Below are 57,165 nucleotides of genomic sequence, written 5' to 3' on the forward strand. Positions count from 1 at the left end.
ATCGTCCGTCAAGACGATGGCGTCGCCCGCCTCGTTCAACGCGAAGTAGCCTTCGTCGTTGCCATCGGTGATCTCATAGCTCACCTCTCCGCCCAGATCCGGGTCGATCCCGGCGTAGTCGGTCTCGCTGCTCAGCGTGAACGCCAGCTGGCCTTCCGCGGCCTGGTCACTGCTCTCCAGTTCCAGCGCCGCCGTCACCGTCACATCCAGACTCGGCTCCGGCATCGGAACCTCGATGCCCGCTTGCGCATCATCCGTCAGGACGAACGGGTTCACACCGTCCTCGGCGATGGTCACCGTGCCCTCGACCGACGCCATCAACCCGTCCAGGCCCACCTGGCCATTACGGATCGCCGCCGCACCGTCGGCTGTCAGCACCACGTTGCTACCTTCAAGCGCCAGATAACCGCCGCTGTCCTCGTTCAGCGACAGAGCGATCTCGCCCGCCAGATCGCCGTCGATGCCATCCAGGTCCAGGTCGGTCGTGACCTCGAACACCACATCGTTCTCGGCCGCCGACTGCGGCCAGTCCTCCGGCGTATCCACCGCCGACATACCCACCTTCAGCTCCGGCTGTGGAGTCGGTACCACCACACCACCTTCGGCGCTGGCTTCGAGCATGAAGGTATTGACGAGGCCTTCACCGATCGTCAGCGAGCCCTCGATGGTCACGTCAAGATCGTTTCCTGAAACCTGTCCGTTCTGGATCGCTCTGGCACCTTCCTCGCTCAGTACGACCGACCACTGGCCCCAGTCATTCTGTGAAAGCTCAAGGTATTCGCTGTCGCCACCAACGATCTCGTACGAGAAATCGCCCAGCGAGGGGTCGATGCCATCAAAGTCAGCCTGAGGGTTGATCCAGAATACCGGCATGCCTGCTTCAACTGCCGACGCGGGGAACCCAAAATCTCCGGCCACGTTATCCGCGCCGACACTGAGTTGCTGCAGATCAGGCTCTTGACCCTCAGGCAGCTGGTCCGCCGGAGGCATATAAAAGACTTCTCCCGGCCAAAGTTCGACATCAAACGTCGGCTGCGGGACCTCCACCGCAACGGCTGAAACTTCCGTCGCCGAAACCGGACCGATTCCCTCGATTTCCACGGTGCCCTGAACTTCGACAGAAAACTCGTTATTGGGTACCTGTCCATTCTGCAAGGCCCATGCGCCCTGCTCGGTCAACACGACGGCTGGATTGCCCTCGGAATCCGTACCAATCGCCAGATAGTCCGAATCGCCCCCAACAATTGCATATCCGATCGGGCCCGCGGCCGTATCCGGCAATCCGTCCAGATCCAACGTGGAATCAAGGCTGAACACCGCCAAACCCGTACCGGGTTGTTCAGAGGGCGACACGTCGGCCTCTTCGACCCGAGCGGACATGACGTCTGGACTTTGGGGACGAATATCCGCTACGACCCGCGAGACCATCTCACTGAGCGGTGTAACGCTGATGACGAGGCTGGGTTCCGGTACCACTTCGTCGGTGGTTGTCCCCGTGTCGTCTGTCGTTGTCCCGATCCCAGTATCCGCGAGCGTCCCTCCATCTTCACCGCCAGCTTCACCGGGGCCGCGCAGGGAATTCGAGTCATAGGCGTAGGTGACCTGGCCTACTTCCTCGGAGCCGCGGGTGACACGGACGAAGCTACCGCCCTCACCGGCGACACCGCCGTCCAGACCGGCGGCCGGGGCCTCGATCAGATCCGTGATGTCTTCTCCCCGATCCAGAGCCGCAATGATCTCCTCAACGGTGGCGTCGGCTACCTCGGCGTCCTGGGATTCGGGTTCGGCGGATTCGGCAAGGTCCGCGGTAATGGTGGCCGATTCGTTGCCGGCCAGCGTCATGGTGGACCCGTCCTCGAAGGCCATTTCGATGAAGGCACCGTCTTCAGCGATCACTTCTTCGCCATGGAAGATTGGGTCGCCCGGCTGCAGGACGCGGGTGTTGCCATCCTCGTCCCGCGCAATGACGGTGCCGACAATGGATTCAACGGTCGCTACGACGACTTCGGACATGACGATCCCCTTGGATACGGTACTAGTTGAAAGTTTTAGCTGGATAGGATCCTAGGGGAGCGGCCGCTGGCGCGACAGCTGTACTGAAGTACAGGTGGGCAGGAGGAACGGCCGTAGGACTCGACCGGGAAAACCAGATGCACTCGTAACGATCTGGGTCTCGATTTCGGGCGAGATGATTGGCCGCATCCACGAATCGAGCGAGTCGAGAGCCGAAGGCGAGCCATCCGTCAGGCGGCGCGGCCCGCAAGATGGTCATGTGGGTCGCGAACCCCATCACCCCCGGACGACGACCAGAAGCATCGCCTGGACCGGATCAGGCCGTGGGCCAGGACTCGCGCAGACGCGTAAGGTGCAGGACGAGCTGAACGCGATCGTCTACGTCGAGCTTCTTGAAGACCGACCCAAGATGCATCTTGACCGTGCGCTCGGTCATGCCGAGCTGGCGTGCGATTTCCTTGTTGTGCGCGCCTGTGGTCACGGCCAGGGCGACCTGGCGTTCGCGCGGGGTCAGCTCCTCGAAGCCCTCGGGCGGCGTTTCCGGATCACGCGGCTGCACGCTGCGCACCGTACGGATCATGCGGGTCATCAAATCGGGGCCCACCCACAGACCGCCCCCGGTGACTGTGGTTGCAATCGTTCGTAGCTGGGCGACGTTCGCCAGGGTGTGGCAGTAACCGTGTGCGCCGGCGTCGAAGGCACGGATCCCTTCTTCGTCGTTCGGGTGGCGGGAGTGCACGATCACGCGGTGCACCCGCGTGCGCTGCCTGACCTGCTGGTCCCAGTCGGCCAGATCCGTCCCCACCCAGCACGCCTCGGCGCCCTCGGGCAGCGCCGCGGGAAACGGCGGCCGGAGCACCTGGGCGTCCGGAAACGCCGCCTCCCAGCGCGGCGACGGCCGCGAATCTTGATCGATCAGGAAGATCTGCATGTCTCTCAGCGCTCCGTAAAGGCCAGATCGCCCGCGCGGAGGATCGGCTTCAGCAGGTACTGCAGGATGGTTCGTCGCCCGGTGATGATGTCCACCTGGGCCACCATCCCGGTCATGATCTGGTGCTCCTCGTCAAAGCCGGTCTCTTCGGTCCGCACGCGGACCTTGTAGAAGGTGTTGCCATCGTCGTCCGTGATCGTGTCCGGGCTGATGTGTTCGACGGTCGCCTCCAGCCCGCCATAGATCGCGAAGTCATACGCCGTGAACTTCACCCGCGCCTGCAGGCCCGGCCGTAGATAGGCGATATCCTGTGGCGATACTCGGGCCTCGATCAGGAGTTCGTCCTCCAACGGGACCACCTCCGCTACCTCGCGTCCCGGGGAGATGACACCGCCCCGAGTGGTCACGAACATCCTCTGCACAATCCCGGTCATCGGGGAGCGCACCTCGGACAGGCGCACACGGTCCTCGAGCCCTTCGGTCCCCTCGGCCAGCTCCTGCAGGCGGCCCAGCGTGTCGGCCAGCTCGGCGCGCCACTGGTTGCGGAAATTGAGCCGCACCTCGCGGATCTTCTCTTCCGCCTCCTCGATGGCGGCATTCAGGCGGGCGATCTGCGCCGTGGCCTGGTCGCGATCCCCACGCGCATTGGACACCTCCCGCTGCAGGCGGAGCACTTCCACCTCCGAAACCGCCCCGCTTTGAACCAGCGGCTCGGTAACGTCCAGTTCCCGGCTGGCCAGTTCCAGTGCCCGCACAGCCTGGGTGCGGCGCGCCCGTACCTCGTTCAACTCCTCCTGGCGCTGGCGCATCTGTTCCTCGGCAATCCGGATGCGCGAGTTCAGCTCCGCCAGGCTTTCTTCATACAGTCGCTGTTCCTGCTCGACGATAGCGGGTGGGCCCTGCTGTAAGTCCGGCGTAACGAGGAAAGGCGTATCCGAAAGTAACGCGATCAGCCGGGCTTGCCGGGCGCGGAGCGAAAATTCGCTCGCGCGCGCTTCGCCCAGATCGGAAAGGAAGCGGGTGGGGTCGATCCGCACCAGGACATCGCCGCGCTCAACGACGTCACCCTCGCGCGCCAGAATCTCCGAGACCACACCCCCATCCATCGATTGCAGCACCTGGAGGTTCTGTGAGGGAATCACGCGCCCATCGCCCCGCGCGACCTCGTCGATCTCCGCCACCGAGGCCCAGTACACTAGCAAGGCCAGGGTCACCAGAATGCCGTACAGCAGCGCACGGGCCCGCAAGGGTTTCTCCTGGATCTGGGTCCAGTCGGCATCCGAAGCCCAGTTCCGGTGGTCCGAGCCCCCCTTGGCCAGCCAGGGCCGAAAGATCCGGTCCACCATGGGCGCGCCAACCTTGCCGGCGCGATCCATCCCGCGCCCGAGGTCTTCGAACCCCTGTCCTTCCTTTCGCTTGCTCACGCCTGCGCCTTCCCAACGCGGCCTTCCCGCAGGGCCTGGACGACCTGGTCCTTCGGCCCATCCGCCACCACGCGGCCCTGATCCAGCACGATGATGCGATCCACCAGTTCGAGCAGCGAGGTGCGATGGGTCACGATCACCGCCGTGCGCCCCTCCATGAATTCGGCCAGGCGACGCTTCATCGCCTGCTCGGTCGAGTTGTCCATGGAGCTGGTGGGTTCGTCCAGCAGAAGCATGTTCGGCTCGTGCAGCACCGCACGCGCCACCCCGACACTCTGTTTCTGACCTCCCGACAGGCGCCCGCCGCGTTCCCCCACCTGCATGTCGATGCCCTGCGGATGGGTGTTGATCAGATCCTCGATACCGGAAATCGCGATCGCCTTGCGGATCGCCTCGTCCGACGCCAGCGGATCACTGGCGACCAGGTTCTCCCGGAGGCTGCCGTAGAAGAGCGTCACCTCCTGCCCCACATACCCGATGGAACGACGCAGCTCTGCCGGGTCGAGCTGACGCACGTCGATGCCGTCGACCATTACCGCGCCGCCAGTCGGCTGGTACAGGCCCATGATCAGCTTGGCCAGTGTGCTCTTGCCGGAGCCCACCCGCCCCAGGATCGCCACATGCTCCCCCGGCTGGATGCGCAGCGAGACGTTGCGCAAGGCCGGGTTGGGCTGCTCGGGGTAGGCAAAGTCCACATTGCGGAACTCGATCGCCCCCTCGAAGCGATCGCGACTGAGGAACGTGGTTTCCGGAGGCCGCTCCACCGGCAGCGTCATGATCTCGTTAAGGGAGCCCAGCGCGGTGGAAGCCTGGTGATATTGCATCAGCAGCCCCGCGGTCTGGCTGATCGGCGCCATGGCCCGGGAGGAAATCAGGTAGGCGGCAATCAGGCCGCCCATCGACAGATCCCCTTCCATCAGCAGGAACACCCCGAGGACGATAATGGCCACCCCGACCGTGTGCTGCGCCCACAGCGCGGTGTGCGTGACGCTCGCCGTGAGCAGGCGATTCTGCGCGCTGGTACGCGCCAGGTGGGCCGTCGAACGCTCCCAGGTCGCCTGGACTCGCCCCTCGGCGCTCAGCGCCTTCAGGGTTTCCGCACCGGCAAGGCTTTCCACCAGCGTGGAGTTGCGCTGCGCAGCGACGCGATAGCTCTCCTCCGCCAGCGCATGCAGCTTGCGGTGGATCGCCGTCGCGTACAGCAACAGCACCAGCGCACCAATCAACACCGGTACCGCTAGCGGCCAGGCAATCAACGCGATGATCGCAATGAACAACAGTGAAAAAGGCAGATCGACAAAGGCGATGATCGTCGCCGAGGAGATGAAGCTGCGCACCGACTCGAACGCGCCGATATTGGACGCGAACGAGCCCACCGAGGCCGGGCGGTTCTCCATGCGCAGGCCCAGCACCCGCTCCATGATGTGCGAGGACAGCTTTACGTCCGCCCGCATCGCGGCCTTGTCGACAAAATGACTGCGCATGGTGCGCAAGACCAGATCGGCGATCAGCACGATCACCACGCCCGCCGCGAACATGAAGAGTGTTTCCGTCGCGTGGTTGGGGACGACGCGATCGTACACGTTCAGCACGAACAGCGGCATCGCCAGGGCAAAAAGGTTGATCATGACCGCCGCCACGAGCACGTCGCGGTAGAGCGGTCGGTTCTCGCGAATCACGCGCCAGAACCAGTGGCCCTTGTCTTCTTTCGAAACGCGCGGCGCCCGCGCATCCATCCGAAACTCGGGACGGACATAAATCGCTCGGCCCAAGTAGCGCGACTTCAGGCGATCGAGCGGAACTTCGATGACTGCGTCACTCACCTCCGGGTCAACCACGTGAGCCACACTCTTGTCCTCGTTCCAGCCCACGAGGACCCACGCTTCGTGGTTATCCAGCAGCAACAAAGCCGGGAGGAGTTCGTCTTTCAGTGCCCGCGCCTCGCGCGTCACCGTTCGCGTGGTCATGCCTGCGCGACGCGCCGCGCGATCCACGAGGGACGGGCTAAGCCGTCCGTCCTCCAATGGGAGGCCCGCACGGGCCGAATCCGCCGTCAGGTTCAGGCCATGGGTTCGCGCGATGAGTATCAGACCGCCCAGAAGGGGATCGGGACGATCGCGGGAATCTAAAACCGGAAGTGGCGCGGTAGCCGCCGACTCTTCGACTGCGGGGCCTGAGTCCGACGCTCGTTCATCGGAATCAGGCCCCGCGGAGTCATCCCGTTCGTCGATGTCTTGGCGGTTGATAGGTATCCCTCGGAAGGCAGCTTCGGTAGGGGGAGATGCGCGCCCGAGCAACCGATGCGGCCTTTACAACGTTAATTACGTCACAACTTTGCCCCGCCCTCACTCGCAGCACAAGGCAGACGCCATCCTTCGCTTCACGACGGATTAACGCGCCTTCGAGCACGAAAGAATCGACGCAGTTGGTCACCGGCCTTTTCGGCCCGAACACCGCATACCACCTCAATTTGGTGGTTGTGAGAGGGATGGTGGATCAGATCCAGCGCGCTCCCTGCGGCGCCGGTTCGCGGGTCGGTCGCGCCATATACCAGGCGGGCTACCCGGCCATGGATCATGGCGCCGGCACACATGCTGCATGGCTCCAGGGTCACGTAGAGGGTGGTGCCCGGCAGCCGATAGTTCTGCAAGCGCTCGCCGGCTTCGCGCAGCGCCCGGATCTCGGCATGCGCCGTCGGGTCGTGGAGCGCGATCGGTGCGTTGTGGCAGGCGGCCAGGCAGGTGCCATCGGCGTCCACCAGGACTGCGCCGACCGGGACCTCGCCGGCTGCGGCCGCCCGATCCGCCAGGGACAGGGCGCGCTCCATCCAGTAGTCCGCCGCGCCCGGGGCGTCGGGCGCCGGACCGGTCTCGCCCGGCGCCACGCTACGCGCCACTGGGAGGGCCCGGGGGCGGCTCGTCCAGCGCCACCTCGATCGCCTGGACCAGCTCCGACGGCTTCTTCTGCGGCGCGAACCGCCGGATCACCCGGCCGTCGCGCCCGACCAGAAACTTGGTAAAGTTCCACTTTATACCCTGTGTGCCCAGGGCCCCCGGCGCCTGTTCCTTGAGGTGTCGAAACAGCGGATGGGCCCCGGCACCGTTCACCTCGACCTTGGCGAACACCGGGAACGACACCCCGAATCGCGTGCCGCAGGCGCGGATCTGCCCGGCGTCCCCCGGTTCCTGCCCCCCGAACTGGTTGCACGGGAAGCCCAGCACGCGGAAGCCCCGTTCGGCATTGCGTTCGGCCAGGGCCTGCAGACCCTCGTACTGCGGCGTGAAACCGCACTCGCTGGCCACGTTCACGATCAGCAGGACATCCCCCCGCCAGGCGGCCAGCGGCTGCTCGTCGCCGTCGAGCAGCGGGGCGGAAAAATCGAACACATCGGTCATTCGTCCATCCCGTGCCCGGTCTCGCGCAGCGCTTCGTCTTCCAGTTCCGCCAGCACGTCGGCGGCGGCTTGCGACAGTGCGGCCACCAGGCGTGAGGCCGACCGCCGGTCGAGTGTGTGGGCCGCCTCCAGGTGCACCAGGCGCGCATGCGAGTCCGTGCGCAGCTGGGCCCGCAGTCCGACTCGGCCCGTGCCCTGTACGGCTTCACCGGTGTCCACAGCGCTCAGTGCCTCCAGATTGGCGGCATCCAGATCGCCGTACAACGCCGTGACGAGGACGTGCAACTGCACCGCCGGTCGCCCCTCGGCCCAGGCGTCCGCCGCGTTATCCACCAGTTCGATGGCGGTATCGTTGCGGGTCCACCGTTCCCGCAGCAGCTGCTCGAACTGCTCGGCCGGCCGCAGGAACCACTCGTTGTAGTAGTCCGACTCGTAGCGATGTTCCCCCAGGCGGTAGACCAGTCCCTTGCCCGAATAGGCCGGCGCCACGCGCACCGATCCCAGTTCGACCGCCAGGGGCTCGGCGTCTCCGGCCATGCGCGGCGCCGGCTCGGCAGGCAACTCCAGCAGGAACCACGAGCGGTCAACGGCCTCGCGTTCGGGGATCAGCGTGCAGCCGCCCAGTGTCCAGGCGATCAGCAGCAGTGCGGCAACGCTCCATCGGGTCATCCATCTACTCCTTGTCCATGGTGCTGCGGGGCGGCGGGGCACCGAACAGCGCGCCCCCCGGGTTGCGGCGTACGTCATCGGACAGGCTGCGCAGTCCGGCAATCGCGGCCTGCAATTCGTCCAGGGTTTCCAGCAGCTTGGCCTCGCTTACATCCATGCCCCGATCGAGGCGTTCGACCATCGAATCCATCCGGTCGACCAGCCGTCCGACATCCGCCGCTTCGGCCGTCTCGCGCAGTTCCCGCAGCGCGGCCCGCGTCTCGCTGGGCAATGCCTGGGTATCCGGGTGCTCGATCAGGCGCTCGACCGACTCCATCACCCGGGTGGCCGTGCGGGTCGTCGCCTGGAGCTCCTCGATCATTTGATCCGCCTGGTCCGCCAGGCGGGCCGTATCCAGGTCCCGGATCGTGGTCTCCACCGTGACCAGCAGGCTCGTCAGGTTGTCCACCACACCCTCGATGTCCAGCTCGTCGATACGCTTGAGGAGGTTCTCGGCATACTCCAGAAACTGCATGGCGGTACTTGGTGCGGACGGGATGTAGATACCCTCCGGGTCCCAGTCATGTGCCAGTGGCGGATGGGCCTCGGGGTCCGAGAAGTCCGCCTCGAGATAGTTCATACCAGTGATTCCCTGAGCGGCCATGCGGACCCGAAGCCCGGCATCGATCAGGTTTTCGAAGACCTCCACGCGGAACTCGCCCTCCTGCGCACTGGCCGCAAAACGATCCGGGTACAGCCGCGCCCGCACCATCACGTAGCGTTTGCGATCGCGCGGCGGGATATCCGCCTCGTACACCACCGAGGTAAACGTCATGTCGGTCACCTCGCCAATGGTCACCCCGCGGAACTTCACGGGCGCCCCCACCTCCAGGCCCTGGATCGACGCGTCCATGTACGTCTCGATCTGGATCGACGGGCGCAGGAGATTGCCCGCCGTCAGGATCAGGAGCGCCGCGACCAGCGCGGCCAGCCCCCCGAGGATGAACAGCCCCAGCCGGAAATGATGTCGGGCACTCATGCGGGCCTCTCCTCGTCGGAATCCGTCCGCCGCAGGAAACGCTGTACCCACGGGTGGTTCGATGTATCGCGCAGCGTGGCCGGGTCGCCCTCGGCCGCAATCCCCTGACTCTCCTTGTCGAGCATAATCACCCGATCCGCGATCGCAAAAATACTGGCCAGTTCGTGACTGACGATCACGATCGTCATGTCCAGGGTGCGGGCCAGACGCTGGATTAGCCGGTCCAGATCGGCCGAGGTAATCGGATCGAGCCCGGCCGAGGGCTCGTCCAGGAACAGGACCTCCGGGTCCAGCACCATGGCCCGCGCAATCGCTGCGCGCTTCTGCATCCCCCCGCTGATCTCGGAGGGCATGAAATCGGCAAACGCGCCCAGCCCCACCAGTTGCAGACGCGCCCGCGCGATCGCGTCCATCGCCTCGCGCGGCAGATCGGTATGGACCTCCAGCGGCAGGCGCACATTCTCCAGCAAGGTCATCGAGCCGAACAGCGCGCCCATCTGGTACATCACCCCCACGCGCCGCAGGATCGCCTCCCGCTGCGCCTCGTCGGCCTCGGCGATATCCGCGCCGGCCACCCAGATATGCCCGGCCAGCGGCTGGTAGAGCCCAATCATGTGCTTGAGCAGCGTGCTCTTGCCACTGCCGGAGCCGCCCAGGATCACGAAGATCTCGCCCCGACGCACGTCGAAATTGAGATCACGCATCAGCACCAGGTCGTCGAAGCCCATGGTCAGACCACGGACGCGGATCACCACGTCGCGCTCGTCAGGATCCGCCATGTTCATGTGCGTCTGGTTCATGCGTCAGACCCCGAGATGGTAGAACAGCACGGCAAACACGCCGTCCAGCACCACGATCAGGATGATCGACGTCACCACCGCGCTGGTGGTGGACAGCCCCACCGAGGCCGCCCCGCTCCCGGTCTGCAGCCCGCGCAGGCACCCCACGCCGGCCACCACCAGGCCGAATACCACGGCCTTGACCAGCCCGGAAAACAGATCCGACGGGCTCAATGCGGATGTCACCTGGTTGAAGTACGCCACCCAGGGGATGCCGAAGCCCTGCATCACCACCGCGCCACCAATCAGCCCGATCATGTTGGCGTACAGCGCCAGCAGTGGCGCCACCAGCAAACCGGCCAGCACCTTCGGCAAGACGAGAAAGTGCACCGGATCCAGCCCCATCGTCTTCAGGGCATTGACCTCCTCGTTCACCTTCATGGTCCCGATCTCGGCCGCGAATGCCGCCCCGGAACGGCCGGCGAGCAGGATGGCCATCATCAACGGCCCCAGTTCGCGGAACAGCGAAACCGCCACCAGGTTCGCCACAAAGATCTCGCCGCCGAACTGGCGCATGGCGATCGCCGACTGAAACGCCAGGATCACCCCCAGCAGGAATGCAATCAGCGAGACAATGGGCAATGCCTGAAAGCCCGCGGCCTCCGCCACGCGCAGGGTGTCGCCCCAGCGCACCTGGCGCGGGCGCCGCAGAGAGCTGCCGATGGCCCGGGCCAGCTCGCCCACGAAGGTGAACTGCGAGTGGGCGGCGCGCCCCACGCGGTCGATCCCGTCCAGCAACCCCGGCCACCAGCCACGGCCCCGGGCGGCCCGCGCCGGCTCGACCGTCTCCAGCTCGCGGTATGGCGCCAGCTGGTCCCGGACCATCGACCCCATCCCTTCGAACCGGACCTCGACCCCTGCCCTCCCGAGGTCCTGCTCCAGCGCATGCAGCAGTGCGGCCCCCGCGCCATCGCAGTACTCGACGCCCTCCATGTCGACGACCACATCCTGCGCCCCCGCCTGCTGCGCCAGATCGCGCACACGCCGCCGCAGTGTGCCCCAGTGACGTTCCACCGCATGCACATCCAGCCGCCCGGTCAGGCGCAGGCGGGGCGCCGGGTCGGCTGTGGCATCATATTCAAACGACTGTCGCCCACCGGCGGCCGTGGAATCCATCGCGCAACTCGCGTAGAACGTGCGGCCATGGTAGCCGCAACACGGCCCCGGGAACCATTCGCCCACCCGGAACATTCCAAGGCCTGTCCGCCATCACCAATCACGAGGCTCGCATGCCATCGGCTCAGGAAGCCCTGCAACAGATTGAACACGCACTCAACGAAGTGCTCCTCGGCAAACCCGAGCCGGTGCGACTGGCCCTGGCCTGTCTGCTGGCCAACGGGCACCTGCTGATCGAGGATCAGCCCGGTGTCGGCAAGACCACTCTGGCCCACGCCCTTGCCCGGGCGATGGCCCTCGACTACCAGCGGGTACAGTTCACCAGCGACCTGCTGCCCGGCGACGTACTGGGCGTCTCCATCTTCGAGCAGGGGAGCGGCGAGTTTCGCTTCCATCCCGGCCCCGTCTTCACCCAGGTGCTCCTGGCGGACGAGATCAACCGTGCGCCCCCCAAGACGCAAAGCGCATTGCTGGAGGCCATGGAGGAGCGCCAGGCCAGTGTCGAGGGCGCGACCCGCGCCTTGCCGGTACCGTTCTTCGTGATCGCCACCCAGAATCCGGAGGAGCAGGTCGGCACACACCCGCTGCCGGAGTCCCAGCTCGACCGCTTCCTGATGCGCATCCAGCTGGGATACCCGGATGCCAGAGCCGAACGCGCCCTGCTCGAGCGCAGCGGCCCGGCCCCAACGGCCGCGCCGGTCGCGGAGACCCACCCGACACCCCCGAGCCTGGCGGCCCCGCACCAGCTGCGCGAATGGCAGGACCAGGTGGCCGGCATCCACGCGGATGCCGCGGTCCTCGATTACCTGCAGGGCCTGTTGAGTGCGAGCCGCGACCGGGCGCGCTTCGCCCACGGGCTGTCGCCCCGCGCCGGGCTGGGCCTCCTGCGCGCGGCCCGGGCCCATGCCTTTCTCGACGGCCGCAACTACACCACGCCCGACGACGTCGCCCGTGTACTGCCCTCGGTCGCCGGCCACCGCCTGCGGTCACGCGAGCCGGAGAGCCCCCAACGCACGGTCGCACGCCTGATGGAATGCGTCCCGACTCCATGACCCGTTCCCCCCGCGCGCGAGGCCGCATGGCGCGACTGCGGGACGACGCGATCCGCTGGATCACCCGCCGCCACGCGCACGACGGCCAGGCGGCCCGCCTGGGCCGTGACCGCATCTACATCCTGCCCACGCGGGCCGGCTACACCCTGCTCGGGATCCTCCTGGTGATGCTCCTGGGTTCGATCAACTACTCCAACAACATGGCGTTCCTGCTGACCTTCCTGCTGGTCGGCATCGGCCACAACGCCATGTGGTACACCCACCGCAACCTGCTCGGCCTGCAGGTGGCCACCCTGCCCGTGCCGCCGGTCTTCGCCGGCCAGCCACTCGGTATCCCGCTGCGCCTGAGCGAGACAGACGGGCGCGCCCGCGAGGCTCTGGTGCTGCGTGTCGGCAACCGGGCGACGGGCCCGTTTCCGGTACCGGGCCGGGGCGCCGAAACCGCACGCCTGGAACTGTCCGGTCAGCCGCGAGGGCTCTACCGTCTGCCGCGCCAGCGGCTCGACACCCGCTACCCGCTGGGCATCCTCGAGGCCTGGACCTGGCTGACGCTGACCCCGGAGATCGTGGTCTATCCGGCCCCCATCGACCCGGGCGCCACACTCGGCGGGACCGGAGAAGACGAGGCGCCCGCCTCCACCGGCCACGCGGGGGATGCCCCGGACCAGATTCGCCCCTACCGACCCGGGGACCCGCCCGGACGCATTATCTGGAAGGCCTTTGCCCGCAGCGGAAAACTCCACGTGCGCGAGGCCGCCAGTGGTCAGGGCGATCGCCTGTGGCTGGAGTGGGACGCGATGCCCGCCCCGGATACCGAGACACGCCTGTCCATGCTGTGCCATCAGGTGCTGGCGGCCCATGCCGAGGGTCGTTTCTTCGGCCTGCGCCTGCCCGACCAGACCCTGGAACCGGGCCAGGGTGTCAGCCACCGGGATTCCTGCCTCCGGGCGCTTGCCGGGTTTCGGACCGAGCCCATCGAACTCGACCCGGAGCCCCGCTCATGACACCCGCGCCCACCCCGGCGGACCCGCGGGCCGAGCTGCGCGGCCTGGACCTGGCCCTGGTCGCGTTGCCGGTGGCCGCCCTGCCGCACGTCTGGCATCAGCCCCTGTGGATCACCGCGCTGGTGGTGCTCGCGATCGCCACCCGGGCGTGGCTGCTGGCCACCGGACGCGCTGCCCCCTCGCTGGCCGTCATGAGCGTGCTGGCCGTGATCGCCGGCGGACTGACCTTTGCCCAGTTCGGCACCGTGTTCGGCCAGGAGGCCGGCACCGCCCTGCTGCTCGTCATGATCGCCTTCAAGCTGCTGGAGACCCGCAACCGACGCGACATCGTGATCGCCCTGTTCCTCGGCTATTTTGTGGTCGTCACCACCTATTTCTTCGATCAGTCCATCCTGATCGCCGGCTACTCGCTCCTGGCGACCGCCCTGCTCACCGCCGCGCTGATCCAGGTCCACGCCGGGCGTCCGCTCCCGCGCCGGCAACTAGCGCGACAGGCCGGGACCATGCTGCTGCATGCCCTGCCCTTCATGCTGATCCTGTTCTTCGTCTTCCCGCGCGTGGAAGGTCCGCTGTGGGGAGACCCGCAGCGCGAGGAGAGCGCCCGCACCGGGTTGTCCGGCGAGCTCAATCCCGGTGACATCGCCAGTCTGCTGCAGGACGACTCCACCGCCCTGCGGGTCGAATTCGCCGACGCGGTGCCCCCTCCGCGCGCGCAGTACTGGCGCGCCCTGGTGATGACCGATTTCGACGGTCGGCGCTGGTCCGCCGACGAAAACCGGTCCGTGATCGAGGCCCCCGCACCGGGTGATGACGAGCGTGTTACCCGCTACACCGCCACCCTCGAGCCGACCCGCGCCCGCTATCTACCCGTGCTGGACTACCCCGTCGCCCTGCCGGAGGACGCCGAACTGCGCGCGAACCACCAGGTCCTGCGCGATCGCCGCATCACCAGCCGCATCCAGTACAGCGCCGGGGCGGATCTTGTCACCCCGCCCGGCGCCGGCGAGCCATCACTGGACCCACAGGAACGCGCCCGCGCCCTGCACCTGCCCCCCTCCGCCGCGCCCCGCTCGCGTGCCGAGGTCGCATTGTGGCGCGCGACCCACGGCGACCACGACCGCGCGATCATCCAGGAGGCGCTACGCCGTTTCGCCGGCGAACCCTATCGCTACACCCTCCAGCCCCCGCGCCTGCAGGACGACACCACCGACCAGTTCCTGTTCGAGACCCAGGCCGGCTACTGCGAGCACTACGCCTCCGCATTCGCCGTGCTGATGCGGGCGGCCGGCATCCCCACCCGCGTCGTCACGGGGTATCAGGGGGGTGCCTGGCAAACGCGCGGGGAATACCTGCGCCTGCGCAATGCCGACGCGCATGCCTGGAACGAGGTGTGGCTGGATGGCGAAGGCTGGGTACGCGTGGACCCCACCGCCGCCATCGCGCCCGAGCGGATCGAGCAGGGGCTGACCGGCCTCGCCCGCGACACCGGGGAGGACATACCGGGCTTTCTCCTGCGCGGAGAGGGACTGTCGTGGCTGCAGCGGGCGCGCTTCGGTCTCGAGGACTGGGGCGATTTCGTGCGCTTTCGCTGGGAGAGCTGGGTGCTGGCGTTCGACCCCGAGCGCCAGCGCGAGCTCTTCGCCCGCCTCGGGCTGGATCCACGGGACTGGCGCTCGGTCCTGATGGCACTGGGCGTCAGCTTTGGCAGCCTGGCGCTGATCGCCATCATCTGGGTCTGGCTGCGCCGTCCGCGCCAGCGGCGCTCCCCGGCCGATCGCCTGCTGCAAAGGCTATCCGAGCGTATCGCACGGCATGACCGCAGCCTGGCGCGCCAGGCTCACGAGCCGGTGGATGCGTGGACCCGGCGCGTCGGCCGGGCGCGCCCGGACCTCGCGCAACCACTGACAACCTTCGCCCGCGTCTACAACCGCCAGCGCTTCGCGCCGCTGACCCCGGAGCAGCGCAAGGACCAACTTGGTCACCTGCGTGACCTGCTGCGACAGGTTCCACGCGGAAAGCCCGCCGCGCCGCCAGCCCGGGAGCACGCATAACCGTCGCGCTCACTCCCAAGGGGGGCGCCAAAAAAACGGGGCCGACCGGTGCAGATGGACCGGTCAGCCCCGTTGGCCGTTCGCGACCCGTTTCACCGGGTCGCTCCGCGTGGCGCGTTATGCCGCGTCGTTGCGGAAGATGAAGTGGTGCCGGGCACCGCGGCGCTCGTCCTGGCGACGTGCCACCTTCTGCACCTCCGGACGATTGGCGAACTGCGCCAGGGTAATCCCGTCCAGGAAATCGTACAGTTGCTGGCTCAGATCATCCCACAGCTCGTGGGTCAGGCAGCGGTCGCCGTCCTGGCAGTCCTTGTGACCCTTGCAGCGGGTGACATCCACTGATTCGTCCACCGCGGTAATGATATTCGCGATGCTGATCTGGTCGGCACGCTTGGCCAGGCGATACCCACCGCCCGGGCCACGCACACCTTCCACCAGGTCGGCCTTGCGCAGCTTGGCGAACAGCTGTTCCAGATAGGACAGCGAAATGCCCTGGCACTGCGAGATGTCGGCAAGCGTCACGGGCCCGATCCGGTCGTGAATCGCCAGATCCATCATGGCCGTCACCGCGTAGCGGCCCTTGGTTGAGAGTTTCATGATTTCTGCCTCCGAATAACCTTGAGTATGTGTCCTGCTCGACATCCGTTCGCAGGCGTGCATCCGTTCTTAATTCCTGACCATGTTCGTCAAGAATAATTCCCGTCTTACCTGACAGCAACAGTCGGGAATAATTCCCTTATTCTAGCAGGCGAATGAACAAAGATCACGGAATGCTAACGTAGGTATTCAGAACCCCCCGGGGCGCGGGAGTTCCCGGGGAGGATGCCGGAGACGAACATACACGGGTTAACCCGACGCGGCGGGGTTGCGCAGAGGGGTGCCGCAGGCCATTACAGGACAGACCTGCACGGGGACGCACCGGCGCGCCGCTAAGGTTCTACCCGAGGCGAGGAACCTCGGGGCCGTCCAGGATCATGACCAGCGTCCCCGTGGGCAGACGAGGGAACAATTCGATCACTTCGTCGTTGCGCATGCGCACACAGCCTTCCGAGGCCGGCTCGCCAATGCGCCCCTCCTCGTCGGTGCCATGGATGTAGATGTATCGGCGCAGCGAATCGACGTTGCCGCCCCGGTTGATCCCCGGCTCCAGGCCCTCCAGCCACAGGATGCGCGAAGTGATGTTGTCGCGCGGGCTGCGGGCACCCGGCTCGGTCAGGATATCGGCGATCTGGCCGGTGTTGCCCCGGGCCCGGAAGATCGTCCCGCGCGGTGCGCCCTCGCCGAAGCGCTCGGCGATCCGATGCAGCCCCAGCGGTGTGGTGTAGGTTCCCTCCTCGAAACCGACCCCGCGCGCGGACGTGGACACGTCGAAGATGTCGGTGACCCGGTCGTCCTCCCAGACGTAAAGGCGTTGCTGGTCCACCCGCACCACCACGACAGGCACATTGCCGGCATCCGGGGCCCGTTCCCGGGCATCCCGTACCACGGGTTCGATCCAGCGGAGACTCGGCACAAGCACCTCGCGTCTACTTCTTGTTGGCGAGATCCAGCACCTCGCCCGCCACCGGCGTGTTCACCAGTCCGTCGCCGCGCAAGGCCGCCAGGTGCTCCAGATAGTCCGGGGGCAACCCAGTCACGTACTCCCCGGTAAACACCGAACAATCGAACGCCTCGATATTCCGGTTTCCCCGGCGCACGGCCTTTTGCAGATCTTCCAGATCCTGGTAGATCAGGCGGTCGGCCGCGATCGCCTCGCACACCTGCTCTTCGTCGCGGCCGTGGGCGATCAGTTCCTCGGCCGCCGGCATGTCGATCCCGTACACATTGGGATAGCGCACCGGTGGCGCGGCCGAGGCGAAATAGACCTTCTTCGCACCCGCCTCGCGGGCCATCATCACGATCTCGCGCGACGTGGTGCCACGCACGATCGAGTCGTCCACCAGCATCACGTTCTTGCCCCGGAACTCCAGCGAGATCGCGTTCAGCTTCTGGCGCACGGATTTCCGCCGCTTGGTCTGGCCCGGCATGATGAACGTGCGCCCGATATAGCGATTCTTGATGAAGCCCTCGCGGTACTTGATATTCAGCTCGTGCGCCATCTCCAGCGCAACCGTGCGGCCCGTGTCCGGAATCGGCACGATCACGTCGATGTCGTGGTCCGGCCAGATGCGCCGGATCTTCTCGCCCAGGGCGGTGCCCATGCGCATGCGCGCGCGGTGCACGAACACATTGTCGATCACCGAGTCCGGGCGGGCGAAGTACACATGCTCGAAGATGCAGGGATTCAGGCGGGTCTCGGCGGCGCATACCCGCGTGCTGACCTCGCCCTCCGGCGTGATGAACACCGCCTCGCCCGGCGCCAGGTCGCGCTCCAGATCGAAACCCTGGGACTCCAGTGCCGCGCTTTCCGAGGCGACCATCCATTCGCGTCCGCCCTCCTCGGACTCGCGCGAGCCGTAGACAATGGGCCGGATGCCGTGCGGATCGCGAAACGCCAGCAGGCCACGCCCGGCGATCATCGCGACCACCGCATAGGCCCCCTCCGCGCGCTGGTGCACCCGCTCCACCGCATCAAACACCGCATCCGGGGTCAGCCCGTTGTCCAGGAAGCGCAGCAGTTCCTGGGCAAAGACATTCAGCAGGATCTCGGAGTCCGAATCCGTATTGATGTGCCGACGATCGGTCGCGAACAGTGCCTGTTTCAACTCGCGCGCGTTGGTCAGGTTGCCGTTGTGCCCCAGCGTGATCCCGAACGGCGAGTTCACATAAAACGGCTGCGCCTCGGCCGAACTGGACGAGCCCGCGGTCGGATACCGCACATGCCCGATGCCCATGTTCCCCGTCAGGCTCTGCATGTGCTGGTTGTTGAAGACGTCGCGGACCAGCCCGTTGTCCTTGCGCAGGTGCAGGCGGCCGTCATCATCACAGGTCACGATGCCTGCGGCGTCCTGCCCGCGGTGCTGCAGCACCAAAAGGGCATCATAAAGGGGCTGGTTCACCGGGCTGCGCCCGACGATTCCGACAACTCCACACATACGGCTACAGGCTCCAGGTCTACGGCTAGGGAAACACGGAGTAATGGACACGCTCGCGCTCGAGTCGCTTTTGCGTGCGAACAAGGCGCGGTGACTGCCGTGCAGTCATTCTGCACAAGGGAGCCGCAACGCTGTGCGCGCACAAAAGCGGCCGAGCCCCTGCATTGAATGATTTGTGGGGTTGGCACCCCGGGTTCCCCGATCCTGCGTTGCGGCACTTGCCGGTAGAACCACTACCGGCTGCGCACCGCGCCTTGTCTCGGAAAACCTGGGGTGCCAACGCGAGCGTGTCCATTACTCAGTGTTTCCCTGTTTACCGTCGGGGATCACTTCTTCGACAGGTTCGTCGCTCGCCAGCAGGTCATGGATCTGCTCCTGCCAGCCTTCCGGCAACTGGGCGATCAGCCAGTCCACCACGCGTTCGAACTCGGGGATCAGGCGGCTGTTCTCCCACCAGGGTTCGTCCGGCATCAGCGTCAACGAGGCCAGGAAGACGAGGACCGCCACCAGCAGCACCCCGCGCAGCAGGCCAAAGATCACGCCCAGCGAGCGGTCGGTACCGGTCAGGCCGCTTCCCTTGACCAGCCGATTCGCCAGCACACCGAGGATGCCGCCCACGATCAGGACGGCAATAAAGATCAGTGCGAAACCAATGCCCAGGCGCAGCGTCGCGTCCGAGACCGCCTGCGGCAATTGCTCCGCGACCTCCGCCGCATAGCGGATGCCCAGCCACACCCCGATGATCCACGTGGCGAGCGAGAACGACTCGCGCACGAAGCCGCGAAAAAGGCTGATCAGCCCGGATACGACGATCAGGGCGATGATGACGAGGTCGATCCAGTTCACGGGGCCGGCGTCACGTGCTCAAAGGGCGCGTAGTTTACCGCAGCCATCCGTTCCTCGCAGGGACGCCCTGGAATAGACATCAGGGGTGGGCCACCACGATGCCGGAGAGCTCCAGCTCGTCCTGCAGGCGTTCCCCCAGGGTGACCGCATCCTCGCGCTGCGCCAGCGGCCCAACTTTCACGCGGTAAATCGGACGCCCATCCGCGGTGGAGTCATCGATAAACGCCGGCCAGCCGGCCTCGCGCAGGCGGGCGGACTGTTCGCGTGCGTTGTCCTCGTCGCGGAAACTCCCGACCTGGACCGCCCAGCCCGCCTGCACCGGCTCGTCCGCTTCCGCCAGGCGGCGCGCGTCTGACGATTGTGGCTCCGCAGCATCCTCGCGGGCTTCTCCGCCGTTCTCCAGGCTGTGCAGTTCCGCCACCGGTCCCTCGCGTTCCCCCGTCGGGGCGGCCGGGGCCACGTCCCGACGCGGCGTCGGCCGCTCCGACGGCAGGGCGATGTCCGGTTCGGCAAACGTCGGTGCCGGCGGCACCGGGTCCTCGATCCCGCTCATGTATTCGTAACCGGCCCCGTCGAAAAGCCAGGGCAGAAAGATCACCGCCAGCACGATCAGGATGACCGCGCCCACCAGGCGAAAACGAATGGGATTGTCGCGGGTCATGCGCTCATCCGACGGCGGGGGCTGGAAGACACGGGGATCCGGGAGGCATCACGTTGCAATGACAGTACGCCCGCTGACGCTGCCGTCGCAAGCCGATGCCAGATGGCGACATGGCCTTCAGACCGCATGCACGGCCTCGCCATCCGGCCTGTCAGGCTCCACCCGACCGGACAACGCCGCCGGGGCCAGCGCCGGCGCGTGTTCCAGGACGGCCGCCACGGTGTGGAAGGATCCGAACACCACCACCCTGCCCCGTGGCCCGGCGCGGCGCGCGGCCTCGCTGAGCGCACCATCGACGCCGTCCACGCGACATACCGGCCCCTGCCCGGCCGCTTCCAGCTCGTCGGCGAGCAACCCGGCCGGCAACGCCCGCGGCAGATCCAGCGGAACCGGGACCCAGGCATCGACAAGGCCTTCCAGCAGGGGCCACATGGCCGTCCGCTCCTTGTCCGCCATCACCGCCACGAGCGCGACTACCGGGCCATCGACCGGGTGTGCCTCCAGCCAGCGCGCCAGTTCCCCAACCGCATGGAGGTTATGGGCCACGTCCAGCAGCCATTCCGGCGTGCCCCGTAGCCGTTGCAGGCGGCCCGGCGCCGAAATCTCCAGCGCCTGGCGGACCACGGCTTCGGTCAGGCCCGCGCCCCGTCCCAGGCTCTCGACCACCGCCAGCGCGGTGGCCGTGTTCAGCAATGCCGCGCCGTCGATCCGGGCGCCCACGCCCGCGAGCCGCCATTCGTGAGACTGCCCCTGCCAGACCCACTGCAGCGCCGCCCCGGACCGCGTCAGGGTGAAGTCACGCCCGCTGCGAACGGCCCGCGCCCCCAGGTGGTCGGCATGCGCCAGCACGCTGGCGGGCGGCTCCGGTTCGCCCAGCACCACCGGCCGTCCGGCGCGCATCACGCCGGCCTTCTCGCGCCCGATCGCCTCGCGGCTGTCACCCAGCCAGGTCTGATGATCCAGGTCCACCGCAGTGATCGCGGCGACATCGGCATCCCAGATATTGACCGCATCCAGGCGCCCGCCCAGTCCGACCTCCAGCACCTGCACGGCGACCCCGGCATCACGGAACAGCCAGGCCGCCGCCAGCGCGCCAAACTCGAAATAGGTCAGGGAATCATCGCCACGGGCCTGGTCGACGGCCTCGAACGCCCGGCACAGGGCGCTGTCGGAGAGGGGGTCACCGTCGATGCGGATGCGTTCGTTGTAGCGCAGCAGGTGCGGAGAGGTGAACAGGCCGACCTTCAGGCCCTGGGCCTGCAGCAGGGCCGCGGTACGCGTGGCGACCGTGCCCTTGCCATTGGTGCCGGCCACGATCACCGTGCGCGGCCCATCGGTATCCCGCAGGCCGAGGCGGTCAGCCACCAGCGCAATGCGCTCGAGTGTCAGGTCCATACCCACGGGGTGGAGCTGTTCCTGGAAGGAGAGCCACTCCGCCAGGGTCGCGAAACGCATCGGCCGCCTCAGGAGGAACGCGGCGGGTCGACGCGTTCCACATCCGCCCCGTTCTCGGGGCTGATCACCTCGACGGCCCCCTCGGCATCCTCCTCACCCGCATCGGACCCGGGCGCCGGCCCGTGCGTCAGCATGCCCAGCACCGTCGCCAGACGGCTGCGCATGTCGCGGCGGTCCACGATCATGTCGATCGCACCGTGCTCCAGCAGGAACTCCGATCGCTGAAAACCTTCCGGCAGGGTCTCGCGCACGGTCTGCTGGATCACGCGCGGTCCGGCAAAGCCGATCAGCGCGTTCGGCTCGGCCACGTTGAGATCGCCCAGCATCGCCAGGCTGGCCGAGACGCCGCCCATGGTCGGATCCGTCATCACCGAGATGAACGGGATGCGCTCTTCCTGCAGGCGCGCCAGCACCGCACTGGTCTTGGCCATCTGCAGCAACGAGAACAGCGCCTCCTGCATACGCGCCCCACCAGAGGCGCTGAAGCACACCAGCGGGATGCCCTGCTCCAGGGAGCGATTGGCCCCGCGCACGAAGCGCTCGCCCACCGCGGAGCCCATGGAGCCCCCCATGAAGCGGAAATCGAAGGCGGAGGCCACCAGCGGGCGGCCCAGCAACTGCCCCTGCATGACCACCAGGGCGTCACGCTCGCCGGTGGCCTTCTGGGCGGCCACCAGGCGATCCTTGTACTTCTTGGAATCGCGGAATTTCAGCACATCCGAGGATTCGATATCGGCCGCGATCTCCTCGCGGCCCTCGGCATCCAGGAAGGTCTCGAGCCGCCGACGGGCGCTCATCCGGCGGTGATGGCCGCACTTCGGGCAGACGTCGAGATTGCGCTCCACCTCGGGGCGGTACAGCGTCGCGTCACAGCCCTCGCAGCGGACCCACAGGCCCTCCGGGACCCCGCGCTTGGTCGCGTTGTCGGTGCGGATGCGCGAAGGCATCAACTTCTCGAACCAGCTCATGCCGTCTCCCCGTCGTCCGAATCGGCGCCGCGCATTCTACACCGTGGCCGCCACGCCCGGGGAGCGCGCCGCATCCATGGCACTGCGCATCTCCCGGACCACGGCCGCCGCGGCCCGGGCGAAACCGTCGCCGTCCCCGTCGTGCTCCTCGGCCAGGCGCACGATCGCGCTGCCCACCACCACGGCATCGGCGACCCGCGCCACCTGTGCAGCGGTCTCGGCATCGCGGATGCCGAAGCCCACCCCCAGCGGCAGCCCGGTGTGCCGTCGCAGACCGTCCAGACGCGCGGACAGGGCCGAGACATCCAGGCTCTGCGAGCCGGTCACGCCCTTCAGGGACACGTAGTACACGAAGCCGCGGGCGGCCCGCGCCACATGGTCGATACGCGTCTCCGAGGTGGTCGGCGCGATCAGGAAGATCGGATCGATCCCGGACTGTTCCAGCAACCCGACCACGTCCTCGCTTTCCTCCGGCGGCAGGTCCACCGTCAGAAGCCCGTCGAGCCCGGCCGCCTGTGCGGTCTCGGCAAAGGCGTCGTAACCCATGCGTTCCACCGGGTTCAGATAGCCCATCAGCACCACGGGCGTGGTGGTGTCGGACTTGCGAAACTCGGCCACCATCGCCAGCACGTCGCGCAAGCCGGTGCCGAAGCGCAGCGCGCGTTCGCAGGCCTTCTGGATCACCGGACCATCGGCCATCGGATCCGAGAACGGCACCCCCAGCTCGATCAGGTCGGCCCCGGCCTCCACCAGCGCGTGCATCAGGGGCACGGTCGCGCCCGGCTCCGGGTCGCCGGCCGTCACATAGGGAATCAACGCGGCGCGATTCTGTTCGCGCAGTTCCGCAAAGCGCTGCTCGATTCGGCTCATAGCGTAATCCCCTCGCGTTCGGCCACGGTGTTCAGGTCCTTGTCGCCGCGCCCGGACAGATTGATGATGATGCTCTGGTCAGCGCGCATCTCGGGGGCCAGGTCCAGCACATGGGCAATCGCGTGACTGGTCTCCAGCGCCGGGATGATCCCCTCGGTGCGGGTCAGGCGGTGGAACCCGGCCAGGGCCTGATCATCGGTCACCGACACGTAATCGACCCGGCCGATGTCCTTGAGCCACGCATGCTCCGGCCCCACGCCCGGGTAGTCGAGCCCCGCCGAGACCGAGTGCGTGCCGATGATCTGGCCGTTCTCGTCCTCCATCAGATAGGTCCGGTTGCCATGCAGCACGCCCGGCTGGCCCGCGCACAATGGCGCGGAATGCCGGCCCGTCTCGACCCCGTCACCGCCGGCCTCGACCCCGATCATCGCCACCGACTCATCGCCCAGGAACGGATGGAACAGCCCGATCGCGTTGGATCCCCCGCCCACGCAGGCCACCAGGGTATCCGGCAGCTTGCCGGTCATTGCCAGATGCTGCTCGCGCGCCTCGCGACCAATCACCGCCTGAAAGTCGCGCACCATCGCCGGATAGGGGTGTGGACCGGCCACCGTACCGATGATGTAGAAGGTGTCGTCGACGTTGGTCACCCAGTCGCGCATCGCCTCGTTCAGGGCATCCTTCAGCGTGCGCGTGCCGGATTTGACCCCCACCACCTCGGCGCCCAGCAGGCGCATGCGATAGACGTTCTGGGACTGCCGCCGGGTGTCCTCCTCGCCCATGTAGATCACGCATTCCAGCCCCAGACGCGCGGCCACGGTCGCGGTCGCCACCCCGTGCTGACCAGCGCCGGTCTCGGCAATGATCCGCTTCTTGCCCAGCTTCTTCGCCAGCAGCGCCTGCCCGATGGTGTTGTTCACCTTGTGCGCACCGGTGTGGTTCAGGTCCTCGCGCTTCAGGTAGATCTGCGCGCCGCCGAGCTCCCGCGACAGGCGCTCGGCGTGATACAGCGGGTTCGGCCGTCCGACGAACTGCTTCAGGTCGTGGTCCAGTTCCGCCATGAACTCGGGATCCCCGATGTAGCGCTCGTAGACCTGCTGCAGTTCATCGAGCGCGCCCATCAGCGTCTCGGACACGAAGCGCCCGCCATACGGACCGAAATGTCCGCGGGCATCCGGGAATGCCGCCCAGTCAATCTTGTTCATCAGTCTCCACCTCGCATTGGCGCACGGCCCGCACGAAGGCCTGCATGCGCCGTGCATCCTTGACCCCGGGCGCGGATTCCACCCCGGAACTCACATCGACCCCGTACGGGCGCAGGTGTTCCAGCGCCTCCCGCACCGAGTCTGCATCCAGTCCCCCGGCCAGCAGCCACGGCCGCTCCAGGGCATCGGGCACACGCTGCCAGTCGAAGCGATGCCCCGAGCCGCCGCTGCGCCCGCCACCGTGGCTGTCCAGGAGAAACCCCTGGGCATCGGGATGCGCGTCCATCGCCGGGCGCGGATCGTCCCCGTCCCCCATCGCGATCGCCTTCAGGTAGGGTCGCCCGAAACGCGCGCAGGCCGTCGCGCTCTCGTGCCCGTGAAACTGCAGGCAGTCCAGTCCTGCCGTCCGCAGGACCTGTTCCACACGCGCAGGCTCGGGGTCCACGAACAACCCCACCGTAGTCACGAACGGCGGCAGCGCGGCCGCAATCGCCGCCGCCTGCGCCGGCTCCACGGCCCGCCGGCTCGGGGCGTGAAACACCAGCCCGATCGCATCCGCCCCGGCCCGAGCCGCGGCAAGCGCCTGCTCCACCGTGGTGATTCCGCAGATCTTGACCCTGTAGCGCATGCCCGCCATCTCGAAAAACGCAGTCGCAAGCCTACCAGAACCCGGGCGCAGGCCCGGCTTTCCCGTAATCACCCCGCCCCATTCCCCGGAACGCCATCGACGGCCGGTCCGGCGGCCAGCGGCAGCGCAAACTCCGAGGGGTAGTCGACATGCACGAAATAAAGCCCGCCCGCCGGGGCCGTGATACCAGAAGCCCGGCGATCCCGCGCCGCCAGCACCTCCAGGGGCCAGTCCGGATCGGCCCGGCCGTCCCCGACCGCCAGCAGCACACCGGCGATGTTCCGCACCATATGGTGCAGAAAGGCATTCGCATGAACATCAAGGACCACGTAATGCCCCTGGCGGCGTACCGACAGCGAATGCACGCAGCGCACCGGCGATTTCGCCTGGCATGCCGCCGCCCGAAGGCTGCTGAAGTCCTGCTCGCCAACGAAGGCCTGGCCGGCCTGATGCATCCGTTCGGCGTCCAGTGGTCGGCGCCACCAGGACACCCGCCCCGCCTCCAGCGCCGGTCGAATCTCGCGGTTCGCGATCACATAGCGATAGCGCCGCCCGAACGCGCTGAACCGCGCATGGAAGGTCGCGGGCACCGCCTGCGCCCAGGTCACCGCAATCGCGTCCGGGAGGCGGCCGTTGGCCCCCAGAATCCACGCATGGGGCTCGCGCCGGGCCGGCGTATCGAAATGCACCACCTGTGCCGTGGCATGCACCCCCGCATCCGTGCGCCCGGCACAGACCAGTTCCACCGAATGATTCGCCACGAACCCCAGCGCTGCCTCCAGATGCCCCTGGACACTGGGGCCATCCTTCTGGCGCTGCCAGCCCAGCAGCCCGCGTCCGTCGTATTCCACGCCAAGCGCCCAGCGCTGGGGTGCCATCGCGTCCGCATCGGCCCCGGGCGTCGCGACTCCGCCATGCACGCGTTCTCGCTCGCTATTCAATCCAGCCCCCCAACAAAGCCGCCCAGACCAACATCACGCCCCCCCAGAGCCAGGCCAGGCCCCACCAGGGCACGCCTCCCTCCGCATTTCCAGCGTCCGCCTCCCAGGCCTCCGGTTGCAGCTCCGCCCCCCCCGCCAGCGCCTGGTCCAGCCGCTCAACCAGCCACTCCCGGACCGCCAGCAGCCGTGCGCCGCGGGATCCACGCAGGCCTGCGCGACGCTGCTCGACGGCGGCCTTCTCGTCCTCGAACAAGGCCAGTGCCAGGAACAGCCGCCGAGCGAAGCGCTCGCCCCAGCCCCCCAGTACCTGGCGCGGCCCGCCCAGGAGCGCACCAAGCGCGCCCACCAGCGCCGATCGCGAGAACCGCCCCGTCAACCACACCACCAGCACGACCACGAGCATCAGCGCGACAATCCGCCAGCCCGCCTCCTGCAGCCCCTGAAACGCATCTCCCGTTTCGGCCGGCCACAGCCCGTAAAACACGGCAAGCGACAGATAAAACCACTTGAGCCGCAGCATCAGTCGACCCGCGCGCCGCCACTCCACGCCACCCATCAGTCCCAGCCCAGCGCACAGGCCGGCCACCAGGCCGACCACCAGCGGATCCGCCGGCACCAGAGCCGCCGAGGCGGCCACAACACCCAGGATCGCCAACCCGGCGGCTGCAACCTCCCGCGAACCGGAGGGCACGATGTTGGATCGTTCGACAGGGGTCACGCGCCTGGGCTCCTCGAAACCAAAAGGCCCCGCCCGGAGCGCCTCCGGGCGGGGCCGTACACTGCAAGCCAGCAGATGCAATCCGTTGCTGGAGGGCCGGCTCTACCCCGAGGATCAGGAGCCCTGGATCTGGCTCCGGATCGCCTCGGCCTCCTGCTTCTGCTCGTCCGTGCCGGAGGCGAGGACCTCGTCGATCAGCTCCTGCGCCCCTTCCGCATCGCCCATATCGGCATAGGCCTGCGCCAGGCTCAGGCGGGTCACGTTTTCGTCGTCTCCGGTCCCTGCCTCATCCCCGGCCGCCGCCGACGGTTCACCCGGAACCTGCAGATCCTCGTCCATCGACAGACCGCTGTCCTCGGTTTCGCCGCTGTCCCCGCCGCTGGCCGGCGCATCCAGATCCGGCAGTTCACTTTCGTCCAGATCGAACGACAGGTCATTCAGGTCGTCACCGGACACGGCTTCATCGCGCTCGGCCTCGGCCGCCGAGGCCAGGTCCTCCTCGAGGTTCTCGTCAATGTCGAACGAGAGGCCCTCATCGTCGCCCGCCGGGGTGCCTTCGGTCGCCTCCGAGGTGTCCGACACCTCGACGTCCGGGAGGTCCAGCCCGGAGAAGTCGATCTCGTTGCTGTCCGCGTCGGCATCGGCAGCGTCCGAGTCGTCGCCCGCAACCGCGTCGTCCAGCGAATCGGCCGGAGCATCTCCCGCCGAACCCGCGGAACTCCCGAGACGAGATTCCAGCTCCGAAAGACGATCGCGCATCTCGTCGTCGTCCGGCCCCAGACGCTCGCGCAGGGCATTCGCGGCCTCGCGCGCACCCGCCTCGTCTTCCAGCGCGGCATGGGCCTCGACCAGCTTCAGCCGGTACTGCTTGTTGTCCGGACTGGTTTCGAGCGCTGCGTTCAGCGTCTCGACGGCCTGATCATTCATGCCGTAGGCCAGGCATACATCCACCTCGGCCAGGACGTCGTCCATGCCTGCCGCACCCTCGCTGGTGCTGGCAACCACGACTTCCCCGACCTCTTCCTCCGGTTCGGCCGGCGGATGCGCGGATTCCTCCTGCGTGGTTTCGGTCTCGTCGTCGGATCGGGCCGCGGCAGCCCCCATGATGGTCCCGGCCGCGGCGCCGGTCGCCGCACCGGCCATCGCCGAATGCGAACCTTCGGTGTGGTCCACTTCCTTCGCCTCATAGCCGGCCGATTCGACGCCGGACGCCTGAACCTTGCTGTTGTCGGCGCGCGGCTGCAAGCCGGCACCCCGTTCGTCCACCATCACCTCGCGGCGGCCGCCGCGTGCAAAGGCCAGCAGTACCAGCAGCAGCAGGACCACCAGTGCGATCGCCATCATCAGCAACAGCGGGTCATTCATAATGCGCTCGTGCAGCGGTGCGTTCCGCTCCGCATCGGCGCGATCCAGGCGGGTACGCAGCTGTTCGCGCTCGGCGCGAAGCTGGCTCAGCTGCTCCTCGAGTTCGGCCATGTTCTCGCTGGAGATCTCGGCCAGACGACCGCGTTCCCCGAGTTCTTCGCGCAGTTCGGAGAGCTCCTCGCGCATCCCCTCCATCTCGGCGCGCTGGGACAACAGCGCCTCCTGGAGCAGTTCCTCGGAACCTCCCTGCGCCACACCGGCTTCAGCGTCTTCCGGCAGCAGATCGGCCACGATCTCCAGGCGGTCCTCCACCCCTTCGTCGGCGACCGACTCCTCGGCAACCGCGGGATCATCCTCGGCCGCCGCCGTATCGGTGTCAGCGACTGCAGCGGCGTCATCCTCCGCCGCTGCCTCGGACTCTTCGGCCGCGACCGTCTCTTCGTCCTCGACGGCGGCCGCGTCGTCCTCCAGCGCCACGTCATCTTCGGCGGCGGCCACGGCGTCATCGGCCGGTGCCGGCTCGGGCTCTTCCCGCGCGGCGCGCGTAGACGCCTGCCACGAGCGGGTCTGGTCGGCCACCTCGGCGCGCGCCGCAGCGGCGCTGCGGGCCTCCAGTTGCTCGCGCGACGGCGTGCGCAGCTCGGCGTCCGCCCGGAGTGCGTTGATATTGTTCCCGATAAAGGCCTGGGGATTGGCATCCAGGAAGGCGAGCATGGCCTGCTCGTCGCTGTAACCGGAGATCCCGCTGCGGCGCACGATCGCGTAGAGCGTATCGCCACTGCGAACCTGGAGGGTTTCACCGGCGCGGGGGGTGCGTGGTGCCGCGGCGTCGGCCTGGCTCACAGAAGGTGCCGAGGCCCCGGACGGCATGGTCCCGGGCGGGTCCAGCAGCAGGGAGACCTCTCGCATGGCACGCCCTCCATCCCAGCGCGCCTCCAGCAAAATCCCGACGTACGGTTCGCGCACCGGCCGGCGGGTGGTCAGGATCACGCGATCGCCATCCAGCTGGATGTTCAGGTCACCCGGAACACTCCCTCGGTTGAGACCGGCACGGCGGTACGCATCCTCGGACGCCTGGCGAATGCGGAGGGAGTCCGCGACCCCCGAGGCGCCGCGCAAGGGAATCTCCGCCCGCAAGGGCTGGTTCAGGAAGGATTGCAGGTTGACTTCACCAAAGCCCACGGAGCTTGACGACGCCGGGGCCACCAGCAGCAAGAACAAAAACCCAACCAGAAACTTGCGCACGAATTCCCCCTGAAAGTGCCGCGTGGCCTAAACGCCCCCGCCAGTACGGCTGGCGACCCCCTGGCCACGAATGTGCCGGGCCGATGCCCGGCGTTTTCCCGGATTAAATCACAGGTAATCGCGGATCAAAACCTCCGCGATCTGGATTGTGTTCAGCGCAGCCCCCTTGCGCACGTTGTCCGAGACTACCCACAGGTCCAGCCCGCGCGGGTGCGAGATGTCCTCGCGGATACGCCCGACGAACACGGCGTCCTTGCCGGAACCCTCGGTCACGGCGGTCGGATAGCCCCCGTCCTCGTGCTTGTCGAGCACCGTGATCCCCGGCGCGGCGGACAGGATCTCGCGGGCCTTTTCCGCACTGATCTTCTCGCGGGTCTCGATATGCAGGGCCTCGGAATGGCCGTAGAACACCGGGATGCGCACCGCGGTCGGGTTCACCAGGATGGACTCGTCGCCCATGATCTTGCGGGTCTCCCAGACCATCTTCATCTCTTCCTTGGTGTAGCCGTTGTCCTGGAAGACATCGATGTGCGGCAGCGCGTTGAACGCGATCTGCTTGGGATAGACGTTGCACTCCACCGGGCGGCCGTTCAGCAGTGCCGCCGTCTGGTGGGCCAGTTCCTCGATCGCATCCTTGCCGGTGCCGGAGACGGCCTGGTAGGTGGCGACGTTGATGCGCTCGATGCCCACCGCGTCGTGCAGCGGCTTCAGCGCCACCAGCATCTGGATGGTGGAGCAGTTCGGATTCGCGATGATCCCGTGGCGCGTGTAGTCCCCCACCGCGTCCGGGTTGACCTCCGGCACCACCAGCGGGATCTCCGGGTCGTAGCGAAACTGCGAGGTGTTGTCGATCACCACGCAGCCGGCCGCAGCCGCCTTGGGCGCGTACTCCGCGGACACCGAGGCCCCCGGAGAGAACAGCCCGATCTGCACGGTGGAGAAGTCGAAGGTCGCCAGGTCCTCGACCTCCAGCTCGCGCCGGCCGAAGGCGACCGTCTTGCCCACCGAACGCGAACTGGCCAGCGCATGGACTCGCCCGATCGGCAGGTCGCGCTCCGCCAGGATGGAGAGCAGGGTCTCGCCGACGGCCCCGGTTGCGCCCACCACGGCCACGTCAAACTTGCGATCACTCATCGTTCATTCCCGGTTTAATTTTAATCTTCAAGCTACTGATATTTGGTTATTCATCCAGCGCGGCCACCAGGGCATCACCCATCCCCTGGGTGCCGACCAGCGTCATGCCCTCGCCGAAGATATCCGGCGTGCGCAGACCCTGATCCAGCACCCGGCCCACGGCCTGCTCGATACGCTCGGCCAGGTCATTGCGGTTCAGGCTGTGGCGCAGCAGCATCGCGACGGACAGCACGGTGGCCATCGGATTGGCTTTACCCTGCCCGGCGATATCCGGCGCGGAGCCGTGGATCGGCTCGTACAGACCGACCCCCTCGCTGTTCAGCGAGGCCGAGGGCAGCATGCCGATGGAGCCGGTCAGCATGGCCGCGGCATCGGACAGGATGTCGCCGAACATGTTGCCGGTGACCATCACGTCAAACTGCTTGGGATCGCGCACCAGCTGCATGGCCGCGTTGTCCACATACATGTGAGACAGCTCGACCTCGGGGAATTCCTTCCCGACGCGCTCGACCACCTCGCGCCACAGCTCCGAGACCTCGAGCACATTGGCCTTGTCCACCGAGCACAGGCGCTTGCCGCGCTTCATCGCGGACTCGAAACCAACCCGCGCGATGCGTTCGATCTCCGATTCGCTGTAGGCGGCGGTATTGAAGCCATAGCGCTCGCCGTTACGCTCCTCGATCCCGCGCGGCTGGCCGAAGTAGATCCCGCCAGTCAGCTCGCGCACGATCAGGATATCCAGCCCGCTGACCACCTCCGGCTTCAGCGTGGAGGCCGAGGCCAGCTGCGGATACAGGATCGCCGGGCGCAGGTTCGCGAACAGGCCCAGGTCCGAACGGATGCCCAGCAGCCCGCGCTCGGGGCGGAGATCACGTTCCAGCGATTCGTACTGCGGGCCGCCGACCGCACCCAGCAGGATCGCGTCTGCGCGGCGCGCCGCCTCGCGGGTGGCCTCCGGGTAGGGATGCCCGGCCGCATCATGCGCCGCGCCCCCGATCAGGCCCTGCTCGATCTCCAGATCCAGCCCGCCGATCTCGCCCACACGCTCCAGCACCTTCAGCGCCTCGGCCACGATCTCGGGCCCGATCCCGTCCCCGGGCAATACCAGAATTCGGCTCACAAACCTCTCCTAACCATCAGATCAATCGAATCTCTTCTCTACCTGTAGGAGGCCAGCCCCCTGGCCGATGGGGCGCCAGGACAGGCCCAATCGGCCAGAGGGCTGGCCTCCTACAAGGGGCACCATTCAGCCCTGCGAGTGCTCCGCCATCCAGGGCCACTCGCGGCGCTGGCGCTCCTCAAAGGCGCGGATGTCATCGGCGTACTGCAACGTCAGGGCGATATCATCCAGGCCGTTCAGCAGGCGGTGGCGCCGGTCCTCGTCAAGCGTGAAACGGAATACGGTACCGTCCGGCGCCGTTACGGTCATCTCTTCCAGGTTCACCTCGACCTGTGCGCCCGGGTTCGCCTCGACCTGCTCGAACAGTGCCTGCACCTCGTCCTCGGCCAGCACCACCGGCAGAAGTCCGTTTTTGCAGCTGTTGGAGAAGAAGATATCCGCGAACGACGGCGCGATCACCGCGCGAAAACCGAAATCGGTCAGCGCCCATACCGCGTGCTCGCGCGAGGAGCCGCAGCCGAAGTTCTTGCGTGCCAGCAGGATGCTTGCCTGGTCGAACGGCGCCTGGTTGAGCACGAAATCCGGGTTGATACGGCGCTGCGAGCTGTCCATGCCGGGCTCGCCCGGGTCCAGGTAGCGCCAGTCGTCAAAGGCATTGGGCCCGAAGCCCGTACGCTTGACCGACTTCAGGTACTGCTTCGGGATAATCGCGTCGGTGTCGACATTGGAGCGATCCAGCGGCGCGACAATCCCCTTGTGTACGGTAAAGGCCTGCATCGCTTACGCCTCCTTCAGTGCCGACGGTTCGACGAAGTGCCCGGCCACGGCGGCCGCGGCGGCCAGCGCCGGGCTGACCAGATGGGTACGCCCGCCCTGCCCCTGACGGCCCTCGAAGTTGCGGTTCGAGGTCGAGGCGCAGCGTTCGCCCGGCTCCAGCCGGTCCGCGTTCATCGCCAGGCACATGGAACACCCCGGCTCGCGCCACTCGAAGCCGGCATCCAGGAAGATCCGGTCCAGCCCTTCCTGCTCCGCCTGCTGCTTCACCAGCCCGGAGCCCGGCACCACCATCGCCAGCTTGATGTTGTCGGCCTTCCTGCGGCCCTTGACCACCTCGGCGGCCGCGCGCAGGTCCTCGATCCGCGAATTCGTGCAGGAGCCGATGAACACCTTGTCCGGACGGATCTCGGTCATCGGCGTGTTCGGCTGCAAATCCATGTACGCCAGCGCCCGCTGCATGCCCTCGGCGCGCACCGGATCGGACTCGGCCGCCGGGTCCGGCACGCGGCCGTCGATCGGCGCGACCATCTCCGGCGAGGTGCCCCAGCTCACCTGCGGGGCGATCTCGGCGGCATCCATCTCCACCACCGCGTCGAACTGGGCATCGGGGTCTGAGACCAGCGTGCGCCAGTACTCGGCGGCCTGTTCGAACAGCTCGCCCGTCGGCGCCTGCGGCTTGTTGCGCACATACTCGATGGTCTTCTCGTCCACCGCGACCATGCCCGCGCGGGCCCCGGCCTCGATGGACATGTTGCAGATGCTCATGCGGCCCTCGACCGACAGGCTGCGGATCGCCGAGCCGGCGAACTCGATCGCATAGCCGGTGCCACCGGCGGTACCGATACGGCCGATGATCGCCAGCACCACATCCTTGGCGGTCACGCCCGGGCGCAGCTCGCCCTCCACGCGGATCTGCATGGCCTTGGTCTTCTTCTGCCACAGGCACTGCGTGGCCAGCACATGCTCGACCTCGGAGGTGCCGATGCCGAAGGCCAGCGCGCCCAGCGCGCCGTGGGTGGAGGTATGCGAGTCACCGCAGACGACCGTCATGCCCGGCAGGGTCGCCCCCTGCTCGGGGCCGATCACATGCACGATGCCCTGGCGCACGTCCGCCATCGGGAAGAACTTCAGCCCCAGGCTCGTGACATTGCTCTCCAGCGTCTCCACCTGGGTGCGCGACACCGGATCCTCGATTCCGCGGTCGCGATTGGCAGTGGGCACATTGTGGTCCGGCACCGCCAGCACGGAATCCCCGCGCCAGGGCTTGCGCCCGGCCAGACGCAGACCCTCGAAGGCCTGCGGGCTGGTCACCTCGTGCACCAGGTGGCGGTCGATGTAGAGCAGCGTCGAGCCATCCGGCTCCTCGCGCACCACATGCGCCTCCCACAGCTTGTCATACAGTGTCTTGCCTGCCATTACCTGCTCCCGCGGCCGAGCCGCGATGTTCCAGCCATATTTTCGGTGAGCGCCCGCCAAAGCCCCCTGTAGGAGGCCAGCCCTCTGGCCGATGGGCCCCGACGTCGGATCGGCCAGAGGGCTGGCCTCCTACAGACGAGCGGCACCACCGCATTGCCAGTCTGCGGCCGCCCTTACATTCTTTCAAATCCGATTTATTATCTTTATCATTCCATATGGTTATGGATTGGCGATGCGGAGTCGCATCAGTCAGCCGGTCATTATCCCACGGAGGCGATAGATGCGCCCGGAACAGCTAAGCATCGAGTCCCTGCAGGCCTTCGTGGCGGTGGTCGATACCGGGGCCTTTTCCGCCGCGGCCGAGCGGCTGCACCTGACCCAGCCGGCGATCAGCAAGCGCATCCAGTCGCTGGAGGCCACGCTGCAGCGCCCTCTGTTCGAGCGCCAGGGGCGCCGCGTGCGCCCCACCGAGGTTGCCGAACGCCTGCTGCCGGAGGCCCGCGAGATCCTGGCCCGTCTGCGCGCGATCGAGCAGCAGGTGGCCGACCTCGATCAGGTCGTCCGGGGCCGCATCCGTCTGGCCACCTCGCACCACATCGCCCTGCACCGCCTGCCCGGACCGCTGGCAAGCCTGCGCACCCGCTACCCCGAACTGGAGCTGGAACTGGCCTTCATGGATTCCGAGGCGGGCATCGAGGCGGTGATGCACGGCGACGCCGACCTGGCCCTGGCCACCCTGCCCGAGGATCTGCCCAAGAGTGCCGAGGCCCACACCGTCTGGACCGACGACCTGGTCCCGATGATCGCCCGCGACCGCGCCCGGGATGCCCCGCAGGACACCCTGCAGCGCCTGCACGACTGGCCGGCGATCCTGCCGCCGGTGGACTCCACCACCCGCCGCCAGATCGACCAGGCCCTGGCCGCACAGGGCCTGCGCCCCGCCGCCGCCCAGGAGAGCCCGTACCTGGAGGTCATCCGCATGATGATCGCCGCCGGCCTCGGCATCGGCTTCCTCCCCCGCACCATGGCCACCGACGAGCTGACCATCCTCGAATGGCCCGCCCCACGCATCACCCGCCAGCTCGGCTGGGTCCGCCACGCGGACCGCTACCGCTCGCGTACCCTCGAGGCAGTCATCGAGGAATTGCATAACGGGGTGGATCAGGAGCCTCCGGGCCTTATCGATCTCTAGGTTCGAGTCGACTAGGCAAGTCCATTGCATCATGGAGCACACGCAATAGCTCCACACAACGGGGGTTGTCGGATGCGGGCCGGAAAACGAGCATGTGTCGGCCTTTCCGACCTGCTCGTGCGACATGGAGCGTGCAGATACCCGGACCGATATCCTCGCGGCTGCGCACAGTCGGGATGGCGGGCCCGCCCTGCAATGCCCTGATCGCCGCGGAAAGGGTACCGGCATAGGCACGGGCCTGTTGCTCGCCAAAGTGCTCCGCCGTCCACGAAACAACCTCCCGGAGATCCTGCTCGGCACGCGCCGCAAGACGGACAGTCCATTGTCCGGATGATTCGTTCACGGCTTATCTCTTCGCGATGGCCTGTTCGGTCAGTGCCTGCAAATGCGCCTCAAGGACGCGCTCCGTATCGAGTTCGGTGTAGCGGCCTGCCTCGACGTCCGCAATACCTTCCGCAGTCGCCCGCCGCAGGGCTTCCAGACGCGCCTCCTGCTCCCGCTCACGAGCCTCTACGAGGCGGAGCCCGTCACGCAGAACCTCGCTGGCGTTCTGGTAGCGCCCGGATCGAACCAGCTGCTCCACAAACCCGCTTTGCTCCGGCGTCAGGACAATGTTTCGGGTGGGCATGATCAACCTCCGTCCATCATTATTGGCAGTTTATGCCAAGGACAGTGGACGATCCAGCCGCCGCCCCGCGACATGCCCTTTCTCTACGGGCATCGCACTCGACAAAGCGAGCACTGCGATCCGGGACACCGGCAACCGAGCCTTGCCGGCATCAGGCGCGGGCGGCCTCGCGGGGGAGCAGGGAGGAGATCATCCAGGTGGCAAAGATGAACGCCGTGGAGGCGATCAGCGCGCCTTCCAGGCCCCAGACCATGAAGATGGCGCCGGAGGCGACGGTGCCGACCAGGCGGCCGCCGGCGTTGGCCATGTAGTAGAAGCCGACCTTCATGGCGACCCGGTCGGCGTCGGCGTAGTCGAGGATCAGGAAGGAGTGCACGGCGGAGTTGATCGCAAAGACCACGCCGAACACGCCCAGCCCGACCATCAGCACCCAGGCCGGGTCCAGCCCCGTCTCCAGGCCGATCACGATGCCGATGGGCAGCAGCATCAGAATGAACGCCCAGAGCCGCGCCGTCAGGCCGGTCGGGTGCACACCGCCCTTGCCCAGCAGGCGCGGCACCGACGCCTGCACGATGCCGTAGCCGATCACCCACAGCGCCAGGAACGCGCCCACCTGCATGTGGTTCCAGTCAAGTGTCGCGCTGAGGAATACCGGCAAGGCGACCACGAACCAGACATCACGTGCGCCGAACAGGAAGAACCGCGCGGCCGAGAGCACGTTGATCGCGGCGGAGTTGGAGAACATCTGGGTGAATTTCGGCTTGCCCCCGACCTTCCCCAGCCCGCGCGGCAGGCCGACGATGGAGAACAGCATCACCACCGCCAGCATCCCGGCCAGGATCACCAGCGCCATCTGGAATCCGACCGAGTACAGCAGCGCGCCGCCGACGAAGAAGCCCACCCCCTTCAGCGCGTTCTTCGAGCCGGTGAGCACCGCGACCCAGCGAAACAGCCGCCCTTCCCCGTCGCCGGCCACCAGCTTCACGCCGGACTTCGCACTCATCTTGTTGAGGTCCTTGGCGATCCCGGACAGGGCCTGCGCGAACATCACGTAGGCCACGCCCAGCCAGGCCTCGGGCACCGTGAGCATCAGCAGCGCCGCAACCTGCAACAAGGTCCCGCCGATCATCGTCGTGTTCACCCCCAGCCGCGCGGCCAGCCAGCCGCCGGTCAGGTTGGTGATCACCCCGAACAGCTCGTAGAACAGGAACAGGAACGCGATCTCCAGCGGGCTGTAGCCCAACTGGTGGAAGAACAACACGACCAGCATGCGGATCGCGCCGTCGGTGACGGTAAACGCCCAGTAATTCGCGGTGATGCGCGCGTAGGCGCCCAGCCCCAGGGTGGGCGGTGCGTTCGGCGTTTCGGCCGGGCTGCTCATTCGTCCTACACGCCCTGCTCGGCCACGCGCGCGACCAGTTCGACCAGCCGGTTGGCATAGCCCCATTCGTTGTCGTACCAGGCCAGCACCTTCACCTGCGTCCCATCCACCACCATCGTCGACTGCGCATCGACAATGGACGAGCGCGGGTCGGTGCGGAAGTCGCTGGAGACCAGCGGGCGTTCCTCAAAGCCCAGGATGCCGGCGAGTTCGCCCGCGGCCGCCGAGCGCAGCAGTTCGTTCACCTCCTCCGCGGAGGTCTCGCGCGCCGCCTCGAAGGTGAAGTCTGTCAGCGAGGCATTCATCAGCGGCACGCGCACCGCATGGCCGTTCAGCCGTCCGTTCAGTTCGGGGAAGATGTCACCGATCGCCTTCGCCGAGCCGGTAGTGGTCGGGATCAGGTTCAGCCCGGCCGCACGGGCCCGGCGCAGATTGTCGCGCGGCAGATCCACAGGCGACTGCGTGGCGGTCATGTCGTGTACCGTCAGGATCGTCCCGTGGCGGATCTCCAGGGCCGGGTGCAGCACCTTGACCAGGGGCGCCAGGCAGTTGGTGGTGCAGGAGGCAGCGGTGACCACATGGTGCCGCGCCGGATCGTAGGCCGCATCGTTGACGCCCATCACCACGTTCAGCGCCCGCTCGTCCTTCACCGGAGCCGCGACGACCACACGCCGGGCCCCACGGTCGAAGTGCGGCTGCAGGGTCTCCATGGTGCGGAAGGCGCCGCTGGCATCGATCACGATATCCACACCGGACTCGGCCCAGGGCACCTGCCCCGGCTCGCCCAGCTGCGTGTGGCGCAGGCTGCGGCCATCGATCTGCAGGGCGTCCGGCTCGGCCTGGATGCCGTGATCCCAGCGCCCATGCACCGAATCGAACTCCAGCAGGTGTCCGGTAACCGTACCGTCCGCCGCGACCTCGTTCAGGTGCACGATCTCGAGATCGTCCCGATCCCAGGCCGCGCGCAGCGCCAGGCGGCCAATCCGCCCCATGCCATTGATGCCAACTCGTACGGCCATGACGCCCTCCCGCGAAAAATCGCGTCAGGATACTCCGCCCACATGACCAACGCATGACACCCGGCCGCTGCAAAGCCCGGTTCCACCACGAAGCTCACGAAGGCACGAAGAAGGTCAAGATCAAGGGCGATTCACAGGAAGGTTGGAAGACTGGAAGAGGGGCTGGATGGGCAAACAGCATTGCGTCTCGCCCGAGCCAATCAACGAAAACCCTTCCATCCTTCCCTTCTTCCTGTGAATCGCCTTTGACCTTGTTCGTGGTGCCGATCAGTTGAGCCAGACGATGCCGGCGTTGAGGTAGATGGCGAAGCCGACCCACAGCAGGTAGGGCACCAGCAGCGCGCCGGCGATGCGGTCGATGCGCCAGAAGGCGATCAGCGTGGCGAGGATCAGCGGCCATAGGATCAGGATCTCGGCGAGCGCCAGATCCGGGCGCTGCAGGCCGAAGAAGAGCACCGACCAGCCCAGGTTCAGGGCGAGTTGCGCCAGGAACAGACCCAGCGCGACCGGCGCCCCGGTCAGGCCCACGCGGCGCCACACATGCCACGCCGCCAGCCCCATCAGCCCGAACAGCACGCTCCAGACCGGGCCGAACACCGCATCCGGCGGATTCAACGGCGGCCGGGCCAGGGTTGGGTACCAGTCGGCCACCGAAAGACTGGTGGCCCAGCCACCCAGCCCCGCCACGGCAAACACCAGTACCATCCAGGCCAGCAGCCCGAGCATGTCCCCACCGAAAGAGCGCCGTCGCGGACGCGATGCATGGGCCGTATCGCCTGTCATTACAGAATTCTCCTCGAGATTCGCGGTCGCATGGCAGGATGTCCCGAACAAGGCCCGGATTCCGAACCGAATTCATTCAGGATTCAGTGAACCACGCCACACTCCCCCTGACCACCCCGAACAAAAGCGAGCTGCAATGCCCCGCCCCGCCACCCTGATCACCGCGGTTCTCTTCCTCCTGGCCGCCGGCCTGCTGGGCTGGATGCTGCTCGCTCCGGATGACGATGCAGCGCCCAGCAGTCGCCCCGGCGGTGGCGAGACGCGACCGGTGGCCGTGGCGGTTGCCGCCATCGAGACCCGTGACCTGGTCGAGCGCCGGCGCTTCACCGGGAGCATCGAGGGTGCGGACCGCATCGAGATCACTCCCCGTGTCGGCGGCCGGGTCGCCGAGATCTTCGTCAATCTGGGGGACCGCGTGGAACCGGGCGACCCCTTGCTGCAACTGGACACCGAAGAGTTCGAGCAGGACGTCGCCCAGGCCGCGGCGGAACTGGAGGTGGCCGAGGCCAGCCTGGCGGAGGCCATCGCCAGCCGCGACGCGTCCCGGCGCGAACTGCAGCGCACCCGTGAACTGCGCGATCAGGGGATCGCCTCGCGTTCCGAGCTGGAGGCCGCCGAGACCGAACTGGCCCTGGCGCAGACCCGAGTGGCCCTCGCCGAATCGCAGATCCGGCAGCGACGCTCCGCACTACGCACCCGCGAGATCCAGCTTGGCTATACCCGCATCGAGGCGGATGCATCCAGCACCACGCGCTGGGTAGCGGAACGGTATGTGGATCCCGGCGCCGTCATCAGCGCCAGCGAGCCGGCGCTGGCACTGGTCCGGCTCCAGCCGGTCCGGGCGATCCTGGCCGTGACGGAGTCCGACTACGGTCGGCTGTCTCCCGGCCAGGCCGCCGAGGTGCGCACCGGCGCCTACCCCGACACCGCATTCGCGGGGACCATCGCGCGGATCGCACCGGAGTTCCGCCCCGGCTCGCGCCAGGCGCGGATCGAGGTGGAACTACCCAACGACGACGCCCGCCTGCGCCCGGGCATGTTCGTCGAGGCGGCGATCACCCTGGGACGGCGCGACGGCGCGCGGGCCATCCCGCGCGACGCGATCATCCAGCGCGAGGCCGGCCCCACCGTATTCAGCGTGGACCGCAGTGGCGAGCGCCCAACGGCCCGGCGCCATCAGGCCGTCACCGGTGTCCGTGACGGGAACTGGGTCGAGCTGCTGGAACCCGATCTGCCGCCGGGCACCGAGGTCGTGATCCTCGGCCAGCACCTGCTTGCGGACGGCACCCCGCTGCGGCTGAGCGAACCAGGCCGCATCCCCGACCACGATGACGCGCGCGAGGCACAGACCCCGTGAATCCCGCGCGCCTGACCGTCCACCGCCCCGTGCTGACCAGTATGGTGGCCCTGATCGTGGTCATCCTCGGGCTGACCGCGCTGACGCGCCTGCCGGTGGACCTGCTGCCCGACATCACCTACCCCGTGGTCACCGTGATGACCTCCTACCCCAATGCCGGGGCCGAGGAGGTCGAACAACTGGTCACACGGCCGGTGGAACAGGCAGCGGCCGCGATCACGGGTGCCCAGGAGATCCGTTCCACCTCGGCCGAGGGCAACAGCAACGTCCGCATCAACTTCGCCTGGGGCACGGACATCCGCCAGGCCGTGGACGACCTGCGCGATCGTCTGGCACGCATCGAGGACCGCCTGCCGGATGATGCCGACCGCCCGCTGGTGCGCCAGTTCGACACCCAGGACTCGCCCATCATGCGCCTGGGGGTGGGCTCGCAGCTGGACGCCATCCACCTGCGCACCCTGATCGACAACCGCATCGCCCCGCGCCTGGAGCGCATCCCCGGTGTGGCCGCGGTCGACACCTTCGGCGGGCTGGAGCGCGAGGTCCGCGTGGAGGTGGACCCGGAGCGTCTCGAGGCCATCGACCTGAGCCTGGACGACCTGCGCAACCGCATCCGCGACGCCAACGTGATCACCCCCGGCGGGCCGATCATGGACGGCCGGCGGGAGTACCGCCTGCGCACCCCGGCCGAGTTCCGCTCGGTGGACGAGGTCCGCGACACCATCGTGCAGCGCAGCGAGGATGGCGTGACCCACCTGCACCAGGTCGCGGAGGTACGCGATACCCATCAGCGCGTCACCCGCCGCTTCCGGGTCAACGAGGAAGAAGGCGTCCAGCTCGCGGTGCGCAAGCTGGCCGACGCCAACACGGTCGAGGTCTCGGAGGCGGTGCACGCCGAACTGGTACGCCTGAACCGCGACTTCCCTCAGATCGACATCCGCGCGGTCACCGACGAGGCGGGGTTCATCCGCAACTCCATCACCAATGTCGGCCAGGCCATCCTCTACGGCAGCGCGCTGGCGGTACTGGTGCTGCTCGTGTTCCTGCGCAATATCCGTTACACCCTGGTGGCGGCCACCGCGATCCCGCTGGCCGTGATCGCGACCTTTGGTCTGGTGTACTTCGGCGGCTACTCGCTGAACCTGATGACACTTGGCGGGATCGCGCTGGGGGTGGGGCTGATGGTGGACAACGCCATCGTGGTCATCGAGAGCATCGCCCGCCGACGTGAAGAACACGCCGAGCAGACCGCCGCCGAGGCCGCGATCAGCGGCACCGGACGGGTCGCGCCCGCCATCATCGCCAGCACCCTGACCACGGTCGCGATCTTCCTGCCGCTGTTCTTCGCCGAGGAACTCGCCGGCCAGCTGTTCAAGCCCCTGGCGGCCGTGGTCGCCTTTGCCCTGGCCGGCTCGCTGATCGTTGCCCTCACCCTGGTGCCGATGCTGATGGCCCGCGCCCCGATGCCCAGGCGAGACACCAGCGCCCTCGCGCGCATGGAACAACGCTACCAGGGCCTGCTGCAGCGCACCCTGACCCAGCCGTGGATGGTCATCGGCATCAGCCTGCTGCTGATGATGATCGCCCTCGCCGGCCTGCGCGGCGTGGGCACCGAGTTCCTGCCCGCCACCGACGAGGGCGAGCTGCGCGTGCATGTATCCATGGAACCCGGCACCCCGCTGGAAGAGCTGTACGCCACCATGGCCGGGCTGGAGGCGATCATCCGCGACGAGGTCCCGGAACTGGAAAACCTGGTCTCCAGCTCGGGCGCCTCGGCGTTCCGGGCCTCCTCGCCGGCCTCCGGCAACATGCGCGTAATGGTCGGTTCGCGCGCAAGCCGCAGCCGCTCCTCCGATGCCATCGCCGCCGCGCTGCGCGAGGCGCTGGGCAGCCCGCCCGGGGTCGAGATCCGCGTACGCGCCTCCAGCGGGATCTTCTTCCGTGGCTTCGGCCGTGGCGCGGACGAGGAGAGCCTGTCCATCGAGGTCCGTGGCTTCGAACTGCCCACGATGAACGCGGTGGTCGAGCGGTTCGAGGCCGCGCTGGCCGACATCCCCGGCGTGACCGATACCCGCGTCGGCTCCGACGGCGGTCAGCCCGAGTTCGCCACCCGCATCGACCGCGCCCGCGCCGCCGACCTGGGCGTGGACGTGCGCACCATCGCCCAGACCCTGGAGACCGCGCTGGGCGGCTCCAGCGCCGGGCAGCTGCGCGCCGGGGGCGACGAGACCCGTATCTGGGTCCAGCTGCGCGACGCCGACCAGAGCTCGCTGGACGACCTGCTGAACCTGACGGTGCGCAGCGAGGACGGCGAGCGGGTCGCCCTGCGCAGCCTCGTGTCCTTCGATACCGCGATGGGCCCCGACAGCATCCAGCGCCGCGAGCAGGCGCGCATCAGCACCCTGTTCGTGAATATCGGCGACCGCTCGCTGGGCGAGGTCGCGGCGGACGTGCGTGCCGCCCTGGCGGATATCCCGCTGCCGGAGGAGATCGACTTCTCGGTCACCGGCGATATCGAGGAACAGGAAGCCGCCTTCTCCGAGCTGCTGCTGGGCACTCTGCTGGCCACGCTGCTGGTGTACATGGTCATGGCCAGCCTGTACGAATCCCTGCGCGACCCGCTGATCGTGATGTTCTCCATCCCGCTGGCCCTGATCGGCGTCACCGCGGCGCTGCTGATCACTGACACCACGCTCAACGTGCAGTCGCTGATCGGCATCCTGCTGCTGGTCGGGATCGTGGTGAACAACGCGATCCTGCTGGTGGACCGGATGGCCCGGCGCCACCGCGACGACGGCATGGAACTGAACGCGGCGATCGTGGCCGCGGCAGGCGAGCGTCTGCGCCCGATCCTGATGACCACGCTGACCACCATCCTCGCGCTGTCGCCGCTGGCGATCGGCATGGGCGACGGTGGCGAGGCCCAGGCCCCGATGGCACGGGTGGTGATCGGCGGGCTGCTGTCGTCTACCCTGATCACCCTGGTGCTGATCCCGACGCTGTACCTGCTGTTCCACCGCCGGGGCGAACATCCACAACCGGTCTATCGAGTCGCAACGGAACATGCCTAGAAAAACGCTGACCTTCCTCGTCGCGCTCGCCCTGACCCTCCCGGCCCAGGGCGCCGACGCCCAGGACGCCACCGAGGGCCTGCGCCTGTCCCTGCCCGCCGAGGCCCTGCTGGACACCCGCCCGTTCGAGCGCGAGGCGGTGGCGGAGGAGACGCTGTCGCTGGAGGAGGCCGTCGCCCGCGCCCTGGAGAACAACCGCGGCCTGCGCGCCGAGCGCCTGCAAACGGCCATCCAGGGCACCTTCGAGGCCCAGGAGCGCGCGGTGTTCGACCCCGAGCTGTTCGCCGAGCTGGAGATCAGCCGCGACCAGAGCGTGCGCCAGCTGGAACAGATCGGCGAGACCGACACGGTGACAACCACCCGCCGTTTCGGGGAGGCCGGGATCACCCAGGCGCTGCCCACCGGCACCGACCTGACGGTCTCGCTGCGCAGTTCCCGCGCCTCCAGTTCCCGCGTGGACACCCCGCAGTTCACCACCCGCGCGGGGCTCAGCCTGACCCAGGCCCTGCTCCGGGGCGGCCGCATCGAATCGAACCTGGTGCGCCTGCGCCAGGCCAGCCTGGACGTGGAGGCATCGGAATACGAGGTGCGCGGCTTCGTGGAGCAGCTGATCACGGACGTGGAGGGCCGCTACTGGGACCTGGTACTGGCCGACGCACAGATCGCCATCTTCGAGGAGGCCCTGGCGGTCGCCCGCGCCCAGCTGGACCAGACCGAACGCCGCATCCGGGCCGGCGACCGTCCGGAGACCGAGGCCGTATCCGCGCGCGCCGAGGTGGCGCTGCGCCGCCAGGGCCTGATCGACGCGCGGGCCGACCGTGCCCGCGCCCAGGACGCGCTGGCCCGCCTGCTGCAGGCCGACAACGGCGGGCTCTGGGATACCCGGCTAGAGGCCCGTTCGGAGCCGGAGCTGGAGCGCTACGCCCTGGAGCCCCTGGATGCCTACGTGGCGCTGGCCCGCGACCACCGCGCCGACCTCAACGAGACCCGCCTGCGCGTGCAGCGCAACCAGCTGGAAGTCGTGCGCACCCGCAACGGCCTGCTGCCGCGCCTGGACTTCTTCGTGACCCTGGGCCAGTCCGGCTACGCCGACAGCTTCAGCCGCACCTGGCGCGACCGCCAGGGCGACGGCTACGACCTGGCCGCCGGCCTGCGCTTCGAGATGCCCATCGGCAATCGCGCGGCCGAGGCCGAGCACACCCGCGCGCGCCTGACCCGCCAGCAGATCCAGGAGACCCTGGCCAACCTGGAACAGCTGGCCATCGAGGACGTGCGCGCCACCTGGTTCGACGCCGCCCGCGTGCGCGAACAGATCCAGGCGCAGAAGGAGACGGTGGAACTACAGGAAGAACTGCTGCGCGTGGAACAGACCCGCTTTCGGGTCGGGGCCGGAACCGCCCTGGCCGTGGCCCAGGCCCAGCGCGACCTGCTGGAGAGCCGCCTGAACCTGACCGAGACGGTGGTGCGCTTTCGCCAGCTGAGCACCGAACTGCTCAATGCCAGCGGCACCCTGCTGCTGCACCGCGGCATCGACGCCCCGGGTGCCGAACGCGTGGAGATCCGCCTGTAATCCGAATGCTGGAAGGACCGTCGCCCCGCTCAGGACGCCCGCCTATTGTCCCACGGGACGGGCACTGCCATCGGCGTCGATCTCGACGACGAGCATCGCCCCGGCCCCGATGCTGCGCCCGCTGAGCTCCATGATGTTGGCCCTGTGGGTCACGTAGACCGCAGGTCCCTGCGCCTGCCGGTATTCCTCCGCCAGGTGTTCGCGCCACGCCCGCATGCGCCGCTCCCGATGCGGGGCGTTGGTGCGAAACACCGATCCCAGGGCCTCCAGGACCACCGGTTCGCCATAGCCCAGCAGCTCCGCGGTATCGAAATTGCGACACCAGGGACCCGCGAATACCCGGATCGAATCGAGCCCGGCGGCCCGCAGGCGTTCGCCGGTCTCGCGGGCCTGCGCGCGGCCCTCCTCGGATAGATTGCGCTGCGTGGCGCAGTCGTCGACATCAAAGCCCGATGGGTCGCCAATCCCCGGCGCCAGGGCATGACGCATCAGCAGGATGCGCTGCGGCTCCTGCAACTGCGCCACGATCACACGTTCTTCGGCCAGATCGTCCGCCGCCAGCGGCACAGCGAGTGCCAGCACGATCACGGCCCAGACCCCCGGGAATACAGAGCGTTTCATGACGCCGTTTGCCTCGTACGACGACGCCGGCAGGCGTCGGAACAGTAGCGCACCTCGTCCCAGCAGCGCGCCCACTTTCTACGCCAGGCAAACGGCCGACCGCACACGGCGCAGGTCTTTTGCGGCAGATGAGGCTTGGCATGCGCCACGGCGGCCGTTATCCCCCCGGGCGGCAGACCCCGTCGTCGCAGCGGGACCGCCAGCGATAGCGGGCGATCACGTTGTAGACGCGGTCCATCAGCCAGACGACCGGCGGAAGGCGATGCAGCACGCCGCCGAGCCAGCGGTAATACGGCAGATGCCGCCAGACCAGCACGAAGGCCCACGCGCCACTGCGAATGCGGCCCTCGGGACTGACGGCATGCATGCGCTGCATGGCCTGGTCCCAGGTGATGCCCCAGGCGGCGAGCGGCGCCGCATCGGCGTGGATGTCGCGCCAGTCGACCGCGGCAGCGGTATCCAGGCGCTGGTAGTGGCCGATCTCGCGACGGCACAGCGGGCAGCCGCCATCGTAGAACACGATCGGGCGTCCGGGGGCCTTTGGCGGTCGGTTCGCGGCCGGGTCAGGCATGTCCCACCGGCCCGGTCTGCTGGTGCTGCGCCTCGCCCAGCGATTTCAACGCGCGCTCCACCACATCGCGCGCGAGTCCCTGGGTCATCTCGGGGTCGGCCGGGATCATCTCGGTACGCACCGCCAGGGCCATCGCCAGGGCCTGCAGCACATCCCCGTTGCAGGTGTCCCCCAGCACCCCGATCTCGTTATCCAGGGTATCGGTCAACCGGTCCAGCAACTGCTGCACCCGCACCGCCGAACCCGTCTCGGGGTGCAGACGAAACTCGAAGGACACGGCCTCGCCGCTCGGGGTCACATAGCGATAGGGCAATACGTCCATGGCTCTCTCCTTCGCGAACGGTCGGGTTGTCGAGGCGGATTTCGGGGTCGGTCGGGCAGCTCCTCCGCCATTGGGCCACGAAACGGGCAAACAGTTCGACCGGCAGCGGGCCGACACGACCGGATCGCATCGCGAAAACCGCCCCGGCCGGCACGCGCAAGCGTTATCCTTGCGCCTCATGGAGACCCGCATCCGCAACATCGACTTCGCCGGTGCGCCGCGCGCGGCAGGGGTACGGTAATGGCGGCCCGCCGCAAGCGCCGCCCGCTGCGCCGCCTGCTCCTCTGGGTGGCCGGGCTGACCGCATTCCTGCTGGCGCTGGGCATCGGGGTTATGTTCGCGCTGGTGGTGCTGTTCGCTCGCGTCGACCCGCCCTACGGCATGGCCATGGTGGTGGCCACCGACTGGCAGACCGCCTCCAACCGGCGCCCGGACTGGCAGCGTCTGGATGACCTGCCCCGCCACCTGATGCTGGCGGTGATCGCCGCGGAGGACCAGCATTTTCCCAACCATCGCGGCTTTGACTGGGGCTCGGTGCGCCAGGCGCTGGGCGATCATGTGCGCGGCGGGCGACTGCGCGGCGCCAGCACCATCAGCCAGCAGACCGCCAAGAATCTGTTCCTGTGGCACGGCCGGTCCTGGGTGCGCAAGTCGCTGGAGGCCGGGTTCACGCTGGGGATGGAGACCCTGTGGCCGAAACGACGCATCCTCGAGATCTACCTGAACCTGGCGGAATGGGGCCCCGGCATCTACGGCATCGAGAACGCCGCCCAGCATTACTTCGGTGTCTCCGCCACCGAACTGGACCGCCACCAGTCCGCGCGTCTGGCCGCCATCCTGCCCAGCCCCGGGCGCATGAACCCGGTGCAGCCGGGCCCGCAACTGGACCGCCGTATCGCCTGGGTGGAGCAGCAAATGGCCCAGCTCGGGATCGCCTGGCTGGACCCGATGCTGCTGGAGTAAGCCTCGTGCCCGACCGACGCCGAGGTCGGGCACGGAGATCGCCCCGCGCCTTTGGCGCTCGCGATGAGCGTGCTTTCCCCCATCATGGCAAGGCTCCGCCAGGGGCGGCGGCCATCCCCGGACGCACCCCCGGCCCGCATTGTGGCGGGGAACTTCGAGCCTTTAGACTGCTCGCACTAACCGCACGGGCGAACCGCCGCTCAATAGGTCCATCGACATGAACGCCATGAGCGCGGCTCCCATGGATGCCCCCCGAACATTGAGGTTTGCCGTGACCCACCAGCGCTCGCCGTTTCGCTTCTTCTCCCGCCTGCTCGTCCTCGCCGCCCTGCTGTTCTCCGTGCCGCTGGGGGCCGTCTCTGCCCAGGATGCCGGCGCGACGGAATCCGGCAATGACCTGCGCCAGACGCTGATCGACGCGCTGGAAAACGAGGAGGCACGCGAACGCCTGCTGGAAGCCTTGCGCGCCGACAGCGGCGCCAGCGAGAGCGAGACGGCCGAAGATGCCGTCCCGGTGGACACCGGCGAGAGCGAATCGGTGGCGCGCCAGATTGCCCAGCTGACCCAGTCGCTGGCCGAGGGGACCGTGGCCGAGATCCGGGCCCTCAACGACATCGCCGCGGACATCGCTGAACAGGTCCGTGCAATCGAACCGACGGTTTTCGGGATGGCCGTGCTCGATCTGGCGATCATCATTGTATTCACCGTGGTGGTGTTCCTGATCCTGCGCCGCCTGGGTGCCCCGTTGTTTACCGGCATCGACCGCTGGGCCCTGAATGCCGCGGAGCACATGCGCCTGATGCGGGCACTGCCCGCCGTCGTCCTCGCCGCCGCGATCGACTTCCTGATCGTCATCCTCGCCTGGCTGGCCGGCTATGCCCTCGCGCTGTTCGTACTGGGCGAGTCGGGCGAGATGAACACGCGCCACTCGCTGTTCCTGAACGCCTTCCTACTGATCGAGGTGACCAAAGCGGCGCTGCGCCTGATCTTCGCCACCCGCTACCACGGTCTGCGCCTGCTGCCGATGGCCGGGGACGAGGCCGCCTACTGGAACGCCTGGCTGGCGCGCATCGTGGGCTACATTGGCTACGGCCTCCTGCTGCTGGTGCCAATCGCCAACAACCAGATTTCCTCCGAGGCGGGGCGCTCGCTGGGGCTGATCGTGATGCTGACGGCGTTCCTGTACGCCGCCGTGATCATCCTGCAGAACCGCAGCCGGGTGCATGACCGCCTGATCGCGATGGCCAACCGGGCCGAGTTCGCCTTCACCCGGATCGTGATCTCGCTGCTGGCGAATTTCTGGCACTGGATCGCGCTGCTCTACTTCCTGGCGCTGGCCGTGGTCAGCGTCACGCGCCCGGAAGACGCCCTGCCCTTCATGGCCAAGGCCACCGGTCAGACCTTGCTCGCGGCCTTCGTGGGCGTGTTCGTCGCCAACCTGCTGACGCAGCTGATCGGCCGGCAGATCCGCGTGCCCGACGAGACCCGGGAGAAGTTCCCGTCGCTGGAACTGCGCCTGAACTCGTACATCCCGAAGGCGCTGAAGGTCATGCGCCTGGTGATCCTGCTGATCGTGCTGGCGGTGATCGCGGATGCCTGGGGTGCCTTCAGCCTGACCACCTGGCTCGCCTCCGACACCGGCATGGCGGTACTGGGCACCGCGATCTCGGTCGCCCTGATCCTGCTGGGCGTGCTCGCCATCTGGCTGGTATTCGCCAGCTGGATCGAACACCGCATGAACCCCAACACCGGCGACGGCGGTCCGACGGCCCGCGAGGCCACGCTGCTGACCATCTTCCGCAATGCGGTCGCCATCGTGCTGATCGTGATGACCACCATGATCGTGCTGGCCGAGATCGGCGTGAACATCGGGCCGCTGCTGGCCGGCGCGGGCGTCCTCGGCCTGGCCGTCGGCTTCGGCGCCCAGAAACTGGTCCAGGACGTGATCACCGGGGTCTTCATCCAGCTGGAGAACGCCATCAACGTCGGTGACGTAGTCACCGTCGCCGGAACGACCGGCGTGGTCGAACGCCTGACCATCCGCTCGCTGGGTCTGCGCGACCTGTCCGGGACCTACCACCTGATCCCGTTCTCCTCGGTCGACGCGGTGTCCAACTACATGCGTGAATTCGCCTACCACGTGGGCGAGTACGGCGTCGCCTACCGCGAGGACATCGACGAGGTCATCGTGCGCCTGCGCGAGGCCTTCGAGGAACTCAAGGAAGACCCCGACCAGGGTCCGAACATCCTCGACGAAATGGAGGTGCACGGCATCACCGCCCTGGCCGACAGCTCGGTCAACGTGCGTATCCGCATCAAGACGCTGCCGGGCACCCAGTTCGGCCTGGGCCGCGCGTTCAACCGCCTGGTCAAGAAGCACTTCGACGCCGCCGGCATCGAGATCCCGTTCCCGCACCAGACCATCTACTTCGGTCAGGAGAAGGACGGGTCGGCCCCCGCAGCCAACCTGCGCATGATCGAGGCCGCGCCGGAGGGCAACGCCGACGACCGGGACTATTCGCGCGACCGCCGCGCCCGCCCGAACCCGAAACACAAGGGCGACTACGACGAGTCCGAGGACTGACGCAACCAGCGGGGCGAACGGCCGGCTGAGGGGCCTGCCGCCACGCGCGGTCATCCCGAACCGGCTTACCCTTTCCGCCAGGGCGGGATTTGGGTCAATATAGCCGCATGCGACTGTTGATCCTGCTCGCGCCGTTGCTGTTGTTCCTCGCCTGGGCCCCGGGCCTCTGGGTACGTCACGTCATGAAGAAGTACCACCAGCCGGGGGACCGCTACGACGGCACCGGCGCGGAACTGGCCCGCGATCTGCTGGACCGTCACGGGCTGCACAAGGTCCGGGTGGAGACCACCACGCACGGAGATCACTACGACCCCAACGCCCGCACCGTACGGCTGTCGCCCGAAAACCACGAGGGCCACTCCCTCACGGCGGTCACCGTGGCCGCCCACGAGGTCGGACACGCCATCCAGCATGCCGAGGGCTACGCCCCGCTGCGCATGCGCAGCTACCTGGTCTGCGTCGCGGGATACGGACAGCAGATCGGCGCCTGGCTGCTGGTCGCCATTCCCTTTGTCACCCTGCTCGCCCGACATCCCGCGCCCGCGTTCCTGTTCCTGCTGGCCGGAGTCCTCTCCATGGGGCTCGCCACGCTGGCCCACCTGGTCACCCTCCCCACGGAGTTCGACGCCAGCTTCCGCCGGGCCATGCCGATGCTGCGCGACGGGCGTTACCTGCACCCGCCCGACTACCCGCATGCGGAGCGCATCCTGAAGGCCGCCGCCTATACCTACCTCTCGCAATCCCTGATGAGCCTGCTGAATATCGCCTCGTGGTTCCGCTACCTGCGCCGCTGAGCGGCTCCGCTCGGCCTGCCTGCCCGTTGTGCGGCCAGCCGACCCGGCTGTTCCATCACCGCGGTCTCGGCGACCCCTCACCCGGTGACTATCGCCGCTGCCACCACTGCCGCCTGATCCACCTCGACACCGGGTCCTGGCCCGACCAAGAGACGGAACGCGGGTACTACCGCACCCACGAGAATCGGCCGGATGATCCCGGTTACCAGGCGCATCTGCAGCGGCTGATCGAACCGCTGCTCGAGGCCCTGCCGCCACCTGCCCGCGGCCTCGACTGGGGCTGCGGCCCCCAACCCGTTCTCGCGGCCCTGCTGCAGACACGCGGCTACACCATGGATACCTGGGACCCCGCCTTCGCACCCCTCTGGCCCGACGCACCCGACTCCGGCTGGGATTTCATCACCTGCACCGAGGTGCTGGAGCACCTGCACAGTCCCCTGCACGCACTGCAAACGCTGCGCACCCACCTGCGCCCGGGCGGCGTTCTTGCCGTAATGACCGAATGGCCGCCCGAGGCGGACCGCTTCCGCCGCTGGCACTATCGCCGCGACCCCACCCACGTCGCGTTCTACGGGCCCGACACCCTGCACTGGATCGCCGACCGGCTGGGTTGCGCCCTCGCGCTGCCCGCGCGCGACATAGCGCTGTTCACGCGCAGCGATCCGCCCTGATCAACCCGAAACCGCGACGGGCATCACACGGATACGCCCGCCACGGGGCCCCGGGGAACTCCTTCACCCGCGGATCGTCTTCGCCAGGTGCCATTCGCCCGATTGGACGCCCCTTGTCCGGCATGAAAGCGCCACGCTTGTTAAGCTGGGGTTAAGTGCGCTTGTCTAGGCTACCGTTACTACTTACGCAGGAGAGACTCTATGAAGATTCGTTCCCGGTCCGTCGCCGGACTGATCGCCGCGGCCGCCCTTGCGCTGGCCAGCCCGCTCGCCATGGCGCAGGGCATGGGCCAGCAGGGCCAGGGCGGCATGGGCATGCAGGGCGGTCAGGGCGGCAACCCGCAGATGGAGATGCAGCAGCTCCAGCAGACCCTCGCCGAGACCCAGCAGCAGGCCATCCAGAACAATCCGCAGCTGGAACAGAAGGGCGAAGAGCTGGAAAACCTGGTCCTGGACAAGATGGAGTCCGCCGGCTATCAGCCGCGTCGCGACCTGGAAACCCTCGAGTCCGCCGAGGAACGCCTGCGCGATCCGGACCTCAGCGCCGAACAGCGCCAGGAAGTCATCCAGTCCGAGGACGTGCAGCAAGCGCAGATGAACCTGCAGGAAGCCCAGCAGGCGGTCGCGCAGGATGAAGAGATCCTGGAAGCCCAGGAAGCCCTGCGGGAAGACCTGATGGCCGCCATGCGCCAGGAGAACGCCGATATCGACGACGTCATCCAGCGCATGCAGAGCCTGCAGCAGCAGATGCAGCAGCAACAGGGTGGCCAGGGGGGTCAGGGCGGCATGATGCGCTAACCCCGCCACCCGGCGCGCCCGATCAAAAAGCCCGGCCCCCTGAAGGGGCCGGGCTTTCTTTTGTCGGGCCATTGCGAATGCCGCCGCTCACTTGGGCCTGCAAGGCCGTCAGTCGAGTCGGCCGGTCTCCTGCGCCAGCGCGCGCAGCGCCTCGGTCTGTCCCTCGGGCAGCTGACTCCAGTCAAAGCGCCAGGTCCAGTTGCGTTCGTCCACCGTACCGGGAATGTTCGTGCGCGCCTCCGAACCCAGTTGCAGGGCATCCTGCATCGGCAGAATCGCGAGCTGTGCCGGAGAACGGCAGGCCGCACGAATCAGCGGCCAGGGCATCTCCTCGGCCCCGCCCTCGTCCAGCGTTGCGATCACGTGCTGCTGCAGGGACGGCTCCAGAGAACGGAACCAGCCCAGCGTGGTGTCGTTGTCGTGGGTGCCGGTATACACCGCGCTCAGTTCGTCATGATTCGCCGGCAGGTACGGGTTGTCCGGCCCACCCTCGAAGGCGAACTGCAGGATGCGCATGCCCGGCAGATCGAAGCGCAGGCGCAGGGCGGTCACCTCCGGCGTGATCACGCCGAGGTCCTCGGCCAGCAACGGCAGCACGCCGAGACGGGTCTGAAGCTGTTCGAAGAAGTCCGCGCCCGGCCCCGGCACCCAGTGCCCCTGCGTGGCATCCGGCTCGCTCGCCGGCACCGCCCAGCTGGCCTCGAAGCCGCGGAAGTGATCAATGCGCACGGCGTCTACCGTCTCCAGGGTCCAGCGCAGCCGCTCCACCCACCAGTCGTAGCCGCGTTCGGCAAGGCGGTCCCAGCGGTAGTGCGGGTTGCCCCAGCGCTGCCCGGTCTCGGAGAAGTAGTCCGGTGGCACGCCGGCCACGGTCAGCGGGTGCCCCGTGTCGTCCAGATCGAACAGGTCACGGTGGGCCCAGACCTCGGCCGAGTCGTGCGCCACGAAGATCGGCATGTCGCCCAGGATCAGGATGTCCCGTGCGCGGGCATGCTCGCGCACGTCCTGCCATTGATCGAACAGCACAAACTGGGCGAAGCGTACCGCCTCCAGCTCCCGGGCCGCATCGACCTCCGCAGCCGCCAGGGCATCCGGATCGCGGTCGCGCAAGGCGGCCGGCCATTCCCACCAGGGACGGCCGCCTTCACGGGCCCGGATCACCACGAACCGGGCAAAGTCCTCCAGCCACACCGGGCCCTGGGAATCCCGAAAAGCCTGGTAGGCCTGCGCCCAGCCATCGCCGGCCTGCTCCAGCCGCTCCCGCGCCTGTTCCAGCAGTGTGTCGACGGGCAGCGTCGGGTCCGCAAGGCCCGCGCGCGCCGCCAGGCGCTGCGGGTCGATCAGGCGCACATCGCCAGCGAAGGCGGAGATACTGGCATACGGCGAACCGTCCTCCTGCGGCGGGTGCAACGGCAGGATCTGCCACAGGCTGAAGCCAGCATCCCGCGCCCAGTCGAGGAAACGAAAGGCCTCGTCCCCCAGCGTCCCGACCGGACCCAGGCCCGGCAATGACACGGGGTGCAGGAGGACCCCCGCGCGGCGGCGCTGCATCAGGGGGTTGCAGTGTTCTTCGCCCGCCTCCATCCGCTACGGCCCCTCGTACATGGTTACCGGGCACATGGTTACTTGGCACACAGTTACTGGCCCTTGCGCATGGTACCGCCCGCCGCGGGATCACCGCCCCCGACCGAGAGGACCTCGCCCAGCGAGTCGGGCACATCGAGATCCGCCAGCTGGTACAGGCGGGCCAGATGCCGACGGTAGAGCTGTTCGAAGTCGCTGACGGAACCCGCGGGGTTGTATTCCCCGAACCACCAGCACCAGTCGGAGCCCTCGCATACCGCGAGCTGCTTGCGCAGCTCCGGCGTATCCAGTGCCGGATGCCGCGCGATGGCCTGGTCCACGGCGGTCCAGGCCTCGATCAGGCGGTCCCAGCCAAGGTTCTTGTCCGGGTCGCCAATCCAGGTGGAAAAGGTCCCGTAGACCCAGGAGCCCGCCACCATGCCCGTGAGTTCGCCGCGATCCGTCCGCGGACCCGTGCGCTGGCAGACGTCCGAGAAGGTGCACAGGTTCAGCCGCGGATTCTCCGCCACCCGCTCGTACAACGCCCGCAGGAAGTAGAAGCCGTTCTCCGGGTAGTACTCCCAGGCGTTCTCGCCATCCAGGATGACCGCCACCACGCCCCCGTCGGGCGAGACGGCGGCAATGTTCTCAAGGTGATGCACGAAGTCCCCGACCGCGTCGTCGGCGTGCCAGTCGGCGTAGCGAAACCCGATCGCATCGGAAAGCCCGTCGTCGCGGAAGAACAGCTCCGTCCGGGCCCCCTTCAGGCAATACGGACGATGCAGCCAGCCCTCCTGCTCCGCCGAACCGGTATGCGACTCGGCGGTCTCCCCGGCCGCCGCCAGGCTGTTGCCGAGTACGGTCTGGCCACTGGCGGTCCAGCAGATGTCGTAGTCATCCAGCAGGCGCACGGTCGCCTCGCTGAGACTGCCCTCCGAAGGCCAGCAGCCGCGTGGCCGGAAGCCGAAGTACTGCTCGAACACCGCCAGGCCGCGTTCGATATGCCAGCGCACCCGGGCCTCGCCGTCCGGGTACGCCGGCGCCTGCGGCAATTCGACATCCGGCATCGCCTCGCGCGCCGACTGCAGGTCCAGCAGCAGCGGCATGATCGGGTGGGCATACGGGGTGAACGAGAGCTCCACACGCCCCTGCTCGGCCAGTTCGCGGTAGCGCGGCAGGATCGCCTTGACCTCGTCGCGGATCAGCTTCAGCAGGCGGCCCCGCACGTCGCGGTTGAAGCCCTGATCCGCCTTCAGCCAGCCCTGCACCTCGGGATAGGCGCGGCGCACGGTCTCCCCCAGCCAGGCCAGATGATAGCAGGTCGCCAGATCCTGGAAGAAGCGGTTATCCAGATGCGCCAGCAGCACGGCGTCTTCCAGCGCCTGGCGGGCCAGGGTCGCCAGGCGCTCGAACAGCGGGAACGGCTCGATCATGCGCGGGGCATGCGCGCGCAGGCAGACGCGCAGGATCTCGCGCCGCTGCACCGGATCCACCGGGACGATATCCAGCTGGAGCAGGTCCAGCACCGGGTCGCCGAAGCTCGAGCGATTGCCGATCCCGGCCTCCAGCCGCTCGCCGTAGTCCGCGATCTGCTCCAGCAGGATCGGCGCGAAATTCACCACCGCGCGCGCCTGGGGACAGGCCTCCAGGTGCGCGGCCATGTCGGTGTAGTCCTTCAGCGCGTGCAGGTAGGTCCATGGCAGGACATACTCGCCAGCCCCGGAGTCGTAGTACTGCGGCTGGTGCATATGCCAGCACAGCACCACGTCGAGCTGGGGCGGCTGGGTGGCGAGCGCGGTGGTACTGCCCGATTCAGCGGACATGGTGGGTCGCCTGTCCGAGCATCTCCGGCGTCACCACGCGCACCCCGCCCGGGGAGACGAAGTAGTCGCGGGCGTCGGCCTCGTCGTCCACCCCGATCTCGGTCCCGTCCGGGACCTTGCAGCCCTTGTCGATCACCGCATTGCGGATCACGCAGTTCTCGCCGACGGTCACACTGGGCAGGATCACCGAGTCTTCCACGCTGGCACAGGCGTTGACCTGCACATTGGAAAACAGCAGGGAGTGGCGCACGGTGCTCCCGGAGATGATGCAGCCCCCGGAGACCATCGAGTCGATCGCCATGCCGCGGCGGTCCTCGTCGTCGAACACGAACTTGGCCGGCGGCAACTGCTCCTGGTAGGTCCAGATCGGCCACTCCGAGTCGTACAGGTTCAGCTCCGGCGTCACCCCGATCATCTCCAGATTCGCCTGCCAGTAGGAGTCGATGGTCCCCACATCGCGCCAGTAGCCCTGGCGCACGCCCTGCTCGTCACGGAACGGATAGGCCATCACCTGGTGCCGCTCGATGATGCCGGGAATGATGTCCTTGCCGAAATCGTGGCTGGAGAAGGTGTCGTCCGCATCCTTGATCAGCTGGTCGAACAGGAACTCGGTGTTGATCACATAGATCCCCATGGAGGCCAGCGAGTGGGTCTTGCTGCCGGGGATCAGGGCCGGGTCCTCCGGCTTCTCCGCAAACGAGGTAATGCGGCTGGAGGCATCCACCCCCATCACGCCGAAGGCCTTCGCCCGCTCCTGCTCCACCTCCAGGCAGCCCACGGTCATGTCTGCGCCGCTCTCCACATGGAAGGCGATCATCTGGCCGTAGTCCATCTTGTAGATGTGGTCCCCGGCCAGGATCAGCACATAGCGCGGATTGTGCTGCCGGATGATGTCGATGTTCTGGTAGACCGCGTCGGCCGTCCCCGCGTACCAGGAGGTCTCGATGCGCTGCTGCGCCGGCAGCAGCTCGATGAACTCGCCGAATTCCCCGCGCAGGAAGCTCCAGCTCCGCTGCATGTGCTGGATCAGCGAGTGTGCCTTGTACTGCGTCACCACGGCGACCTGACGGATACCCGAGTTGATGCAGTTGGACAGGGGGAAGTCGATGATGCGGAACTTGCCGCCGAAGGGCACGGCCGGCTTGGCGCGCCACAGCGTCAGTTGTTTCAGTCGCGAGCCGCGTCCGCCGGCCAGGATCAGGGCAAGGGTCTCCCGGGTCAGGCGGCTGACGTAACGTTGCGGTTGTGGACTCATGCACCCATCCTTGTCGAGGCAAACACGTCCGCATGTACCCGCTCGCTGGGTCCTCGCTCCCACCCGCGGACAAGGCTCGGTGTGTGCCCTGACCCGCCTCGTGGAACCGCGGTATCCGACAAGCGCGCGTACATCCGTTCGTGTTCTCCAGGGAAACACTGATTAATGTACTCACTCGCGCTCGAGTCGCTTTTGCGTGCGAACAAGGCGCGGTGACTGCCGTGCAGCATTCTGCACAAGGGAACCGCAACGCTGTGCGCGCGCAAAAGCGGCCGAGCCCCTGCTCTCAATAGGTTGTGGGGTT

52 protein-coding genes are annotated in these 57,165 nt (G+C 67.6%); 13 read left to right on the forward strand and 39 right to left on the reverse strand.

Annotated features, from left to right (window positions below):
- The 10 genes from F793_RS0107395 to F793_RS0107440 form a co-directional block, all read right to left on the reverse strand.
- The coding region (locus F793_RS0107395) for a retention module-containing protein (protein ID WP_026333047.1) at window positions 1–2,013 on the reverse strand (2,013 nt) is incomplete at its 3' end.
- Between the two features lie 316 nt (window positions 2,014–2,329).
- A complete protein-coding gene (locus tag F793_RS0107400) occupies window positions 2,330–2,944 on the reverse strand; it encodes a response regulator transcription factor (protein WP_018867037.1) in 615 nt (204 codons plus the stop codon).
- A 5-nt stretch (window positions 2,945–2,949) separates the two neighbouring features.
- The gene (locus F793_RS0107405; RefSeq protein WP_026279257.1) at window positions 2,950–4,368 is read right to left on the reverse strand and encodes an HlyD family type I secretion periplasmic adaptor subunit; all 1,419 of its coding nucleotides are present in this window, start codon (window positions 4,366–4,368) and stop codon (window positions 2,950–2,952) included.
- Window positions 4,365–6,458 (reverse strand): type I secretion system permease/ATPase, encoded by a 2,094-nt coding sequence (locus F793_RS0107410; RefSeq protein ID WP_231366528.1) that lies wholly within the window; start codon window positions 6,456–6,458, stop codon window positions 4,365–4,367. Before F793_RS0107410 ends, F793_RS0107405 begins: the two co-directional genes overlap by 4 nt.
- 290 nt (window positions 6,459–6,748) lie before the next feature.
- Complete coding sequence (tadA, locus tag F793_RS0107415; RefSeq protein ID WP_018867041.1) at window positions 6,749–7,264, reverse strand: tRNA adenosine(34) deaminase TadA; 516 nt, start codon at window positions 7,262–7,264, stop codon at window positions 6,749–6,751.
- Window positions 7,254–7,763: a glutathione peroxidase gene (locus tag F793_RS0107420; RefSeq protein WP_018882172.1), complete on the reverse strand. Its 510-nt coding sequence runs from the start codon at window positions 7,761–7,763 to the stop codon at window positions 7,254–7,256. The genes tadA and F793_RS0107420 overlap by 11 nt, the downstream gene beginning before the upstream one ends.
- Window positions 7,760–8,431 (reverse strand): membrane integrity-associated transporter subunit PqiC, encoded by a 672-nt coding sequence (locus F793_RS0107425; protein WP_018882173.1) that lies wholly within the window; start codon window positions 8,429–8,431, stop codon window positions 7,760–7,762. The genes F793_RS0107420 and F793_RS0107425 overlap by 4 nt, the downstream gene beginning before the upstream one ends.
- 4 nt (window positions 8,432–8,435) lie before the next feature.
- Window positions 8,436–9,449 carry an MlaD family protein gene (locus F793_RS0107430; RefSeq protein ID WP_018882174.1) on the reverse strand — a complete coding sequence of 338 codons (1,014 nt, stop codon included), beginning with the start codon at window positions 9,447–9,449 and terminating at the stop codon, window positions 8,436–8,438.
- Window positions 9,446–10,234: an ABC transporter ATP-binding protein gene (locus F793_RS0107435; protein ID WP_018882175.1), complete on the reverse strand. Its 789-nt coding sequence runs from the start codon at window positions 10,232–10,234 to the stop codon at window positions 9,446–9,448. The genes F793_RS0107430 and F793_RS0107435 overlap by 4 nt, the downstream gene beginning before the upstream one ends.
- 18 nt (window positions 10,235–10,252) lie before the next feature.
- Window positions 10,253–11,404, reverse strand: coding sequence for an MlaE family lipid ABC transporter permease subunit (locus F793_RS0107440; protein WP_018882176.1), 1,152 nt, complete (start codon window positions 11,402–11,404; stop codon window positions 10,253–10,255).
- 113 nt (window positions 11,405–11,517) lie between these two features.
- On the opposite strand from F793_RS0107440, the gene F793_RS0107445 reads away from it, so the two are divergent.
- From F793_RS0107445 to F793_RS0107455, 3 genes are read left to right on the forward strand one after another with little or no spacing between them, the layout of a single operon-like run.
- A complete protein-coding gene (locus F793_RS0107445; protein ID WP_018882177.1) occupies window positions 11,518–12,456 on the forward strand; it encodes a MoxR family ATPase in 939 nt (312 codons plus the stop codon).
- Window positions 12,438–13,460 (forward strand): DUF58 domain-containing protein, encoded by a 1,023-nt coding sequence (locus F793_RS0107450; RefSeq protein WP_038037046.1) that lies wholly within the window; start codon window positions 12,438–12,440, stop codon window positions 13,458–13,460. The genes F793_RS0107445 and F793_RS0107450 overlap by 19 nt, the downstream gene beginning before the upstream one ends.
- Window positions 13,457–15,511 (forward strand): DUF3488 and transglutaminase-like domain-containing protein, encoded by a 2,055-nt coding sequence (locus tag F793_RS0107455; RefSeq protein ID WP_018882179.1) that lies wholly within the window; start codon window positions 13,457–13,459, stop codon window positions 15,509–15,511. Before F793_RS0107450 ends, F793_RS0107455 begins: the two co-directional genes overlap by 4 nt.
- 117 nt (window positions 15,512–15,628) lie before the next feature.
- On the opposite strand, the gene iscR is transcribed toward F793_RS0107455, so the two are convergent.
- The 17 genes from iscR to leuC all read right to left on the reverse strand — a co-directional run bounded on the left by iscR (window position 15,629) and on the right by leuC (window position 33,895).
- Window positions 15,629–16,108: a Fe-S cluster assembly transcriptional regulator IscR gene (iscR, locus tag F793_RS0107460; RefSeq protein WP_018145846.1), complete on the reverse strand. Its 480-nt coding sequence runs from the start codon at window positions 16,106–16,108 to the stop codon at window positions 15,629–15,631.
- A 340-nt stretch (window positions 16,109–16,448) separates the two neighbouring features.
- Window positions 16,449–17,024, reverse strand: a complete 576-nt coding sequence (locus tag F793_RS0107465; protein WP_018882180.1) for a L,D-transpeptidase — start codon at window positions 17,022–17,024, stop codon at window positions 16,449–16,451.
- 13 nt (window positions 17,025–17,037) lie between these two features.
- A complete protein-coding gene (purF, locus tag F793_RS0107470) occupies window positions 17,038–18,546 on the reverse strand; it encodes an amidophosphoribosyltransferase (RefSeq protein ID WP_018867051.1) in 1,509 nt (502 codons plus the stop codon).
- 294 nt (window positions 18,547–18,840) lie between these two features.
- On the reverse strand, window positions 18,841–19,392 hold the full coding sequence (locus F793_RS0107475) for a CvpA family protein (protein WP_018867052.1): 552 nt from the start codon (window positions 19,390–19,392) through the stop codon (window positions 18,841–18,843).
- 79 nt (window positions 19,393–19,471) lie between these two features.
- A complete protein-coding gene (locus F793_RS0107480) occupies window positions 19,472–20,053 on the reverse strand; it encodes an SPOR domain-containing protein (protein WP_018867053.1) in 582 nt (193 codons plus the stop codon).
- Between the two features lie 117 nt (window positions 20,054–20,170).
- Window positions 20,171–21,508, reverse strand: a complete 1,338-nt coding sequence (gene folC / locus F793_RS0107485; protein ID WP_018882182.1) for a bifunctional tetrahydrofolate synthase/dihydrofolate synthase — start codon at window positions 21,506–21,508, stop codon at window positions 20,171–20,173.
- Window positions 21,509–21,516: 8 nt separating this feature from the next.
- Window positions 21,517–22,476 carry an acetyl-CoA carboxylase, carboxyltransferase subunit beta gene (gene accD, locus F793_RS0107490; RefSeq protein WP_018877510.1) on the reverse strand — a complete coding sequence of 320 codons (960 nt, stop codon included), beginning with the start codon at window positions 22,474–22,476 and terminating at the stop codon, window positions 21,517–21,519.
- 36 nt (window positions 22,477–22,512) lie between these two features.
- A complete protein-coding gene (gene trpA, locus F793_RS0107495; protein ID WP_018867056.1) occupies window positions 22,513–23,346 on the reverse strand; it encodes a tryptophan synthase subunit alpha in 834 nt (277 codons plus the stop codon).
- Window positions 23,343–24,551, reverse strand: a complete 1,209-nt coding sequence (gene trpB, locus F793_RS0107500; RefSeq protein ID WP_018867057.1) for a tryptophan synthase subunit beta — start codon at window positions 24,549–24,551, stop codon at window positions 23,343–23,345. The genes trpA and trpB overlap by 4 nt, the downstream gene beginning before the upstream one ends.
- Entirely contained in the window at window positions 24,538–25,179 is a 642-nt protein-coding gene (locus F793_RS0107505; protein ID WP_026280852.1) for a phosphoribosylanthranilate isomerase, read from the reverse strand. The genes trpB and F793_RS0107505 overlap by 14 nt, the downstream gene beginning before the upstream one ends.
- 68 nt (window positions 25,180–25,247) lie before the next feature.
- The gene (truA, locus tag F793_RS0107510) at window positions 25,248–26,057 is read right to left on the reverse strand and encodes a tRNA pseudouridine(38-40) synthase TruA (RefSeq protein ID WP_018882184.1); all 810 of its coding nucleotides are present in this window, start codon (window positions 26,055–26,057) and stop codon (window positions 25,248–25,250) included.
- A 55-nt stretch (window positions 26,058–26,112) separates the two neighbouring features.
- Window positions 26,113–26,775 (reverse strand): hypothetical protein, encoded by a 663-nt coding sequence (locus tag F793_RS0107515; protein ID WP_018882185.1) that lies wholly within the window; start codon window positions 26,773–26,775, stop codon window positions 26,113–26,115.
- A gap of 177 nt (window positions 26,776–26,952) precedes the next feature.
- Window positions 26,953–29,448: a FimV/HubP family polar landmark protein gene (locus F793_RS0107520; protein ID WP_018882186.1), complete on the reverse strand. Its 2,496-nt coding sequence runs from the start codon at window positions 29,446–29,448 to the stop codon at window positions 26,953–26,955.
- 108 nt (window positions 29,449–29,556) lie between these two features.
- A complete protein-coding gene (locus F793_RS0107525; RefSeq protein ID WP_018882187.1) occupies window positions 29,557–30,582 on the reverse strand; it encodes an aspartate-semialdehyde dehydrogenase in 1,026 nt (341 codons plus the stop codon).
- A gap of 46 nt (window positions 30,583–30,628) precedes the next feature.
- Window positions 30,629–31,702 (reverse strand): 3-isopropylmalate dehydrogenase, encoded by a 1,074-nt coding sequence (gene leuB, locus F793_RS0107530; protein WP_196799887.1) that lies wholly within the window; start codon window positions 31,700–31,702, stop codon window positions 30,629–30,631.
- A gap of 126 nt (window positions 31,703–31,828) precedes the next feature.
- Complete coding sequence (gene leuD, locus F793_RS0107535) at window positions 31,829–32,479, reverse strand: 3-isopropylmalate dehydratase small subunit (RefSeq protein ID WP_018882189.1); 651 nt, start codon at window positions 32,477–32,479, stop codon at window positions 31,829–31,831.
- Between the two features lie 3 nt (window positions 32,480–32,482).
- A complete protein-coding gene (leuC, locus tag F793_RS0107540) occupies window positions 32,483–33,895 on the reverse strand; it encodes a 3-isopropylmalate dehydratase large subunit (protein WP_018882190.1) in 1,413 nt (470 codons plus the stop codon).
- Between the two features lie 280 nt (window positions 33,896–34,175).
- Here leuC and F793_RS0107545 point away from each other — a divergent pair, with 280 nt between their 5' ends.
- Complete coding sequence (locus F793_RS0107545) at window positions 34,176–35,087, forward strand: LysR family transcriptional regulator (RefSeq protein WP_018882191.1); 912 nt, start codon at window positions 34,176–34,178, stop codon at window positions 35,085–35,087.
- Here F793_RS0107545 and F793_RS14255 read toward each other — a convergent pair.
- The 5 genes from F793_RS14255 to F793_RS0107565 all read right to left on the reverse strand — a co-directional run bounded on the left by F793_RS14255 (window position 35,074) and on the right by F793_RS0107565 (window position 38,898).
- Window positions 35,074–35,430, reverse strand: a complete 357-nt coding sequence (locus F793_RS14255) for a type II toxin-antitoxin system RelE/ParE family toxin (protein WP_081618674.1) — start codon at window positions 35,428–35,430, stop codon at window positions 35,074–35,076. The two genes, F793_RS0107545 and F793_RS14255, sit on opposite strands and share 14 nt — an antisense overlap.
- Before the next feature lie 3 nt (window positions 35,431–35,433).
- The gene (locus tag F793_RS0107550; protein ID WP_018875646.1) at window positions 35,434–35,715 is read right to left on the reverse strand and encodes a type II toxin-antitoxin system ParD family antitoxin; all 282 of its coding nucleotides are present in this window, start codon (window positions 35,713–35,715) and stop codon (window positions 35,434–35,436) included.
- Window positions 35,716–35,866: 151 nt separating this feature from the next.
- The gene (gene arsJ / locus F793_RS0107555; protein ID WP_018882192.1) at window positions 35,867–37,096 is read right to left on the reverse strand and encodes an organoarsenical effux MFS transporter ArsJ; all 1,230 of its coding nucleotides are present in this window, start codon (window positions 37,094–37,096) and stop codon (window positions 35,867–35,869) included.
- Window positions 37,097–37,101: 5 nt separating this feature from the next.
- Window positions 37,102–38,115 (reverse strand): ArsJ-associated glyceraldehyde-3-phosphate dehydrogenase, encoded by a 1,014-nt coding sequence (locus F793_RS0107560; RefSeq protein ID WP_018867069.1) that lies wholly within the window; start codon window positions 38,113–38,115, stop codon window positions 37,102–37,104.
- Window positions 38,116–38,382: 267 nt separating this feature from the next.
- Complete coding sequence (locus tag F793_RS0107565) at window positions 38,383–38,898, reverse strand: TspO/MBR family protein (protein WP_196799888.1); 516 nt, start codon at window positions 38,896–38,898, stop codon at window positions 38,383–38,385.
- Window positions 38,899–39,034: 136 nt separating this feature from the next.
- Between F793_RS0107565 and F793_RS0107570 the strand changes: the two genes are divergently transcribed.
- The 3 genes from F793_RS0107570 to F793_RS0107580 are packed head-to-tail and all read left to right on the forward strand — an operon-like array spanning window position 39,035 to window position 44,896.
- Window positions 39,035–40,255, forward strand: coding sequence for an efflux RND transporter periplasmic adaptor subunit (locus F793_RS0107570; RefSeq protein ID WP_018882194.1), 1,221 nt, complete (start codon window positions 39,035–39,037; stop codon window positions 40,253–40,255).
- On the forward strand, window positions 40,252–43,326 hold the full coding sequence (locus tag F793_RS0107575) for an efflux RND transporter permease subunit (protein WP_018882195.1): 3,075 nt from the start codon (window positions 40,252–40,254) through the stop codon (window positions 43,324–43,326). The genes F793_RS0107570 and F793_RS0107575 overlap by 4 nt, the downstream gene beginning before the upstream one ends.
- Window positions 43,319–44,896 carry a TolC family protein gene (locus F793_RS0107580; protein ID WP_018867073.1) on the forward strand — a complete coding sequence of 526 codons (1,578 nt, stop codon included), beginning with the start codon at window positions 43,319–43,321 and terminating at the stop codon, window positions 44,894–44,896. The genes F793_RS0107575 and F793_RS0107580 overlap by 8 nt, the downstream gene beginning before the upstream one ends.
- 42 nt (window positions 44,897–44,938) lie before the next feature.
- Here F793_RS0107580 and F793_RS0107585 read toward each other — a convergent pair whose 3' ends face one another.
- From F793_RS0107585 to F793_RS0107595, 4 genes are read right to left on the reverse strand one after another with little or no spacing between them, the layout of a single operon-like run.
- Complete coding sequence (locus F793_RS0107585; protein WP_026280402.1) at window positions 44,939–45,517, reverse strand: histidine phosphatase family protein; 579 nt, start codon at window positions 45,515–45,517, stop codon at window positions 44,939–44,941.
- On the reverse strand, window positions 45,514–45,666 hold the full coding sequence (locus F793_RS13680; protein WP_081618676.1) for a DUF2256 domain-containing protein: 153 nt from the start codon (window positions 45,664–45,666) through the stop codon (window positions 45,514–45,516). Before F793_RS13680 ends, F793_RS0107585 begins: the two co-directional genes overlap by 4 nt.
- Before the next feature lie 8 nt (window positions 45,667–45,674).
- Window positions 45,675–46,088 carry a thiol-disulfide oxidoreductase DCC family protein gene (locus tag F793_RS0107590; RefSeq protein ID WP_038037048.1) on the reverse strand — a complete coding sequence of 138 codons (414 nt, stop codon included), beginning with the start codon at window positions 46,086–46,088 and terminating at the stop codon, window positions 45,675–45,677.
- Window positions 46,081–46,410, reverse strand: coding sequence for a hypothetical protein (locus tag F793_RS0107595; protein WP_018867076.1), 330 nt, complete (start codon window positions 46,408–46,410; stop codon window positions 46,081–46,083). Before F793_RS0107595 ends, F793_RS0107590 begins: the two co-directional genes overlap by 8 nt.
- On the opposite strand from F793_RS0107595, the gene F793_RS0107600 reads away from it, so the two are divergent.
- From F793_RS0107600 to F793_RS0107625, 6 genes are all read left to right on the forward strand, one after another.
- A complete protein-coding gene (locus F793_RS0107600; RefSeq protein ID WP_018867077.1) occupies window positions 46,409–46,651 on the forward strand; it encodes a hypothetical protein in 243 nt (80 codons plus the stop codon). The genes F793_RS0107595 and F793_RS0107600 overlap by 2 nt on opposite strands.
- Window positions 46,651–47,373, forward strand: a complete 723-nt coding sequence (gene mtgA / locus F793_RS0107605; RefSeq protein WP_018867078.1) for a monofunctional biosynthetic peptidoglycan transglycosylase — start codon at window positions 46,651–46,653, stop codon at window positions 47,371–47,373. The genes F793_RS0107600 and mtgA overlap by 1 nt, the downstream gene beginning before the upstream one ends.
- Before the next feature lie 271 nt (window positions 47,374–47,644).
- Window positions 47,645–49,957, forward strand: coding sequence for a mechanosensitive ion channel domain-containing protein (locus F793_RS0107610; RefSeq protein ID WP_018882197.1), 2,313 nt, complete (start codon window positions 47,645–47,647; stop codon window positions 49,955–49,957).
- A gap of 107 nt (window positions 49,958–50,064) precedes the next feature.
- Window positions 50,065–50,751 (forward strand): zinc metallopeptidase, encoded by a 687-nt coding sequence (locus F793_RS0107615; RefSeq protein ID WP_018867080.1) that lies wholly within the window; start codon window positions 50,065–50,067, stop codon window positions 50,749–50,751.
- Window positions 50,752–50,777: 26 nt separating this feature from the next.
- Window positions 50,778–51,422: a class I SAM-dependent methyltransferase gene (locus tag F793_RS0107620; RefSeq protein WP_018882198.1), complete on the forward strand. Its 645-nt coding sequence runs from the start codon at window positions 50,778–50,780 to the stop codon at window positions 51,420–51,422.
- A 201-nt stretch (window positions 51,423–51,623) separates the two neighbouring features.
- Complete coding sequence (locus F793_RS0107625) at window positions 51,624–52,220, forward strand: hypothetical protein (RefSeq protein ID WP_018882199.1); 597 nt, start codon at window positions 51,624–51,626, stop codon at window positions 52,218–52,220.
- A 108-nt stretch (window positions 52,221–52,328) separates the two neighbouring features.
- On the opposite strand, the gene malQ is transcribed toward F793_RS0107625, so the two are convergent.
- Genes malQ through glgC form a run of 3 tightly spaced genes read right to left on the reverse strand, consistent with a single transcriptional unit; the run spans window position 52,329 to window position 56,861 of the window.
- Window positions 52,329–53,804, reverse strand: a complete 1,476-nt coding sequence (gene malQ, locus F793_RS0107630; protein ID WP_018882200.1) for a 4-alpha-glucanotransferase — start codon at window positions 53,802–53,804, stop codon at window positions 52,329–52,331.
- A gap of 53 nt (window positions 53,805–53,857) precedes the next feature.
- Window positions 53,858–55,606, reverse strand: coding sequence for a glycoside hydrolase family 57 protein (locus F793_RS0107635; protein ID WP_018877530.1), 1,749 nt, complete (start codon window positions 55,604–55,606; stop codon window positions 53,858–53,860).
- Window positions 55,596–56,861 (reverse strand): glucose-1-phosphate adenylyltransferase, encoded by a 1,266-nt coding sequence (gene glgC / locus F793_RS0107640; RefSeq protein WP_019592793.1) that lies wholly within the window; start codon window positions 56,859–56,861, stop codon window positions 55,596–55,598. Before glgC ends, F793_RS0107635 begins: the two co-directional genes overlap by 11 nt.
- Window positions 56,862–57,165 lie beyond the last annotated feature (304 nt).

Origin of the sequence: Thioalkalivibrio sp. ALE22, from assembly GCF_000381445.1 — a bacterium.
Taxonomy (GTDB): domain Bacteria; phylum Pseudomonadota; class Gammaproteobacteria; order Ectothiorhodospirales; family Ectothiorhodospiraceae; genus Thioalkalivibrio.

What these genes read in the sequence shown, in the direction of transcription:
- F793_RS0107400 (WP_018867037.1), bottom strand. Translation starts at nt 2,944, where the DNA reads ATGCAGATCTTCCTGATCGATCAAGATTCGCGGCCGTCGCCGCGCTGG.
- F793_RS0107420 (WP_018882172.1), bottom strand. Translation starts at nt 7,763, where the DNA reads ATGACCGATGTGTTCGATTTTTCCGCCCCGCTGCTCGACGGCGACGAG.
- F793_RS0107425 (WP_018882173.1), bottom strand. Translation starts at nt 8,431, where the DNA reads ATGACCCGATGGAGCGTTGCCGCACTGCTGCTGATCGCCTGGACACTG.
- F793_RS0107430 (WP_018882174.1), bottom strand. Translation starts at nt 9,449, where the DNA reads ATGAGTGCCCGACATCATTTCCGGCTGGGGCTGTTCATCCTCGGGGGG.
- F793_RS0107435 (WP_018882175.1), bottom strand. Translation starts at nt 10,234, where the DNA reads ATGAACATGGCGGATCCTGACGAGCGCGACGTGGTGATCCGCGTCCGT.
- F793_RS0107440 (WP_018882176.1), bottom strand. Translation starts at nt 11,404, where the DNA reads ATGGATTCCACGGCCGCCGGTGGGCGACAGTCGTTTGAATATGATGCC.
- F793_RS0107445 (WP_018882177.1), top strand. Translation starts at nt 11,518, where the DNA reads ATGCCATCGGCTCAGGAAGCCCTGCAACAGATTGAACACGCACTCAAC.
- F793_RS0107450 (WP_038037046.1), top strand. Translation starts at nt 12,438, where the DNA reads ATGCGTCCCGACTCCATGACCCGTTCCCCCCGCGCGCGAGGCCGCATG.
- F793_RS0107455 (WP_018882179.1), top strand. Translation starts at nt 13,457, where the DNA reads ATGACACCCGCGCCCACCCCGGCGGACCCGCGGGCCGAGCTGCGCGGC.
- iscR (WP_018145846.1), bottom strand. Translation starts at nt 16,108, where the DNA reads ATGAAACTCTCAACCAAGGGCCGCTACGCGGTGACGGCCATGATGGAT.
- purF (WP_018867051.1), bottom strand. Translation starts at nt 18,546, where the DNA reads ATGTGTGGAGTTGTCGGAATCGTCGGGCGCAGCCCGGTGAACCAGCCC.
- F793_RS0107480 (WP_018867053.1), bottom strand. Translation starts at nt 20,053, where the DNA reads ATGACCCGCGACAATCCCATTCGTTTTCGCCTGGTGGGCGCGGTCATC.
- folC (WP_018882182.1), bottom strand. Translation starts at nt 21,508, where the DNA reads ATGCGTTTCGCGACCCTGGCGGAGTGGCTCTCCTTCCAGGAACAGCTC.
- accD (WP_018877510.1), bottom strand. Translation starts at nt 22,476, where the DNA reads ATGAGCTGGTTCGAGAAGTTGATGCCTTCGCGCATCCGCACCGACAAC.
- trpA (WP_018867056.1), bottom strand. Translation starts at nt 23,346, where the DNA reads ATGAGCCGAATCGAGCAGCGCTTTGCGGAACTGCGCGAACAGAATCGC.
- trpB (WP_018867057.1), bottom strand. Translation starts at nt 24,551, where the DNA reads ATGAACAAGATTGACTGGGCGGCATTCCCGGATGCCCGCGGACATTTC.
- F793_RS0107505 (WP_026280852.1), bottom strand. Translation starts at nt 25,179, where the DNA reads ATGCGCTACAGGGTCAAGATCTGCGGAATCACCACGGTGGAGCAGGCG.
- truA (WP_018882184.1), bottom strand. Translation starts at nt 26,057, where the DNA reads ATGGCACCCCAGCGCTGGGCGCTTGGCGTGGAATACGACGGACGCGGG.
- F793_RS0107525 (WP_018882187.1), bottom strand. Translation starts at nt 30,582, where the DNA reads ATGAGTGATCGCAAGTTTGACGTGGCCGTGGTGGGCGCAACCGGGGCC.
- leuD (WP_018882189.1), bottom strand. Translation starts at nt 32,479, where the DNA reads ATGCAGGCCTTTACCGTACACAAGGGGATTGTCGCGCCGCTGGATCGC.
- leuC (WP_018882190.1), bottom strand. Translation starts at nt 33,895, where the DNA reads ATGGCAGGCAAGACACTGTATGACAAGCTGTGGGAGGCGCATGTGGTG.
- F793_RS0107545 (WP_018882191.1), top strand. Translation starts at nt 34,176, where the DNA reads ATGCGCCCGGAACAGCTAAGCATCGAGTCCCTGCAGGCCTTCGTGGCG.
- F793_RS0107550 (WP_018875646.1), bottom strand. Translation starts at nt 35,715, where the DNA reads ATGCCCACCCGAAACATTGTCCTGACGCCGGAGCAAAGCGGGTTTGTG.
- arsJ (WP_018882192.1), bottom strand. Translation starts at nt 37,096, where the DNA reads ATGAGCAGCCCGGCCGAAACGCCGAACGCACCGCCCACCCTGGGGCTG.
- F793_RS0107560 (WP_018867069.1), bottom strand. Translation starts at nt 38,115, where the DNA reads ATGGCCGTACGAGTTGGCATCAATGGCATGGGGCGGATTGGCCGCCTG.
- F793_RS0107565 (WP_196799888.1), bottom strand. Translation starts at nt 38,898, where the DNA reads ATGACAGGCGATACGGCCCATGCATCGCGTCCGCGACGGCGCTCTTTC.
- F793_RS0107570 (WP_018882194.1), top strand. Translation starts at nt 39,035, where the DNA reads ATGCCCCGCCCCGCCACCCTGATCACCGCGGTTCTCTTCCTCCTGGCC.
- F793_RS0107580 (WP_018867073.1), top strand. Translation starts at nt 43,319, where the DNA reads ATGCCTAGAAAAACGCTGACCTTCCTCGTCGCGCTCGCCCTGACCCTC.
- F793_RS0107585 (WP_026280402.1), bottom strand. Translation starts at nt 45,517, where the DNA reads ATGAAACGCTCTGTATTCCCGGGGGTCTGGGCCGTGATCGTGCTGGCA.
- F793_RS0107590 (WP_038037048.1), bottom strand. Translation starts at nt 46,088, where the DNA reads ATGCCTGACCCGGCCGCGAACCGACCGCCAAAGGCCCCCGGACGCCCG.
- F793_RS0107600 (WP_018867077.1), top strand. Translation starts at nt 46,409, where the DNA reads ATGGCTCTCTCCTTCGCGAACGGTCGGGTTGTCGAGGCGGATTTCGGG.
- F793_RS0107595 (WP_018867076.1), bottom strand. Translation starts at nt 46,410, where the DNA reads ATGGACGTATTGCCCTATCGCTATGTGACCCCGAGCGGCGAGGCCGTG.
- mtgA (WP_018867078.1), top strand. Translation starts at nt 46,651, where the DNA reads ATGGCGGCCCGCCGCAAGCGCCGCCCGCTGCGCCGCCTGCTCCTCTGG.
- F793_RS0107615 (WP_018867080.1), top strand. Translation starts at nt 50,065, where the DNA reads ATGCGACTGTTGATCCTGCTCGCGCCGTTGCTGTTGTTCCTCGCCTGG.
- F793_RS0107625 (WP_018882199.1), top strand. Translation starts at nt 51,624, where the DNA reads ATGAAGATTCGTTCCCGGTCCGTCGCCGGACTGATCGCCGCGGCCGCC.
- malQ (WP_018882200.1), bottom strand. Translation starts at nt 53,804, where the DNA reads ATGGAGGCGGGCGAAGAACACTGCAACCCCCTGATGCAGCGCCGCCGC.
- F793_RS0107635 (WP_018877530.1), bottom strand. Translation starts at nt 55,606, where the DNA reads ATGTCCGCTGAATCGGGCAGTACCACCGCGCTCGCCACCCAGCCGCCC.
- glgC (WP_019592793.1), bottom strand. Translation starts at nt 56,861, where the DNA reads ATGAGTCCACAACCGCAACGTTACGTCAGCCGCCTGACCCGGGAGACC.